Raw genomic sequence first — 44,226 nt, forward strand, 5'->3', positions numbered from 1 at the left:
TGGCTGGCTGAAGGAGAACCGTCGCATCGTGACGCGCTTCGACAAGCTCGCAACAAGTTTTGCGGCGATGGTCTCATTGGCCTGCGCTATGCGGTGCTTGCGACAATACTTTACGTACAGAGCCTAGACAGGCCCTAGACGGATTTCCGACGATAGAACACGGGCAAGTTGCCCGCAGCCCAAGCAATGCGCGGCTTCCAACGTTAAAGGTGGCGTGCTGGTGCTTGATGCTCGTCAAGTATTTTCCGAGGCTTCCAGCGACCTGACAGCAGGTCGGAGCAGGTGGTGAACGAGTTGCTCACCCTGGAGCGGAAACCGGTCGACTTGCCAGCTTGGCCAACCCCCGGTTTCCAGGTAGTTGCTCACGTTCCGCTGGTAACATCTGCAGGTCATCTGCTGGCCCGCTTCATTCCGGCGCCAGCATCAACCGCGCACCGAGGATAGAGCCGTGTCCGTTATTGACTGTGATTATCTACCCGCCGACAAGGTGGTGTTTCCGCCGGAGCTGGCGCTGTTGATTGTCAGGAAGGCCAGCGCATTGGCGGCGGCATTCGAGGAACAAGCCCTTGATCAGCTCACCAAGGACGCCCGACGCGCACTTTCGCGGGGAACTGAGCCAAGACGAGTCATCAGGGAAATGCGCTTGTAGGCGGAAAATGGAACTGTCGTGGCCTCGGTAGTTTTTCAAGTACCTGCCATACCGGAATGGGAGGTCAGCCATTGCTGGCTGACTTGAAGGCTGACGCCGATCACTACGCTCAGAGGCGTCATCATCCCGACGTGCTGAAAGCGTGTCCTAGCCGTAGAAACCCCGCTAACTACCGAGGTTTCTCACTTAATCATTACTCATTTTTGAGTTAGCTTAAGGCTGAATTCCAGATAATGTTTAGCGTATGCTAAGCGCATACCGTTAATTACGGTGGTCTCCCTGGTTTTTTTCAAGATAATTTTTCGGCCGGTTTGAGATAATTTTCTATATGCCTACGTTTACCCACCACGACCTTGAGCTTCTCAATCCCTCCTTCGACTCGGACCTAGTCGATGTACTGAGCGAGCTGGAGCATCTGCGTCGTCTAAGGCTTGAAGGCGATACGCCGCCGCAGGTGTTCTACCAACTCAAGTCGCTTTTCCATGCGCTGGAAAGCCTCGGCTCTGCGCGGATAGAAGGCAACCACACTACTTTGGCGGACTACATAGATAGCAAGGTAGAAGGTAAGGCCCAGGACACTGATCAATTGCGCGAGGTTGCCAATATTGAAAAGGCAATGGATTACATTGAGCAGATCATGACGCCAGGCGCTGCGCTTACCGAGCAGGCGATTCGCGAGCTACACGCGATGACCGTAGACGATCTGGTTCGTGAAGGCGACAAGACGCCAGGAGCCTATCGCAGCGGGGGTGTCAGAATATCCCAGTCTGATCACCTACCACCCGATTTCATCCAGGTTCAGGCTTATATGCAGGAACTTGTCGAATTCGTGAATCACGAAGACTCCCCGAAATATGACCTCATGAAGGTCGCACTCGCTCACCATAGATTTGGATGGATACATCCATTCGGCAATGGCAATGGTCGCGTGGTCAGGCTGCTGACCTACGCACTCCTGATGAAATATGGTTTCAACGTCAGCACAGGAGGCCGCGTCCTAAATCCTACGGCCGTATTCTGTAATGATCGTGAGCGCTATTACGCAATGCTGGCCACCGCCGACAAAGGAACAAAGGAAGGACTAGAGGAGTGGTGTACATATGTGCTGGAAGGCATTCGTACTGAGCTGGAGAAAGTCGATCGCCTCACGGACTACGCATATCTGACCAAATGCATACTCGTCCCTGCTGTGGCCTTCGCACGGGAGCGAGAATGGATCACTGAGACGGAAGAGGCAGTGCTGTCGGCCGCAATAAAATTGAAGGTCGTAAAATCTGCTGATGTAGCAGCCGTACTCCCTCAGCAGACGAGCAATCAACGGACTTACCTGATCAAAAAACTGGTAGACCAAGGGATGCTTTTACCGCTAAGCGCAGGCGCGAGGCAGTACACAATCGGATTTTCTAACAATTATCTAATTAGAGGTGTGATCAAGTCACTCAGGGAGCAAGGGTTCATACCTGAGCCGCTGGAAAAACCATAAGCATCGATATAAAGAAACTGTGAGCGGAAATAGCCCCTCCCTATGCCACTTAAGGCTGACGCAACTTGATGACCACTACCCTGATCCGGGGTGGTGCTGGCGCGGGGAAATGGCAAGAACGCCTCTGTGTGGTGGAGCTGCCACACGGCGCCAGCACCATCGCCGCAAGAGTGTGGCGATGGCTCCTCAAAAGTGAGGAACGAGATAATCGGGCCACTTATGGACTGATCCATCAAAGGAGTGGTGGTGACGACCACACCTCTGCACTTGAGCGGGTTTGCCACCATGACGCTACCGTTCGTCGGGGATGGAGCGACGAACCTAGATGGCCTTTTCAGCCAGCGTGAAATGGGCCAAAAACACCACAGCAGACAGCGCCGTGTATCCCCAGGTGTATCCCCTTAAAATACGAAAACGAAAATAACCAACTAAAGCAGCAGCTTACGCCACCAGTTCAAATGTCTGTGTACCACCAAGTACCGATCCATAGATGTCTACAGCAGTCTATGAATCACCTCAAGAAGCCCGCCTCGTGCGGGCTTTCTTGTTTCTGGCTGTCTACCTCTACCCCATCCTTCCCCTCTGTGTAGGCCCACACGCATGCTTCAATAGCACATGGCGGAAGCTCGGGCGCAGACCATCATCGATGAAGGCATCCCATCAGAAGAGACGCTTCGCGAACTGCTTATTCTTTGCTGGCACTCGTCCCAGATCGCGGACTCATTCTTTCTATCTCACGCCAACTGCACCCGTTTTCTCGTCCAACTGGCGCAGATCGCAATTGACGAAAAAGACTATCAAGGCGACGCACCGCCCGCTGCTGCTTACTACCTTGAGAAGCTGCCACCTCCAGTGTTGAAGGGCGTCGCGGATATCCTGCTACGTGGTTTTCCCGTCGAGGAGTGCGGCCACAACAATTCGCTCGCTGTCGCAATTGCACTCTCTGGGATCGAAGGTGGCAGGGCAAAAGTTCAGGGCGCATACGAGAATGATTTCCTCAACACCGACAGCTACGAAAAGGCCATGGCAATCTATGCCGAGCACTCGCAGCCCTGCCCCTGCGCTCAAGTTCGCTCAGTAAAGCGTGAGCTGGAGATGCGAATGGCCGAGGCTCAAACCAGGGTCGCTCAGGAGCTTGCTATTGCTCGACGCATCGAGACCACAGAAGTGTGGCGATACGCCCTCAAAAAGGAGAACCCAATGCAGCAGGCAATTGTTGATCAATGGGTTATCCAGTGATGCCCCGGATGAAGCTTCAGCAAATGCCGCCTCAGCCACGCCACCTCCTCATCGGGCAGAGTCGGCAAGGCCTTGTGAAAATCCTCCTCATCCTTTGGCCGCACGTGCAGGGCTTTGAACAAGAGGATCGCCGCAGGCCTTAAATATGGAATGCCTTCACTGCTCAGATACAACATTTCGGTACGGGGAAACCGGATAGACCCATCCCGTTTGTATACCCATACTTCAGGGCTTCCTGATTCAATCATCATGTCCACCCGCCAGGCTTGAGCAACAGGGTCGAAACACCACACCTGCTGAATGTCTAATCCTGGGATTTGACCCACGGGAAGAAAAGTGAGCACTCCGGCCTTCGCGGTGTACATATCAAGGTCGCCAAGCGCGTGCCGGAACTCCGAAAAATCGTCTCGCAACAGGGTGAACTCTATATCGTCATGCTCCCTCGTCTTTTCGCCGTGCCATAGGTCAAGCGCCCACCCGCCGACAACGCACCAGGGGAGCGAGACGGTCTTCAGGCGAACAGCCAACTCAGCGGGCGTCCATGAACGCCATAGTTCTTGATCCGGCGCCAGAGCCTTGTCCGTCATAACCTGATCTCCGATCGTTCTGAAAATTACTGGCATGCCTAGCGCATTGGGCCACTCACGCATCACATCAATGAAAACCGCTTTCGATAATCACTTGGCCCAACGCCGAGACGGCGCATAAATGCCCTTCTGAACCCGTCCGCATTGGCATAACCGACTGTATCGGCCAAGCGTTTAAGTGAAACATCGGCATCTTCAATCAGCCGTCTGGCCGCATCAATGCGGGCCAATTCGACAAATTCGGCCGGGGTCGAGCCGGCTTCAGCCTTGAAGGTACGGGCGAAGTTTCGCTCACTCATACCGGCGCGGGCGGCCAAGGCAGGGACGCTCAAGTCGGCCTTCAGGTGCTCCACCACATATTCCTGCACGTCCCGGATCACGCTGCGTTCGGCGGTTTGCGCTGCCAGTTGCGCGCTGAACTGCGATTGCCCGCCAGGCCGCTTGAAGAACATCACCATTTCACGGGCCACGCTGAGCGCCAATTCTCTGCCGTAATCTTCTTCGACCAGCGCCAACGCCAGGTCCATGCCCGCCGTAACACCCGCCGACGTGTAGATGTTGCCGTCCTTGATAAAGATGCTATCCGGATCGACGTGGGTGTGCGGATACTCCTTGGCAAGCCTTGCGCTGGAATTCCAATGGGTGGTGACACGGCGCCCGTCGAGCAGACCTGCGGCGGCCAGCAAAAAAGCACCGCTACAGACTGAGCCGATACGACGGACGGATTTGGCTTGCCGGCGTAGCCAATCTTGCAACGCAGGGTCATGCGCGATTTCGTTGATATGTGGGCTGCCGGCCACGAGCAAGGTGTCGACCTTGCCCTTATATGTTTCGAAGGTTTCATCAATGCCAAGCTTCAAACCACTTGAGGTTTTGATCAGGCCCTTGCTGGTACCGATGACTTCGACCCGATAGGCACGCGGGTTCCCCAGTTGCTTGGCGGCTTCAGCAAAGATATCGGCGGGCCCGGCGACGTCCAGCAGTTGCACACGAGGGAATGCCAGGAGGGTGATACGCATGATGTCTGTCCTTGTCGAATAATTGGCTGAATTCATCGCCTGATGACCATTTCAGCCAATGGTTATTTGGCTGAAAATAGCCACAACAGCAAATTCAGTCAATCAAGAGACTAGCATGAACACTGCATACCCCCCCGCCGTCGATACCGCTCGAACGGTAACCGTCAGCAAAACTTCGATCAAAAACCTGCCTATCAATTTATTCGGCTCAGTGATGGGTTTGGCCGGCCTGGCCCTGGCTTGGCGCTTGAGTGGTCAGTATTACGGCGTCGGCGGCAGCTTGGGTGAGGCCATTGGCGCGCTGGCCGGCCTGGTATTCGTGCTGTTGACCCTGGGTTACCTGACCAAATGGGTGAAACATCCAGCAGCAGTCAAGGCCGAGTTCAACCACCCGATTGCCAGCAACTTTTTTGGCACCGTCACCATTGCACTGCTGTTGCTTTCGGCAGTCGCGGGGGCCCACAACGAATGGCTCGGACAGGCTCTCTGGATACTAGGCAGCGCACTGACGGTGCTGCTCGCAGGCTTCGTGGTTTACCGTCTGTTGTCGGGCAATCAGGACCCGTTGAATGCCGTACCTGCCTGGCTGATTCCAGGCGTTGCCACCCTTGATATCGCGGTAACCGGTGCGCATATGCCGATGGCCTGGGCGACTGAGTTCAACCTGTTTGCCCTCGCCGTGGGTGCGGTGCTGGCGCTGGTATTCTTCACCCGAATCTTTTCGCGGCTGGTGCATGAGGCCGCTCCGGCCAAAGGCATGGTGCCTTCGCTGATGATCCTGATTGCCCCCTTTGAAGTAGGTTTTCTGGCCTACACCAACGTGTCCGGCGAGATCGACCGGTTTGCCAGCGTGTTGTTCTACTTCGGCCTGTTCCTGTTCGTGGTGTTGAGCTTCAAAGTGTTCCGTCGGGATGTGCCTTTTGCCCCTTCGTGGTGGGCAATCAGCTTCCCCATCGCAGCGCTGAGCAACGCAGCGTTGAAATATGCACATGCCCAGGACAGCACCGTGTTGGTGGTCATCGCCGCTGTGATCCTGCTGTTCCTCACTGTGGCACTGAGCGTGCTGCTGGTGAAAACCCTGACCAGCCTGCTCAGCGGAAAACTGTTGGCCAACTGACCGTTTACCTCCCTTTGGCGAGCCTTAACCGGCTCGCTTTTTTGCCTTTGCGCATCGTCATGCCGGCTCTGAGTGCTAACTCACCTAGCGTACACCGCCAAAGACAATGGCTCCCATCAACCATGCTACTCCCCAAGCGCCAAACCGCGCCGTTGCCAGCCTTGATCGCGAGCAAACCGAACAATGGCCAGGCAAGAGTTATGTGAAAGATTTGCGCCATCAGGCGGGCTCGCCCGCAACGGCTCTATCGCTACCTTTATCACCAAATGATCCGAGGTGAACGTTGAAAGGTAACAAGGCAGCTCCCCTTGTTGATCCCCTGACGACCCATCGGTTGGTACTGCGCACGGCCCATGCATCTCATGCGGCAACAATGCACACTTATTTGCTGGAAAATCGTACCTATCTCCAACCGTGGGAACCGCTGCGAGATGATGGATTTTTCAACCTTGATGCCGTGACTGAACGGCTGCGGTTGATGGAGCACAAAGCCGCCAGCGGCGAGGCCTTGCACGTGCTGATGCGCGATAGCGATGAGCATCGAGGGTAGGAAGCTGTACCGGACCATGGCCAATGACCGACCGGAGAACCTGCGCAGCGCGCGTCTGTTAACGCACTTAGGATTCAAAACCGAAGGCAAGGCACGTGCCTACCTTCAGATCAATGGCGCCTGATCAATCCTAAAATGGACTGAGCCATCAGCAAGCCCGCGAGCAGCTGTTGCTCGCGGGGCATGGCTACACCTCAAAAGTAAGTCGTAGCCCCGGCAAAAAACGCCCGGCCCGGCACATAGAACGTCGTCGAACCATCCCGCGCATCTTCATCCAGCAAGTTCTGCACGCCACCATTGAGCGTCAACCACTTGGTCACGGCCAGGTTCGCCGTCAGGTCGTAGGTGGTGTAGGACTTGACGAAGTCGTTACCCACACCCCGCTGCTTGCCGACATGCTGCGCCGACAGTTCGGTGTTGAGTGTGTCGGTGGCTTGCCAGTTGATTGCACTGAAAGCCGACAACTTGGGCGCGCTGATCAGGTCTTCGCCGGTAGACAGGTTTTTGCTCTCCAGCATGTAGGTGGCGTTGGTGCGCCAGTCCAGGGAGTCAGTCAGTGGTACGCGAACCGAGCCTTCCCAGCCGCGGGTGCGCGCTTCTTCGACGTTTTCCAGCATGGTCCACCAGCGACCCTGGAACTGGCCCAGTGGCGCGTATTCGATCTTGTCTTCGAAGTCGGTGTGGAAGTAGGTCAGGCTGGCCTCCCAACCGTCACGGTCGAAGGACACGCCTATTTCCTTGTTGACGCTGGTCTCTGGCGACAGGTTCGGGTTACCGGCCATCCAGCAACTGCCGCTCACATAACCCAGGGGTTTCAAGGAGCCGCAACCGCGACCGCCGGATTCAGTGGCGGCACCGGCGCTGCCCTCTTTCAGGCTTGGCGCACGGAAGCCCTTGGACACACCGCCGCGCACGGTCCAGTCCGGGTGCGGATGGTAGACCAGGTACGCCCGCGGGCTGTTGTGGTTGCCATAGTCTTGACTGTGGTCGAAACGGTTGCCCAGGGTCAGGGCCAGGTTGTCGAGCAGGTACAACTCATCTTCGATAAACGCGGCCGAGTAGTCACCCTTGAGCGACGAACCGGAAACCGCAGCGCCCTGGTAGTCCACAGGCACCGTGCCCAGGGTGTCGCTGTTGGTCAGTTCTTCACGCTTCCACTGCCCGCCCACGGTCATGCGCTGGCTGAGCAACAACTCAAACGGAATGTTCAGGCTGCCTTCGGCGATTTTCTCTTCGGCGCTGGATTTGCCCCAGTCGATGTCGTTCTTGAATTTGTTCAGGTACAGGTCGACCTTCGAGGTACCGAAACTCCAGTCCCCACTGTGGGACACAGAGTAGCTGTCGCGAATCAACCGCCCAGGACCGAAGCCAGCGCCGAGGGTTTCGCCCCAATCGCCAAAGGTCTTTTTGCTCGACCAGGAGCGCTCGACGCCATGCACGGCCTCGAACGACAGGCTTTGCTCGTCATTGATTTTCCAGTCGAGCAAGGCGTTGACGCTGTGGTCCTTGGCGCCGCCAGCGCCGTCGCCGTACATGAACTCGCCATCCTTATCCAGGCGCGCTGTGACCTCATCGGCGGCCCGCCGGGTCAGGTTGGCGCCCAGGCGCAGGCCCACCGACTCGGTCAACGGCCCGGACAGGTTGAGGCTGGTCTGGGTGGTCTGGCCACGGTCGGAATCTTCGGGAATCGTGGTGTTGACGTTGGCCGAACCGCTCCAGGTGCTCGAGACCTTGCGCGTGATGATGTTGATCACCCCGCCCATGGCATCCGAGCCGTACAGCGACGACATGGGGCCGCGCACGATCTCGATGCGCTCAATCATGTTCGGGGTGATCCAGTTCAGGTCCTGGCGCGCCAGGTCGCGGCGATAGCTCAAGTCTCCGGAACCACCGAGGCGTTTGCCGTCCACCAGGATCAAGGTGTACTTGTCGTCCAGGCCACGCAGTTTGATTTTCGATTGCTCGCCCACCGGGCCGAAGCCACCGGTGACCCCGGGTACACGCCGCAGCAGGGTATTGAGGTCGTACACCGGCTGGCGCTCGATTTCTTCGCGGGTAATCACGCTGACGCTGGCCGGTGCGTCGCGCAGGTCCGTGGCGCCGCCGGTGGCGGTGACGAATGAGGTATCGAGTTCGGTGACGGCGTGTTTATCGACCTCGCCAATCTCTTCTGCCTGCAACACGGGGGCGGCGATCAGCACGCCGGCGGTGAGGAAAAGAGAGCTGAAAAGGCAGGGAGGGGTTTTCATTGCAAACAGTCCTTGTTGGGCCAATATGCACCATGGTGGAGCATTAAAGGCCAAGGATCGTAATGCAAATCCTTATCATTTAGAAAGACGTTTTTGAAAAATCTCGCAACAACCCCATGCGGTTGAAACAAATTTGTTGTCTGCGCCACGCCTGGTCATAGGCCAAGATGGCCGAGAACGCCGAAGCCGGAGGGGGGATTTTGACGCTCCTGTCTCCCGCTGTTAGTGTCCGCCCTCCTCCCCGCAGATATCTGCCAGGTGCGTTTTACCCGCCAAGCATCACCCCAGGGACAACAGATCATTCTCAAAATGAACGGAGTTCAGCGCGTGCTTTTCAACCTACGCTTGCAGCGCCTTACCAGCCTCTCGGTGATCATCGCCGCCCTCAGCCTCGGTGCCTGCAACAGCACCAGCACCCCCGACCTGCCGCCCGCCCCGGAGCTGGGTTCGGGTTATCGCACGGACATGACGGTACGCCACGCCGAACGCCATATGGCGGCGGCGGCCAACCCGCTGGCGGCCGAAGCCGGGCGCAAGATCCTGCGCCAGGGAGGCTCGGCGATTGACGCGGCCATCGCCATGCAAGCGGTGCTGACACTGGTGGAGCCGCAGTCCTCGGGGATCGGTGGTGGCGCCTTTATCATGCTGTGGGATGGCAAGCAGGTACGGGCCTATGACGGCCGTGAAACGGCCCCGGCCGGCGCCACGGCCGATATGTTGTTGAAGGCCGACGGCACACCGATGGCGTTTGCCCAGGCGCAGATCGGTGGTCGTTCAGTCGCCACCCCCGGTGTGCTGCGCGCGCTGAAGATGGCCCACGAACACAGCGGCCGCCTGCCTTGGGCGCAGTTGTTTGCGCCGGCGATCCAGCTGTCCGAGCAAGGCTTTGCGATTTCCCCGCGCCTGCACAGCCTGATCGCCGCCGACCGCTACATCAGCCAGTCACCGGACATGGCGGCGTACTTCCTCAACGCCGACGGCAGCCCGAAAGCCACCGGTACCCTGTTGAAAAACCCGGCGCTGGCCAATGTGTTCAAGCGCATCGCCAAGGAAGGACCCGACGCGCTGTACCACGGCCCGATCGCCGAGGAGATTGCACGCAAGGTCCAGGGGCATCAGAACACGGGGCGCCTTGCACTGAACGATCTCAAGGGCTACCGCGCCAAGGAGCGCGCGCCGCTGTGTACCGACTACAAGCGCTGGCAAGTGTGCGGCATGCCACCGCCCTCTTCAGGCGGGGTGGCCATTGCGCAGATCCTCGGCACCTTGCAGGCCCTCGAAGCCCGCGACCCACGCTGGGCCCTGGCGCCGCTCAAGCCGGTGAAGAGCGCGACAGCCGCCGGCCTGGAACCGGTGCCCGAAGCGGTGCATCTGATTGCCGAAGCTGATCGCCTGGCTTACGCCGACCGTGGGCAATACGTCGCCGATACGGACTTCGTGCCGGTGCCGGTCGCGGGCCTGGTCGCCCCCGGCTACCTGGCCAGCCGCGCAGGATTGATCGGCGAACGCAGCATGGGCGTGGCCAAGCCCGGCCAACCGATGGGCGTTCAAGTGGCCTACGCGCCGGATCGCTCGCCGCTGCGCATTTCCACCTCGCAAGTGGTGGCCGTGGATGACCTGGGTGGCGCAGTGTCGATGACCACCACCATCGAAGCCGCGTTCGGTTCCCATGTCATGGTCCAGGGCTTCCTGCTGAACAATCAGATGACTGACTTTTCCTTTATCCCCGAGGAAAACGGCCAGCCGGTGGCCAACCGCATCGAGCCGGGCAAACGCCCCCGTTCGTCCATGGCGCCGACCCTGGTCTTCGACCGCCAAAGTGGCGAACTGCTGGCCACGGTCGGCTCCCCCGGCGGATCGCAGATCATCGAATACGTGAGTAAATCCCTGGTGGGCATGCTCGACTGGAACCTCGACCCGCAAGCCGCCATCGGCCTGCCCAACTTCGGCAGCCGCAACGGCGCGACCGAGCTGGAGCAAGGGCTGTTCAGCGAGCCGTTGAAGGCGGCGCTCAAGGAGCGAGGGCATACCTTGAGCGAGATCGAGATGACCAGCGGCACCCAGGCCATCGTGCGAGTACGCGATGCCCAGGGTAAGGCGACCTGGAGTGGGGGCGCGGATCCGCGTCGTGAAGGGGAAGCGTTGGGGGATTGACCCAGGGTTGTATCGCCTTTACGGGCCTCATCGCCAGCAAGCCGGCTCATACAAAGTTAACGGCAGAATACGCCATACCCTGTAGAAGCTGGCTTGCCGGCGATGGCGGTTGAAGCTTAGCGACTGATCTTCAGCCCCTTGCGCATCCCATGCCGCTCCAGCGCCAGTTCGATCAGGCGGCTGACCAGTTCGCTGTAGCTCATCCCCGCCGCCTGCCACAGCTTGGGATACATGCTGATGCGCGTGAACCCTGGCAGTGAGTTGACCTCATTGATCAGTACTTCACCGTCCTCGCAAAGAAACACATCGACCCGCGCCAGCCCGGCGCAGCCCAGCACTTCAAAGGCCTCGACGGCCAGGGCACGAATGCGTTCGCTGGCTTCGACGCTGATGTCCGCCGGCACCAGCACTTGGGCGGCCTGGTCGTCGATGTACTTGCTGTCGTAGGAATAGAAGCCGTCACGCACCACGATCTCACCACAACCGCTGGCGATGGGATGCTCGTTGCCCAGCACCGCGCATTCGATTTCGCGGCCTTTGACGGCAGACTCCACCAACACTTTTTCATCGAAACCCAGGGCCAGTTCAATCGCCGCCAGGTACTCGGCTTCGTCAGCCACCTTGCTCACGCCCACCGAGGAGCCTTGGTTGGCCGGTTTGACGAACAGGGGAAACCCCAGCTTTTGCCGAGCCTGGTCGAAGGTTGTGCGTGCCGCGTTGCCACGGTTAAGGGTGATAAAGGGCGCCACGGCGATACCGGCATCACGCAACAGGCGCTTGCTGATGTCCTTGTCCATGCACACCGCCGACCCCAGCACGTCGGAACCCACAAACGGCAGGTCCGCCATGCGCAGCAAGCCTTGCAGGCAACCGTCTTCGCCGAGGGTGCCGTGGACGATGGGGAAGATCACATCGACGTGTTCCAGCAAGCCCTGGCCCGAGGTTTCCACCAGTTGCTGGCTGGCCTTGCCCGGCACCACCGCCAGTTCGCGGTTGGACTGGTTGAGAGCGATCAACGCCGGGTTTTCCTGGTTGAGCAGGAAGTTCGAGGTGTCGTTGAGGTGCCAGTGGCCGGCCTTGTCGATGCCGATCAGTACCGGCTCGAAGCGCGTGCGGTCGAGGGCGTCGACGATGTTGCGTGCCGACTGCAAGGACACTTCATGCTCGGCCGAACGCCCACCAAAAATAATACCTACCCGCAACTTGCTCATAACCTGCCTCACATTTGAAATGTAGGGTTTATTACCACGAGCGGTCAGCAGCCTGCCACCGTTGAAGCCGCGCACAATCGTTCAAGACCCTGGCAGACAACCGCCCCAGACTCAGTTAACGTAACTCCATCCGACATATTTCGAAAACATCCCATGGGCAAACCCACTGCAAATATCGACTGGCTGCACCGGGCGCCTCATGCCAGCGGCCTGGAGCGGATCGAGGCATATTTCTCCGGGTTCGGCTTCGACCCTCATCGCCACGATACGTACGCCATCGGCCATACCCTGTTCGGTGTGCAGAGCTTTCATTATCGCGGCGGCCAGACCCACAGCCTGCCGGGCACGACCATGGTGATCCACCCCGACGAAGTCCACGATGGCTGGGCCGGCAGCGACGAGGGCTTCAAGTACCGGATGATTTATGTGGAGCCGGCGCAGATCCAGCAGGTTCTCGGCGGCAAGCCGTTGCCGTTTATCCACAACGGGCTGTCCAACGACCCATGGCTACACCGGGCCTGCCAGGCCTTTGTGCAGCAGCTCGACTGCCCGCTGGACCCGCTGCAGGAGCAGGACGCGTTGTTCGACCTGGCCCACGCCCTGAACAACGCGTCGGGCATCAGCGTCAGCCGCAAAACGTTTGATTACCAGGCCGCCGAGCGGGCCCGGGAATTTATCCACAGCGCCCTGGGGCGCAGCATCACCCTGGATGAAATGGCCGCGCACTGCGGGCGGGATCGCTGGGCCTTGTCGCGGGACTTTCGCCTGTTGTTCGGCACCAGCCCCTATCGCTACCTGACCATGCGCCGCCTGGATCTGGTGCGCAACCTGCTGGGCCAGGGCCAGTCACTGGTGGATGCGGCGCTGATCGCCGGGTTCACCGACCAGAGCCACATGACCCGGCAGTTTCGCAGCACCTTTGGCATACCGCCTTCGCGGTGGGTGAAGATGCTCGGCCGATAAGCCAATAGAAACGGTAGGACCAAGCTCGCTCCTACAGAAAATCCAAGCCGCCTGCAGAACAGGTCCGGACCGCAATGACCCCAGCCTCATTGCCACCAGCGCCCCGAGTGTGAGAAGAAAGGATGCGCTACCACCACCGCGAGGTTTTCCACGGATGAACCTGACATTGACGCCCCCCCAGTGGGATGACGTGAACGAGCTGCTGGCGTTCGAGCTGGCCAATCGGGCCTTTTTCGAAAGTTGGATCAATGCCCGGCCCGAGGCTTACTACAACGTGGAAGGGGTACAGCGCGCCATCGAGAGTGCGCTGCTGGAGGCCAGTGAAGACCGCGCCTATCAGTACCTGATCCGCGAGAACGGCGTGCTGGTGGGGCGGATCAACTTTACCCAGGTGCGCCGCCGCTACTATCACTCAGCGTCCCTGGGCTATCGCATGGGGGCCGAGTTCACGGGGCGCGGCCTGGCCCGGCAAGCTGTGGCACTGGGCCTGCAAAAAGCCTTTGGCGAGCACGCCCTCAAGCGCATCGAGGCCACTGTGCGCCCGGAGAACCCGGGTTCGTTGCGGGTGTTGCAGCGCAGCGGTTTTACCCAGTATGGGCATTCACGCAAGGCGTTCCTGCTCGACGGGCAGTGGTTCGACCTATTGCTGTTCGAGGTCCATGCCCCCTGACAAACACAGCTCCTGCCTTTGAGCCGGCCTGCGGCCTAGCTGGATAACTGATTGGCAAACTGGCCAACCGCACTCACTACTTTCTGCGCGCCGTCCTGGATCTCGACGATCACCGTACCGGCCTCGGCCGCCAGGGACAGCCCCTGCTCGGCCTGCAGCCGGCCATCGGTCATCAGCGCCACGGCATCGCGGGCCATGTCCTGGTTCTGGCGCACCACGCCGACGATTTCTTCAGTGGCTTTGCTGGTACGCGAGGCCAACTGCCGCACTTCATCGGCCACCACCGCAAACCCGCGCCCCTGCTCGCCGGCACGGGCCGCTTCGATGGCGGCGTTGAGCGCCAGCAGGTTGGTTTGCTCGGCAATCCCGCTGATGGTCTTGACGATACTGCCAATCACCTGGGACTGAGCATTCAGGGCCTCGATCCCCTCACCCGCCTGTTCCATGTGTTTGGCCAGGTCGCGCATCACCTCCACCGCCTGGGTGACCACGGCGGTACCGCGCTGGGCGCTGCTGTCGGTTTGCAGCGAGGTGCTGTAGGCAATGTTGGCGGCCTCGGCTACCGCGCGTTCCTGATTGATCTGGTCGGTGATCAGCGTGGCGAACTTGACCACTTTGTACAGCCGGTTATTGGCATCCAGTACCGGGTTATAGGACGCTTCCAGCCAGACCTCGCGACCATGGGCGTCGACACGCTTGAAGCGCCCGGCCACAAACTCACCGCTGTTCAAACGCTTCCAGAACGCCTGGTACTCGGCGCTGTTGTAATCCTGCGGTTCACAGAACATACGGTGCGGCTTGCCCAGGATCTGCGCCAGGCTGTAACCCATGCCCTGCAGGAAACGCTCGTTGGCAGCCAGCACGTTGCCATTGAGGTCAAACTCGATCACCGCCGTGGAGCGCACCAGGGCGGTGATCAGGTTTTCGTGCTCGCGGGAGGCTTCGATGGTGCGGGTCAGGTCGCTGGAGTACACCGAAAACCGCTTGATGCGCCCATCCGAGCTCCGCACCGGCTGCACGATGGAACGCAACCACGCCTCCTTGCCGTTGCCGCGCAACAGGCGCACGGTGCCGGCATAGTGTTCGCCACGGCTCAGGGCGTTGTTGAAGCGCTGCTGGAATTCATCGCGTTTCACATGCTCGGGCACAAACCCGTGAATGGCATGGCCCAGCAGGTCGCTGGATTTGTAGAGCATTTCGTCGAGGAAGTTCTGGTTGACCGACTCGATCCGGCCCTCGGGGTCCAGGCTCAGGGCCAGCATCTCGCTCTCCAGGCTTTCCTGGACCTGCTGAAGGCTGGACAGTTCTTCGCGAAGAGCGGACAGCTCCTGCTTCAAGCGGGTATTGAACATAGGAACACCAGAGGGCAGAGATGAGTGGTTTATCTAACCATCGGCGCTTCTGGCGTTTTCTGAAGAGGGCTTGAGTGTTCGACTCAACTATTTTTTCAGTCCCTCAACAGCCGTTGTGACGGGGCCGCCTCAGGACCTGGGACTCCAAGGTAACCAACGCCGCGTTTCAGGGGGCTCGCGTGCGGATTGCCAATCCGTCATCCCGTGTGGAGCTGGCAAAATTGTAATGCGCATGCCACCTCGGCGTTATCCGCTGTTTGCAACTATGAGCCGGGCTCCCCTTATCAGGGACAGCTCTCCAATAAGAACGCCCCAGGCGACTAAAAAGCTCATAGCTGCCAACACCGAGGAGCGATACATGCGTACTAACCGCACACTTTCCCTTTCCATCATTGCGGCACTGGCCAGCGCTGCACCGCTGGCGGGCATGGCCGCAGGAGATAAACCCGAGGGTTTTATCGAAGGCAGTACGTTGAACGTGCTGGCACGCAACTTTTACTTCAACCGCGATGACCGCAAAGGCCAGTCCAGCCCGACCGGCAACGGCTACTCAGAGGCGTGGGCCCAGGGCCTGATCGGCAAGTTCGAGTCCGGGTTCACCCAAGGCACTGTAGGGTTTGGCCTGGATGCCTTTGCGATGTATGGCTTGAAGCTCGACTCCGGCACCGGGCGCAGCGGCGGCCGGGGTTCCTTCGACATGTTGCCGGTGGACAGCGACAATCGCCCTGAAGACGACTACAGCAAACTCGGCGGTGCCGTAAAAATGCGCCTGTTGGATACGGTGGTCAAAGTCGGCGATGTCTTTCCACAAACCCCGGTGGTGCATTACGGCGACTCACGCCTGCTGCCGGAAAGCTTTCGCGGCGTGACCCTGGAAAACACCAGCCTGGAAGGCTTGACCCTGCAGGGCGGACGCTTGCACGCCATGAGCCAGCCGAACAGCAGCAGTATGCGTGACGGCTTCGCGACGTTTTATGCCGGCAACCTCAACTCGCCCTGGGTCGGTTACTTCGGTGGCGACTATCAGTTGAACCCGCACCTGAGCCTCAGCCTCTACAGCAGCCGCTTGAAAGACGCCTGGGACCAGTACTACTTCGGCACCGCCGCCAGCTATCCGCTGACGGAAGAAGTCTCGCTGTTTGGCGGTTTCAACTACTACAACACCCAGGACGAGGGTAAAAAACTGCTGGGCGAACTCAACAACAACATCTGGAGTGCCAAGCTCGGGGTCAAGGTCGGCGCCCATCGCCTGGCCCTCTCGCACCAGCGCAACAACGGCAACAATGACTTCGACTACCTGCGCCAGTCGGACTCGATCTTCCTCGACAACTCGATCCAGTACAGCGATTTCAACTCGCCGAAGGAGCGCTCGTGGGCGCTGCGCTACGACCTGGATATGCAGCCCTTCGGCATTCCCGGCCTATCGTTCATGACCCGTTATGGCAAAGGCACCGGCGCCGATTACAGCAACGCCAACGCGGTATATATGCGCCGTGATGCCGCGGGCGACCCGCTGACTGACCAGCGCCGCTGGGAGCGCGACATCGAGGCCAAATATGTATTTCAGGGCGGCAGTTTGAAAGACCTGTCCCTGCGCATTCGCCAGGCCACGGTGCGCTCCAGTGCCTTTGAATCAGACCTGGAAGAGTTCCGGCTGATCATGGAGTACCCGCTGGCCATCCTCTGATAGGCCCCAACGGCAAGTGCTTACATTCACTTGCCGTTGACTAGCACTTCTTCACAATTGGCAGTCTGTCAGAACTGTAATATGCGCCTCACGTTCTCGTTAAGTTGCACTTCATATACTGCCCGCATCGACCGGCCGAGTAGCTTTGGGCAACTAACGGCACGGGTCTTTTGCGGAGAAGGTTGATGAAGGTACTGCATAGTTTATTCACCGGTTTGCTCATTGCGGCCTCCACCGCAGCGCTGGCCGACGATGGCGGCGAGCGCTCCCGTCAGTTGCTGGCTGAATTTCGCCAGCAACAGCAACAGATCCATGGCACCCAAGTGCTAACCCAGCAAACACCCGCGCCCTCGACCTGAGCGGCGCACTCCGAGCACATTCATCTCTTGAAGCTTTTTTTGTGGAGCTCCTTTGGAAGGAGATGAATTTTTAGCGCCCTCACGGGCGCTTTTTTTTGCCTGCCCAGTGGAGTCAAAGCCCCGCCCACAGCGACCAATCGTCGCACCTGTGCCCAAACAGCAGGATTGCGCGGGATGCGCCTTGACCCTGAAGTAGCTTCAAGGCTCAGAATTTTCCTACTTTTGGGACTACAGCCCTTATCTCGCGTAGCTCCCGTCGCCTTTCCGCTTACCAGTATGAGGTCAATCTGCATGCGTATCCTTGTGGTTGAGGACGAGCCAAAAACTGCCGACTACTTGCATCAAGGCTTGAGTGAAAGTGGTTATGTCGTCGATTGTGCCGCCAGCGGCATCGACGGCCTGCACCTGGCCGAGCAACACCGCTACGAACTGGTGATCCTTGACGTCAACCTGCCCGGCAAGGACGGCTGGCAGGTGCTGGAACAACTGCGCCGCAACAACACCTTGCGGGTGATGATGCTCACCGCCCGTGGCCGGCTGGCCGACAAGATCAAGGGCCTGGACATGGGCGCCGATGATTACCTGGTCAAACCCTTCGAGTTTCCCGAGTTGCTGGCCAGGGTGCGTTCATTGCTGCGGCGCAGCGAGCCGATTGCGCTGCCGGAAGTATTCCGCGTCTCGGACCTGGAGCTGGACCCACGTCGTCACCGAGCGTACCGGGGCACGCGGCGCATCGACCTGACCACCAAGGAGTTCACGCTGCTGCAGGTTTTGATGCGCCAGAGCGGCGAAGTCCTGACGCGCACGCAGATCATTTCCCTGGTCTGGGACATGAACTTCGACTGCGACACCAACGTGGTGGAGGTGTCGATCAGCCGGCTACGGGCCAAGATCGACGACCAGAGCGAGGTCAAGTTGATCCATACCATTCGTGGCGTGGGCTATGTGTTGGAAGCACGCCAATGAGACCTGGCAGTTTATCCATGCGCCTGGGGCTCACCGTCAGCCTGATGGGCGCCGGCCTGGTGCTGTTGCTGGCGACCCTGGCGTACCTGGCCCTCACCCACGAGCTGGAAAACCTCGCGCGCAAGGGCCTGGAAAGCAAGATGGAGCAGATCCAGCACAGCCTGCTGCAGGATCTCAACACCCGCGACATCAGCGCCCGGCCCCATTCGCTGCTGGACCTGGTGATGGGCCACGACAATTTCTACCTGACCATCATCGGCCCGTCGCCCGCCAGTACGGTGCTGCTGAGCGTCGGCGCCAAACCCCAGGAACCCTTGCTGCTCGACTTTGCCGCCAGGCCGACCCTGGGCTTTTTCAACTGGACCGATGGGCGCGGCAACCAGATCCTCAGCGCGTCGAGCCTGATGCCCCTGCACACCGGGGAGAAGGTGCGGGTGTTGCTGTCCCTGGACCGTTCCGACGACCAGGCGCTGCTCAGTGCCTATCTGCAATCCACGGTTATCGCCCTGCCGCTGTTGCTGATCCTGATCGGCATGGGCGCCTGGTGGCTGGTGCAGCGCGGGCTGGCACCGTTGCAGCAATTCAGCCGCGTCGCCGGCAAAGTCACCACCCAGGACCTGAGCCATCGCCTGGCCGTCGAGAATCTGCCCCGGGAACTCAGCGAACTGGCGCGGGGCATCAATGTGATGCTCGACCGGCTGGATGCCGGTGTGCAGCAGTTGTCGCAATTCTCCGACGACCTGGCCCACGAACTGCGTGCGCCCCTGACCAACCTGATGGGCAAGGCCCAGGTGACACTGTCCCGCGCCCGGACGCCCGACGAGTACAAATCGGCGCTGGAGTCCAGCACCGAAGAGCTGGACCGCTTAGCGCGGATCGTCGCCGACATGCTGTTTCTCGCCCAGGTCAGCCATCCGGCGGCGCGGGTGTCGTTTACCACGGTGAACCTGCGGGATGAAGCGCTGCGGGTCATGGACCTGTTTGCCTTGAGCGCCGAAGACAAAGGGTTGCGCCTGAACCTGGCCGGCGACGCCTGGGTCCTGGGGGATCGGCTGATGATCCAGCGGGCCATTTCCAACCTGCTGTCCAATGCGATCCGCCACAGCCCGCACGGCTCTGGCATTGCATTGCAGATCGACAGCCACGACCAGCGCGTCTCACTCACCGTGAGCAACCCTGGCGCAGGCATTGAAGCGCAACACCTGCCCCACCTGTTCGAACGTTTCTACCGCGCCGACAACAGCCGCGCCCGCAGCGAGGGCGGCACCGGGCTGGGCCTGGCGATTGTGCGTTCGATCATCAGCCTGCACCAGGGCCAGGCCGAGGCCACCAGCGTGCTGGGTGGCGTGACCTCGTTCCGACTGATATTCCCCGTCCTGTCTGCCGCCCCAAAAGCCCCGTAGCAACCCTCTTAGTGGTCCGGCCCCCTGCTGAACATGCTTGCCATGGCCAGCTGGGGGGTTGTTGTAGTGAGGGAGCTTGCCCCACTCCCCCAAGGTCACTGGGGCTCCTGCTCCTCATCGCGACGATGGGCCCAGTGGTAGAGCGCAGGCAGTACCAGCAACGTCAGCAGCGTCGAAGAAATAATCCCGCCAATCACCACCGTCGCCAGTGGCCGTTGCACTTCAGCGCCGGTGCCGGTGGCCAGGGCCATGGGGATAAACCCGAGGGACGCGACCAGCGCGGTCATCAACACCGGGCGCAAACGGGTCAGTGCCCCCTCGTTGATCGCCACCGTCAGCGAACGCCCTTCCTCGCGCAGGTTGCGGATAAACGCGATCATCACCAGGCCATTGAGCACTGCCACCCCCGACAGCGCGATAAACCCCACCCCGGCGGAAATCGACAACGGAATATCGCGCAACCACAGCGCCATGATCCCACCGGTCAGGGCGAAGGGAATCCCGGTGAACACCAGCAACCCATCCTTGAGGTTGTTGAACATCATGAACAACAAGCCGAACACCAGCAGCAATGCCACCGGCACCACCACCTGCAGGCGCTCTGACGCCTCCTTGAGTTGCTCGAACTGGCCGCCCCAGGTGGTCCAGTAGCCGGCGGGGATTTTCACCTGTGTCGCCAACGCGTTTTCCGCCTCGGCAACAAAGGAGCCGATATCCCGCCCCCGCACGTTGGCGCTGACGATCACCAGGCGCTTGCCGTTTTCGCGGCTGATCTGGTTCGGGCCCAGCACCAGGTCCAGGCTGGCCACTTGCGACAAGGCGATAAAGCCCAATTGCCCCGTGGTATTGCCGGCCAGCGCCGGGATCGGGATCAACAGCCGCGACAAGCCCTCGATATCGGTACGCAGGGTTTCCGACAAGCGCACGACCATGTCAAAGCGTCGGTCGCCTTCGTACATCGTGCCGGCCTGGCGCCCACCCACGGCCACCGCGATGGTGTCTTGCACATCGCCCACGTTCAGGCCAAAGCGCGCGGCCTTGTCGCGGTCGATGTTGATGGTCAGCACCGGCAGGCCGGAGGTCTGTTCCACTTTCACTTCCGAGGCCCCATCGAGCTTCTGCAAGGTTTCGGCAATCTCCCCGGCAGTCTTGTTCAGCACCGCCATATCATCGCCAAACACCTTCACCGCCACATCGCTGCGCACCCCGGAAATCAACTCGTTGAACCGCAACTGGATCGGTTGCGACAACTCGTACTGGCTGCCCGGCACAATCGCACTGGCGCGCTGGATATCGGCGATCAGGGCTTCGCGGGATTTTTTCGGATCCGGCCACTGGTCCTTGGGTTTGAGCATCAGATAGGCGTCGGAAATATTCGGCGGCATCGGGTCGGAGGCAATTTCTGCGGTGCCGGTACGGGCAAATACCCGCTGGATTTCCGGCACCTGTTCCATCAAGGTTTTTTCCAGTTGCTGCTGCATCTGCACCGACTGCGTGAGGCTGGTGCCCGGCACGCGCAAGGCTTGCTGGGCGAAGTCACCTTCGCTGAGGCTGGGGATAAACTCGCTGCCCATGCGGCTGGCCACGGCGCCGGAGAGCACGATGGTGAACAGTGCCAGGCCAAACGCCCACGTACGGTGCGCCATCACCCAATCCAGCACCGGCGCATAACCCCGGCGTGCGTTGCGCATCACCCAGTTTTCGTCTTCCTTGACCTTGCCGGTGACGAACAGCGCAATCGCCGCGGGGACAAACGTCACCGACAGAATCATCGCGCCCAGCAAGGCCATGACCACGGTGAACGCCATGGGGTGGAACATTTTCCCGGCCACGCCCGTCAAGGCGAAGATCGGCAGGTACACCACCATGATGATCAGTTGTCCAAAGATCAGCGCACGGCGCGCTTCCTTGGCGGCGGCGAACACTTCGTGCAGGCGCTCGCTACGGGTCAGCAGGCGGCCATGGCGTTGCTGCGCATGGGCCAGGCGGCGGATCGCATTCTCGACGATCACCACCGCACCATCGACGATAATCCCGAAGTCCAGCGCGCCCAGGCTCATCAGGTTGGCGCTGACCTTGTTGGTGAACATCCCGGTAAACGTGAACAGCATGGCCAGCGGAATCACCATCGCGGTGATCAACGCCGCGCGGATATTGCCGAGGAACAAGAACAGAACCACGATCACCAGCAGCGCACCTTCGAAGAGGTTTTTCTTCACGGTGGCGATGGCTTTTTCCACCAGGTTGGTGCGGTCGTAAACCGTGACCGCGACCACGCCTTCGGGCAGTGAGCGGTTGATCTCTTCGAGCTTTTTCGCCACGGCCTGGGACACGGTGCGGCTGTTTTCACCGATCAACATAAAGACCGTGCCGAGCACCACTTCACGACCATTTTCGGTGGCCGCACCAGTACGCAGCTCACGGCCGATATCGACCTGGGCCACATTGCGCACGCGGATCGGCGTGCCGTCCACGGTGTTGATCACGATATTGGCGATGTCGTCGATGGACGCCACCTGCCCCGGCGCGCGAATCAGCAACTGCTCGCCGCTGCGCTCGATATACCCGGCGCCAACGTTGGCGTTGTTGCGCTCCAGCGCCGTCACCAGATCACTCAAGGTCAGGTTGTAGGCCGCCAGACGCTTGGGGTCCGGGGCGATCTGGTACTCCCTGGCAAAGCCGCCGATGGTATTGATCTCGGCCACGCCGGGCACGTTGCGCAACTGTGGCTTGATGATCCAGTCCTGGATCACCCGCAGGTCCGTCGGGGTGTAGGCCGAGCCGTCTTCCTTGCGCGCGCCGTCTTCAGCCTCCACGGTCCACAGGAAAATTTCCCCGAGCCCCGTGGAAATCGGCCCCATTGCCGTTTCAATGCCGTCCGGCAGTTGCTCGCGGGCCACTTGCAGCCGCTCATTCACCAGTTGCCGGGCGAAGAACAGATCAGTGCCGTCCTTGAAGATCACCGTGACCTGGGATAGCCCCGAGCGCGACAGTGAACGGGTCTGCTGCAAGCCCGGCAGGCCGGCCATGGCGGTTTCGATGGGAAAGGTGATGCGCTGCTCGGTTTCCAGCGGCGAAAAACCGGCCGCCGCCGAGTTGATCTGCACCTGGACGTTGGTGATGTCCGGCACCGCGTCGATCGGCAGTTTCTGGTAGCTGGCGATGCCGACACCGGCCATCAGCAACACGGCCAGCAGCACGATGATGCGCTGCTCGATGGCAAATTGAATCAGACGTTCAAACATGGGCAATCACTCGCAGGATCAATGGGCGTGCTCGGCCGAAGCCTTGCCCAGCTCGGACTTGAGGACGAAGCTGCCAACGGCCGCCACCTGGGCGCCGGCCTCCAGGCCCTGGCGCACTTCGACGAAGCCGTTTTCACTGACCCCCAGCTCAACGTGGCGGGTGGCGAAGCCTTCGGCAGTGCGCACAAACAGCGACGGTTTGTCTTCCACGGTCTGGATCGCCTCCACCGGCACGGTGACCGCCGCCGAGTAGGTATCCGTGGCCACCTGCACCGCCACGAACAACCCGGGGCGCCACGAGTCGTCGGGGTTGGGTACGTTGACCCGGACCATTGCGGTGCGGGTCTGCTCGCCCAGCAAGTTGCCGACATAGGCCACGGTGCCCATCACATCGGTGCCCATTTCCGTGGAGCTGACCTTCACCGGCCGGCCCACCTGGACCTTGTTCAAGTCCTTGGGAAACACCCCAAACGTGACCCACACCTGGGACAGGTCCGACAGGGTGAAGGCAGCGCTGGTCTCACTCACCACTTCGCCGACACCCAGGTGTTTTTCCACCACCACCCCGGCAAACGGTGCACGCAACTCATAGCGATTGCCGCCGACCAGAACCGCGCTGCCGCTCAAGGCATTCATCTTTTGCCGCGCATTGTTCAGGGCGATCTCGGCTTCTTGCAGGGTCTGGCGGGCCAGCAGGTAATCCTGTTCGGCAGAGATTTTGTCCTGCCATAACTGGCGCTCACGCTGGAAGGTGGTGCGGGCCAGCTCGACCCGGCGTTCGCTGGCGGCCAACTCACTGCGCTGATCGGAAATCTGCTGGCTGGCGATCACCGCCAATAGCTCGCCCTGCTTGACCTTCTGACCAAGGTTGACCCTGACCGACTCCACCACACCCGCTGCACGGGGCACGATATGCGAGGTGCGGTCTTCATCGAATCGCACCTCGCCCGGCAACGACAGCACGCTGCTGATTTGCCGGGGTTGGGCCTTGGCCAGTTGAATGCCGGCGGCCTGGATCTGCTGTTCATTGAGCACCAGCACACCCTCTTCCTCTTCTTCCTCCGGTGCTTCGACGTGCGCTACCGGTGCCTGAGGCGCCACGCTGGTGGCCGGCCAAAACACTATCGCCCCGAGGGCGACGGCCACTGCAACGGCCAAAGCCAGGCCTTGTAGTTTGTTCATGGGGAACTCCTGAAAGATCAAATGCGGGCGAGGTCGCCGTAAATCCGTTCGATGCGCACCCAGGCATCGGTGGCCTGGGCGAGTGCGGCGAGGTATTGGGTGCGGGCGGCGATCAAGGTGCGCTGGGCGTCGAGTACCTCGAGGAAGTTGAACTTGCCCATCTCAAAACCACGGGTGGCGCTGTCCACCGCGCTTTGGGCGGCGGGCAGGATCACTTGGTTGAACGCGCGCACTTCACTGTTGGCCGTCGCCCACAGGTCCAGGGCCTGGCGGGTTTCGGTGCGCAGGCGCAGCTCGGTGGCGTTGCGCAAGTCCCGGGCCTGATCGGCACGACGGCTGGCGGCCAGTACATTGCCCTGGTTGCGATTGAACAGCGGGATCGGCATCGATACGCCCACCAGATTCACCCGCTCACGGACGCTGGCGTCGTACTGGCTGCCGATGGACACGTCGAGGTCGGGAATCCGCTGGGCCTTTTCCAGGCCCAGGCCGGCTTCCCGTTGCTGGATTTGCAGCTCCGCCAGGCGCAGCTCGGCAGTGCTCTCCAGGCGCGCCAACAGTTGGGTGGCCGAAGGCAACGCCGGGGTGCTCAGGGCCCCTGACTCGACACGCTCAAAGCCGATGTTGGCGCTGCCGGTGATGGCGGCCAGGCGGCGATAGGCATCACTCACACCAATCTCGGCGCGGCTGCGCTCCAGACGGATTTCCGAGAGCTGTACCTGGGCGCGGGTGGCTTCGACCGGCGACGCCTTGCCCGCCGTGACCCGGCCATTGGCAATCACCAGGCCGCGCTCGGCCAGCGCCATCGAACGCTGGGCCAGCTCCAGGCGCTCCTGGGCCCGCAGCGCACCATAAAAGCCCTCGATGACCTCGGCCCGCAGCAGGTTGCGCCGCTGTTCCAGTTCCTGGGCGGCCGCATCTTGTGCACGCGAGGCCACGTCGATGCGTGCCCCGCGCTTGCCGCCCAACTCCAGGGTCTGGCTCAGCTTGACGGTGGTGGTGCGCGTGCTGCGGCGGGTGTCTTCGGCATCCCAGGAGGCCACCGGGTTGGGGATCAGCCCGGCCTGTTGCCGCCCACCCTGGGCAATCTCGATTTCCCACTGGGCTGCGGCCAGGTCCGGGTTGCCGGCAAACGCACTTTGCAGGGCCGATTCAAGGGTCAGGGTCTGGGCGCTTGCCACTTGGGACAGCGCCAAGACCCCCACTACAGAGCACACAATTGTTCTTAAAAACGTTGGCATAACAAGCGTTCCACACCCATGAGTTGGCGGACAAATCCAAGCAGGGGCAATGTAGCTTTCGCTCCTTATCAGAGGGGTGGCCGGAACATTACAAATCCGTTAGCAAAGGCTCTGTTCCGGGCTTTTGCTTTAATCTGCGCGCAACTATGCAGATCCTTTCTCCTGCCCCGAGGCACGCTCTACATGCGAATCCTGGTTATCGAAGATGAACTGAAAACGGCGGAGTACTTGCTTCAGGGACTGAGCGAAAGTGGCTATGTGGTCGACTGCGCGGCCAGCGGCGCCGACGGTGTGCACCTGGCGCGGCAATACGCCTATGACCTGGTGATCCTGGATGTGAACCTACCGCTGATGGACGGCTGGGAGGTGTTGCAACGCATCCGCCAGAGCAGCAACACACGCATCATGATGCTCACCGCCCAAGGGCGCCTGGCCGACAAAATCAAAGGCCTGGAGCTGGGTGCCGACGACTATCTGGTCAAGCCTTTCGAGTTTCCCGAACTGCTGGCCCGGGTCCGCAGCCTGATGCGCCGCAGCATCGAGAGCGCAGTGCCGGACGTGCTGCGGGTGGCCGATCTGGAACTGGACCAGGGTCGCCACCGGGCCTTTCGCGGCAGCCAGCGGATCGACCTGACCACCAAGGAGTTTGCCTTGCTGCACCTGCTGATGCGCCAGAGCGGCGTGGTGCTGTCACGCACGCAAATCATCTCGTTTGTGTGGGACATGAATTTCGATTGCGACACCAATGTGGTCGAGGTTTCGATCCGCCGCCTGCGCGCAAAGATCGACGACCCGTTCGAGCGCAAGTTGATCCATACCTTGCGCGGGGTGGGCTACGTGCTGGAAGACCGCGAATAGCGGTCAGTGCGTGAGGGGTTCCTGATGAAAGCCCGCGCCTTCGATCTGAATGGTGACGTGGGAAATTTCGAATTGCTCATGCAGCAATTCCGTCACCTGGGCGAGGACCTGTTGCTCGCTGCCCTGCGCCGGGTCCACCACCAGATGGGTGCTCAGCACGTTCTTGCCGCTGGTCAGGGCCCAGATGTGCAAGTCATGCACCTCCCTGACCCCAGGCACCGCGTGAATGGCCTGCTCTACCGCGTCGATATCAATGCCGTCCGGCACACCTTGCAGCAGCACGTTCATGCTGGCCTTGAGCAGTGTCCAGGTTCGCGGCACCACCCAAAAACCAATCGCGGCGGCCACCACCGAGTCGACCCAGCCCCACCCGGTGAACATGATCAGCACGGCGGCAATGATCACCCCGATAGAGCCGAGCATATCGCTCCAGACCTCCAGGTAGGCGCCCTTGACGTTCAGGCTCTCGCCACTGGCCGCGCTGAGCAGGCGCATGGAAATCAGGTTGACGATCAGGCCGAGCACGGCAATCACCAGCATGCCGGTGGACTGGATTTCGGCCGGTGCCTGCAGGCGCAGGTAAGCCTCATAGAGGATGTAGAACGCCACCCCGAACAGCAGCAATGCGTTGAACGCGGCGGCGAGGATTTCGAAGCGCGCATAGCCAAAGGTGCGCTTGCGGTCCGCAGCGCGCTTGGCCACCTGGATGGCCACCAGGGAAATGGCCAGGGCCAGGGCGTCGGTCATCATATGGGCGGCGTCGGACAACAGCGCCAGGCTGCCGGTGACAAAGGCGCCGATCACTTCGGCAATCATGAAACTGCCGGTCAGGCCCAGGGCCATCCATAACTTGCGTTCATGACCGGCGCGTACGGTGGCGTGGCTGTGTCCTGCGCTCATGGCATGTCCTCGTGGGGGGATGTGCGCTGATCATAGAGCGATAAGGGGAAACCTTTGGTATGGATTTCACAATTGTCATAACGCTGCCAGCGGGGTGTTAACCACATGGGGGAGCGGGCTTGCTCGCGAAAGCAGTGGGTCAGTCAACATCAATGTTGGCTGGGCCGACGTCTTCGCGGCGATGCGGCGATCCGACAAGCCCGCTCCCACATTTGATCTTCACTGCTGTGAGCATTGCGTTCGCTTAACTGATCGGCATTCGGGCAAGCCCGTTCCCACAGGGGGAATGCGGCGGCTTTAAAAAACCGGGCGCCGGCTAAACCGCAATGCGCTGGCCACGCCCACCGCGCCCATCACCACACAGTAGAAAACGCAGATCCACGGGCTGGTGGGCATCAAGGCGATCAGCATCAACGGCGTGGTACTCGCCCACAGCGCGTAGGCAATGTTGTAGGTAAAGGAAATCCCCGACACGCGCACCGGTGCCGGAAACAGGCTGACCATCACCGAGGGCACCGCACCCACCACCCCGCAACTCAACCCCGCGATGGCATAGGCCGCGCCCAGCCACACGCCGCCGGCAATCAGGCTGGCGTAGAGCACGGCAATGCCCACCGGCAACAGCAGGCTGTAGACCAGCACCGCGCGCCAGGCGCCGATGCGGTCCACCAACAGGCCGGCCAGCACACAACCGATGTTCAGGAAAACGATGCCCAATGCACTCAGGGCGAAGGTGTGGCTGGGGCTCATGCCGAAGGTTTTCTGCATCATGGTCGGCGTGATCACCACCAGCACCACCACCGCTGAGGTGAGCACACAGGTCAGCAACATGGCCGGCAGCAATGCCTGGCGGTGGTCACGCAACACCGTGCGCAGCGGTAGTTCGGCGTCGGCCTGGCGGCGCGCCTGCATGGCCAGGAACACCGGGGTTTCACTCAGCCAACGCCGCAGCCACACGCCGATCACGCCAAACACACCGCCCAGCAGGAACGGAAAGCGCCAGGCGTAATCGAGGATCTGTTCAGGGGTGAACATCTGCGCCAGCAATGTCGCAGTCAAGGCCCCCAGCAGGTAACCGAAGGTCAGCCCGGCCTGCAGGAACCCCAAGGCATAACCGCGATGGCCGGCGGGCGCGTGCTCGGCGACAAACACCCAGGCGCTGGGCACTTCACCCCCCACTGCCGCGCCCTGCAGGACGCGCAGCGCCAGCAAAATCAGGGGGGCGAAATAGCCGATTTGCGCGTAGGTCGGCATGATCCCGATCAGCAGGCACGGCAAGGCCATCATCAGGATACTCAGGCTGAACACGCGCTTGCGCCCCAGGTGATCGGCAAAGTGCGCCATCAGGATCCCGCCCAGTGGCCGCGCCAGATAGCCGGTGACAAAAATCCCGAAGCTCTGCAACAGGCGCAGCCATTCGGGCATTTCCGGGGGGAAGAACAGTTGGCTCAGGGTCAGGGCGAAAAATACGAAAATGATGAAGTCGTAGATTTCCAGGGCACCGCCCAGGGCAGCCAGCCCCAGGGTTTTGTAGTCGGAGCGGGAAAAACGCTGCGCCTGTGGATAAGCGGTGGCAGTCATGAAGAGGCTCGGCAGACAAACAAAATGGCGTGCAGGTTATGAGCTGAACCGGATCCTGGCAATCGCCGCCGATATATTCGTTTTACTCATTGATCCATGAAAATAACAACATTCCCAAATAAATAGCCGTGGGCCAAGATGCAGCGATACCTTGCCAACACCCCGACGCTTGCATAATAACTACAAGAGGTACTCCCACATGGCCGACCCTATCGAAGATAGCCGTTATGCCCGCTTTGCCCTGCGCTGCTCCAATTTTGCCGAACGCTGGTTTCCCGACTCCTGGGTGTTTGCCGCCCTGGCGGTGATCATTGTCACCGTGGCGGTTCTGGGCATGGGCGCTGCGCCCACCGACGCTGCCAAGGCCTTTGGTGATGGTTTCTGGAGCCTGATCCCGTTCACCATGCAGATGGCCTTTGTGGTGATTGGCGGCTATGTGGTGGCCAGTTCGCCGCCCGCCGTAAAGCTGATTGATCGCCTGGCACGCATCCCGAAAAACGGCCGCTCGGCCGTGGCGTGGGTGGCGCTGATCTCGATGGTCGCGTCGCTGCTCAACTGGGGCCTGTCCCTGGTGTTCGGCGGGTTGCTGGTGCGGGCCCTGGCCCGGCGCACGGATTTGCGCATGGACTATCGCGCCGCTGGCGCGGCGGCTTACCTGGGCCTGGGCGCCGTGTGGGCGCTGGGATTGTCGTCATCGGCCGCGCAATTGCAGGCCAACCCGGCCAGCTTGCCGCCGTCGATCCTGGCGATCACCGGGACCATCCCCTTCACCGACACGATCTTTTTGTGGCAATCGGGGGTGCTGTTGCTGGCACTGATCGTGGTGTCGCTGATCATCGCCTACGTCACCGCACCGGGGCCCAACTCGGCCCGTGATGCCAAGGCCTGTGGCGTGGACCCGGCGTTCAACCTGCCCAAGCTACAACCGCCAACCCGCCCGGGGGAATGGCTGGAGCACAGCCCGCTGCTGACCATCCTCCTGGCACTGCTGGCCGCCGGCTGGCTGTTCCACGAGTTTTCGACCAAGCCTGCGATCAGCGCGATCTCGGGGCTCAACACCTATAACTTCCTGTTCCTGATGGTCGGCGCCCTGCTGCACTGGCGCCCGCGCAGTTTCCTCGACGCAGTGGCGCGCGCGGTGCCCACCACCACCGGGGTGTTGATCCAGTTCCCGCTGTACGGCTCCATCGCGGCGTTGATTACCGTGGTCAAGGGCGGCGACGGCCAGACCCTGGCCCACCATATCTCGATCCTCTTCACTTCCATCGCCTCCCACGACACCTACGCGCTGCTGATGGGCGTGTACTCGGCGGTACTGGGGTTCTTTATCCCGTCGGGCGGTGGCAAGTGGATCATCGAGGCGCCCTATGTGATGCAGGTGGCCAATGACCTGCAATACCACCTGGGCTGGGCCGTGCAGATCTACAACGCCGCCGAGGCCCTGCCGAACCTGATCAACCCGTTCTATATGCTGCCATTGCTGGGGGTACTGGGGCTGAAGGCGCGGGACTTGATCGGCTTCTCGTTTGTGCAGCTGCTGGTGCACACGCCGCTGGTGTTGTTCCTGCTGTGGGCGCTGGGGACGACGTTGAAGTACATGCCGCCGGTAATGCCTTAATCATTGGACGCCGCACCCGTCGTTATGACGGGTGCATCCAGGTCGACATTGAGCGCCGTTGTTCCCTCTGAATATTTCAGGAAGGGAACCACGCGTTAATGACGGGCCACCTAACAGTGTCTTTTAGTAGCACCAGACACTCTTCAACTTAACTAAGAGACCACAACTAATTATTTAGAGTTACAACTGGAGTCATACCGATGAATATCGCACCTACCGCTACTACGCCCACACCTCAAAACAGTGCTGAGACTGGCAATACCCAAGATGTCAACCCACAGCAAAACCCCGCGTTGAAAAAATTCAAACAATTCAAACCGGCGTTCGGCCAGCCGGCGGGAAGAATAGTATTTGCAGAGTCAAACCCTAACAAAAACCTTTTCAAGCCTGTTGCAGCGTTTAAAGGCTGATTCCTTTATAGAGGCTGTGATCCCCCTCAAGCCCTGGAGCTTCACAGCCTGCATTGAACACTTACAAGTAACGCGATGATCTCAAGCCTAGTTGCACATTCATGGACAACCACAGCAACGCGCAGCACTTCACGATATAGCGAGGCGGCCAGGCCCTGCAAAAAAACCGCATTTTCCGAGGCATTTTCCCGGTCAGCCGCTACTGTGTGAAGGTGGGCATTCATCCCGCGCAGACGGGCATTAGCTGACAAGGAAACATGCATGTTTAAACTGACCAGGCTGTCCTTCACCTTTGTCGCACTTGCTGTGAGCACGGTCGTACAAGCCGACGTCGAACTTGATCTGGGCACGGCACAACGGGTCACGCAATTGTTCGCCTACCCCAACAATTGCAGCGTGATCTGCTTTCGGCCGCTGACCCTGGAACAGACCGTCGAACACTATCTGACCCAGAGCCTGCAGCGCGATGGCTACAGCCGGGCCAGGGTCAGCGTGAAGACCGAGCAGGGTCAGGTCCGCGCGCGCTTTACCGGGGTACCCGATGGCTATGGGCAGCCCTTGACCGCGTTGCTGAACACCGCCGACCTGGCTTACGAGGGCGCCAGCCGGCTCAACCGCGATGGCAAGTGGCAATTTAGCTGGTACCTGTTCCTGCCGCTGGGCATGGCCCTGGAAAACCGCAAGAGCATCGAGTTGATGCACTTTCCGCCGGATTACTCCCTGACCCACTACCAGGACTATCTGGAATCAGCCACCACCGACCGTTGGGCCACGCTACTGAGCGCCAACGGTATACCGGCGACCCAGACCCCGGAATACCAGACCATCATTGATATCGCGCCCATTGCCGCCCCCTCCACGGCGGGCAAGGATCTGGAGGGCGTCTACAGCTACTTCAGCGAGTATCAGACCCGGGTTGTCCGGGAACTGAGCCTGCACCCCACTGGCCCGTTGCCCATGGTCGCCTTCGGTGCGCCCGTGCGCAGTTGGATCCAGCAACACTACGGGCAAACCCTCGGGGTACTGGGCCTGACGCAAATCAGCCCGGTCGAAGACAGTAAAGTTGCAGTGCTGGGGGCCAATCACCCCAGTTACATCTGGTACGCCGCCAACCCGGACAGCTACGACGGCGACGAACAGAAAGCCGACGAGGCCGGCTTGAAAGTCATGGGCCAGGACTTGAGCGCGGCCTGCTGGCAAGCCGGGATGGGGCAAAAACCTGCCAGCGACCCCAATGTGTTGCTCAAGGGCTGCATGAACACCTGGCAGGTGACGCGCAAGGAGCAGACCTGCGAATTGTTCTACACCTCGGTGCGCGAATTGTCCGCCGAGCAGGCCAAGGAAAAATGCACCAGCGCCTCGATCAAGCCCCAGCTCAAGCGCCTGAAAAGCCCTCTGCCAGAAGCGTCTGTCGCGGCGCCGGCGCTGTAGGCTCCTGCCCTTATCGCCAGTGTCTTACGCAAAAAAGCCGATACCCACTGTCAGATTTGACAGTAGATATCGGCTTTTTTTTGCGCAAACCTTGAGCGGTGCCCATTTGCTGCAAGACTGGCAGTCATAGCAACACCAGGAGGTCGATGCAGCCCGACAAGGAATGCTATGAAAACCCAGATCATGGAAGAGGCGCCTGCTGCGGCCAGTGACTGTCTGTACCCCTTCGCAACACTGTTGGCGAAAAAAGGTTACCCCTCGCGTCAAAACTTTGAGGTGGTACACACCCGCAATGGGCGCGGAACCGGGATCAAGGCCAAGGTGGCCTTCGACAGCCGTGTGCGAATCGCCAAAATTTCCGGGCACGCCCTGGGTGAACGGCGTTTGCACACGCTGCAGGTGTCTTCACGCATCCACTTGTACGACCCGTGGTTCAGCGGCCTGCTCCTGCATTCGTGCGATCCGAATGTGTTCCTCGACATCAGCGAGCTGGAGCTATGGTCGATCCAGGCCATCCGCCCTGGCACGCTGCTGACCATGGATTACGCCACCACCGAGGATGTGCTGTACCGGCAGTTCCCGTGCCGTTGCGGCGCGGGGAACTGCCGGGGCTGGATCACCGGCATGAAAGAGCCGCTTAACCAGCAAGGCCAACTGTTTATGGAACAGTGGCGCCAGCGCAAACGCTCTTAAAGGGCCTCCACCGGACGCAGGCGGTACTGCGGCGGCAGTTGCTCGAAGCCGGTGATGGTGGCGTTGAGGCTTTTCCAGCGGCCGTCCTTGATCCCGTAGATGCACCCGTGGATCGACAGGCTCTGCCCGCGATGCCAGGCGTTCTGCACGATGCTGGTGTGACCGACATTGGCGACTTGCTGGATGACATTGAGTTCACACAGGCGATCGACACGTTCTTCTTCGGTAGGCAACTGGGCCAGTACTTCGCGGTTCTCGTAGTACAGGTCGCGGATCGACCGCAACCAACCGTCGATCAGGCCGAACTGGCGGTCCTGCATCGAGGCGCGCACGCCGCCGCAGCCATAGTGGCCAGTGACCAGGATATGTTTGACCTTGAGCACATCCACAGCGTACTGGATCACCGACAGGCAGTTGAGATCGGTGTGCAGCACCACATTGGCCACGTTGCGGTGCACAAACAGGTCGCCGGGTAACATGCCGACGATCTCGTTGGCCGGCACCCGGGCGTCCGAACAGCCGATCCACAGGTATTCCGGGGTCTGCTGGCGGGCGAGCTTGGCGAAGAATTCGGGATCTTCCTGTTTGATCGCATCCGCCCAGCGTTCGTTGTTATCAAGCAGGTCTTGTAGTTCGTTCATCAGGGAAAGCCTCAGGAATGATGCGCAGCTTTGACAGACGACCGCCCGTCCGGGTCACGCCGTCTATAAAGATAGCCGGTCGGTAATGACTTGAATCTTGGGGCGCCCTGCCTGTCCACACACTATAAGACCCACAGTATGAGGATTGACCATGACTGAATCACGACGTCCGTACGGCGCTACGCAGCCCGAACCGATTGATGACAACGAAGATCGCATGGGCTCGATGCGGGAGCTGGATTTTGACGAGGAGACGCCGACGGCGGAAATCGGCGATGAGATCCCCCTTGCTGAGCGCGAGCACCTGATGCCCGACGAACGGGTACGCGAGGCTGGGATGACTGGGGCTTCGACGGCGGATCATGAATCCACGGATGATGATATGAGCCCCGAAACGCTGATTCAGGAAGACGGCGCGCGCGATGCCCTGGAAGAAGGTGAAGACGAACCGGCCGATTGGGACCTGAGCATCGTCGATGAAGATGAGATTGGCGGCGGTAATGGGTTGGATGAGGCAGAGCTGGCGGACATTGATCCGGTCGACGGTAACCGCTGATACAGCGCCAGACTTATGGTGAAGCATGGCGGTGTGGGAGCTGGCAAGCCTGCTCCCACACAAGACTGCTCCCACCCGGGATCGTGTGTGTTAGTCGACCAGGGTGCAGGCCATGACAACTGCGTCTTCGCGGCCACCGACGGCCGGGTAGTAGTCGCGACGACGGCCAATTTCATTGAACCCGTAGCGCTCATACAGGCGGAAAGCCCCGGTATTGCTGTCGCGCACTTCCAGGAAGCACTCCCGTGCATGGGCGGCATACGCCCGCGACATCAGATGCTCCAGCAAGGCCAGGCCCAGGCCACGCCCTTGGTTTTCCGGCTTGACGGTGATGTTCAGCAAATGCGCTTCATCGAGGATGATCTGCACCACGCCGTGGCCCACTTGTTGCTCGCCTTCGAACATCAACCAGATCTGGTACTTGCCCAGCCCATCGAGAAAGATGCCCCGGGTCCAGGGGTGGCTGAACGCCGCATATTCGATTTTCAGCACGGCGTCGAGGTCAGCCTCGGTCATCGGGCGGAAGGATAAAGCCTCACTCATCGGTTGTTTTCCAGCGCGCCATCAGCCGGCGCATGGCTTGCCAGACATCAGCCTTACGCTGTGGCTCTTCCATTAATAATTCCAGGCCCGGCAAGGCCCAGACCGAGCCCAGGCCTTCGACCTGCAGTTCGCGGTACCAGGCCTCGGCGTCGGCTTCGCCGGCAAACCGCACGGCCGGCAGGCCGATCAGCCACAGACACACACAGGGTTCGTCTTCCAGGCGGGCCGAGACAAAACCTTGCACAAAATCACGCGCGGCGTCCGGGCCCTGGTCCATATTGCCGCGCACCAGCAGCGGCCAGCGCACGGGCTCGCCGACGATCTGCGGGCTGTCGGGCAGGCCGGCGGCGCGCAGCATGTCCTTGAGCAGCAGGTAGGCCGGGTCACGCGTCTGGAAGCGCTCGCCGGTCGGCAACTCGACCAGCAACAGGCAACGCCCGGCCCGCAGCAACTGCAGGGCAAAACGCGGTGGCGGCACGACCGGGGCCTTGGCCACCGGAGCCGGGGCATCGTCGGCTACGGCAGCGGGTTTGGGCGCGCTCGACGGGCGGGGTACTTCGATCTTGACCCGCTCCGACGGCCGCACAGGCACCTCGGCCACGGGTTTGACCAGCGCAACCGGCGCCGCCGCTTCCTCACCCGAGGCGTCGAACGGCTCGAAGGCTTCCAGCGCCTGCAGCAGTTCGGGCCGCGACGGCGCGGCAAAGGGCAATTCGGTGCGCGGCAGCCAGTTGACCACCTGCATGGCAGTCAAGTAAGCGCGACGTCGGGACTCGATAAGCAAGGCTCGGCCACTTGTGGATAACTAAAGAGCGCAGATTCTACCGCCCTTCGACGATGATCGCCCACCGTTGATGACTTTCTCTGCATTGCTGACCGCCCATCGCGAACGCGCCCTGACCGGCTGTGGATAAATCCCGCGCCTGATGCAGTACAATCGCTGCTTTTAATTCGCCAACCAGCCGGCCATTCCGATGATCGAACCCAAGCGCGTCTTGCGCGCCCTCGCCGAACACTGGGCCCTGCTTGAGCCACTGTGCGAACACTTCGACCAAGGCACCCTGAGCCTTGGCGAGTTGCGCGCGCAACTGGCCGCCCAACAACTGGACAGCACGCCACAGGACATCACCAACCTGCTGGACGTGTGGATTCGCCTGGATATCCTGGTGCCTGTCGCCAAGAGCCCGAACCGTTTCGAGCTCAACGCGCAGATCCATGACTTCCTGGCCTATCTTCGCAAGGAGCACCGGCTAGGCCTGTGCCTGGAAATCGAAGCCTACCTGCGCCACCTCGAGCGCCTGGCCGGTTATATCCAGGACGCCTTCGACATCCGCGACGGCCACGACCTGGCCCGCCAACTGCGGCTGCTGGACATGCGCGTGCGCGACGTGCTGAAAAAACTCGCCAATGACGAACAGGCCCTCGCTGCCGTGGCCGACCGGGCCAAGACCAGCGACCGGCAGATCCCGTTGCGCCAGCGTTATGCCGAGGTCCTGGCGACCTGGGACGAGTACGTCGAGCCGATGATCCAACTGGTGAACGCCGACGGCGCCTTCGAGCAAGGCGTGCGCAAGGTAGAGAACGTGCTGTTGCGCATGCTCACCGAGCAGCAACGCCTGGGCCACCTGGTGGACGACGACATGTTGCTGCGCACCCACGCACGCATCCTCGAAATGCAGACCAGCGCCCAGTTGACCTTGCGCCATGCCCGGGAACTGCTGCTGCCGCTGCGCGAAGAAGCGCGCCGGCACAACGCCGTGACCCGTGGCGCAGCGCTGGCCCTGTCGGCGATCCGGCGCAAGGGCCTGGACGCGGTGCCGCAAGCGGCGATGCCGATGTTTACCCGGCCACAGAGCACCTTCCTCGGCAGCGCCAGCCAAGTGGAAGCCTATGTGTATGCCCTGGCGAATTTCGAACCCAAGCCGGCGCGCTTCCCCAAGGCCCACAAATCCCACAAGGGCGAAGCCCAGCGTGCGCCGCGCACGGTCAAGGAGATGCTCGAGCGCTGCGAAGACGCACTGCCGATGCCCGACCTGATGACCTGGCTGCTGGAACAGGAACCAGACGGGGCCACCGACGAGTTGCTGTACTGGTTCTCGCGTTTGTCGCGGGAGAAGCGTTTCAAGCGCGAGCGCCTGGAACGCCGGGATTACCATACTCACGAGCACCAGGTCAGCCTGCGCTCATTCGCCCTGCTCCCGGCCAGCACCGACGTAGCCGAGAATTCTGCGAGCACACCTTATGCATCTTGATCTATCCGAACTGTCCCAGCTGGCGCCGATCTTTCGCGAGCTGTTCAAGGGTTACCACGTCAGCCGCCGCGACCCGGAGCTGTACGCGCAACTATCGAACTTCCAGGACCAGTACCGCACGCTGTTCAAGGCCCTGGGCTTTGAGTTGGTGTGCGATACCCGGGGTTTCTACTACTTCGTACCCGACTCGGCCATCGCCAGCGCGCAGGTGAACAAGACTGCGCAACGCCTGGCGCTGTTCACTTTCATCATTGTCGAGCACCTGGCCGACCAGGGCCGCGACCCGATTGCCGTGCTCGACGGCGGCAGCCTGGGCCGCGATGAACTGCCCTCCTTGCTGGAGAAGTACCGCGACCTGTTTATCCAGGCCGAAGTGCAGACCCAGGAAGAGCTGGAAGAAAAAATCATGCGCCGCATGACCCAGCTCGGGTTTGCCAGTGAAGACAACGGCGTCTATCGCTTCCTGCCGCCGATGCACCGCTTCCTTGATGTGTGCCTGTCGGTCCAGGCCGACCGCGACCTGGCAGCCAGCGTGCATAGCGTGCTGCCGTTGCCAGCGCCGGTGATCATCGACGAAGACAGCGATGAAAAACTGCTGCAGACCGATGATCCGCTGGACTTGAGCGAATTTGAAAGCGAAGAAGATGCCCTCGCCCGCGCCATTGCCGAAGAACAGGAGACCGATGCATGAGCAAGGAACGCTACGGCATTCGCCGCTTCGCCCTATTGAATACCGCCGGCTACAGCCTGGGCCTGTTCCCGCTGGAAGAGCCGCTGTCGGTGTATGGCGCGAACAACCTCGGTAAGTCGGCGTCGATCAACGCCTTGCAGTTCCCGATCCTGGCGCGCATGTCGGACATGAGCTTCGGCAAGTACACCCTGGAACAGTCGCGGCGCTTCTACTTCGCCACCGACACCAGCTACATCCTCGTCGAAGTCTCGCTGCCCCACGGCCCGCACGTGATTGGCGTGGTCGGCCGCGGCCCGGGCGGTGGTTTCGGCCACCAGTTCTTTGCCTACGCCGGCAAGCTGGACCTGGCCCACTACCAGAAGAACGACACCTGCCTGCGCCAGAAAGAGCTGTTCACCAACCTTGAGCGCGAGGGCCTGAAGGCTTACGAGCTCAAGCCCGATGAGCTGCGGCGCTTGCTGGTGGGTGGCCATACCTCGATCCCGCTGGACCTGACCCTGATTCCGCTGCGCTCCACCAGCGAGCAAAGCCTGAAGACCTTCCGTGCGCTGTTTATCAACCTGCTGCACATGCGCGAAATCACCGCGGCCAAGCTCAAGCAGCTGTTCCTCGATGCCTTCGAACACAGCCTGCGCTCCGGCAGCGTGGATTACATCGCCGCGTGCGAAGAAGCGTTCCGCGATGTACGACGCATGGAGCAGGACTACAACTCCCTGGTGGCCGCCGGCCCTCTGGTGGAGGCGCTGTCCAACGGCGTGAAGCAGCGGGAAATCCTGCGCGGCAAGTTGCATCGCCTGTCGCCATTGCTCGACTCACTGCTGGGCACCTGGTCGGACTACGCCAATGCACGCAAGGAAGAGCTGACGATCCAGGCCGAACACTACCGCAACGAGCAGGACGCGCTGCAGAACGATCAGCGCGGCGGCACCCAGGAGCTGATGCGCCTGGAGCGGGAAATCAGCGGCATTCAACGCTGGCTGGGCGAGTTGTCGGTGCTAAAGCATCGCTTTGCCCTGGTGGATGATGTCAAGGTCCTGGAGCAGCAACTGCTGGCGGCCAAGGATGCCCACGACGAACTGGCCGGCGCCCTGGCGCAATCGCGACAGTTCAGTGCCGAGGACCTGGACGAACGCCTGCGTGACCTGGAAAAACGCCTGAAGTCGGTCAAGCAGCAACTCGATCACGCCGACAACAACAGCTACGCCAAACTGCGGGAAGAATTCTCACAGCAGGACGTCGAGCGTCTGATGCGTCTGTTCAACAGTTCGTTGTTCAGCCTGCCGCTGGGCGAGCATGGCATCACCCTGGATGAAGACGGCCAGTGGGTCAAATCCCTGGAGCTGATCCTCGATGGCTTCACCGGCGAGCGCTTTGAAGTGCCGGGGCTGTCCATCGACATCTCGCACATCGAGCCGCCGGCCTTGCAGGCCCTGGCGGACCGCGCGGCGTTGCGCGACCAGAAGGAGCGCCTGGAAAAAGAACTCAAGCAACTCAAGACCCAGCAGGCCGTGGCCTCGGACCGCGCGGCGAGCAAGACCCAGACCGAAGCCCTGTACCAGCAGGTACTTGATGCGCAGAAAGCCCTGGAAGACTTCCGCCGCGCCCAGACCCTGAGTGCCGAGGAAGTCGAGAAACTGGAAAACCTGGCGCAGATGGAAGCGGCCCAGGATGAACTGAAGCGCTCCAGCGATGCGTTCACCGAACGCGTCCAGCAATTGTCGGCCAAGCTGCAACTGGTCGGCCGGCAGATCGGTGATATGGAAGCCAAGCAGCGCACCCTGGATGACGCCTTGCGCCGTCGCCAGCTGCTGCCGGCCGACTTGCCGTTCGGCACGCCGTTCATGGACCCGATCGACGATTCCATGGACAACCTGCTGCCGCTGCTCAATGACTATCAGGACAGCTGGCAGGGCTTGCAGCGCGCTGACGGGCAGATCGACGCGCTGTACGCCCAGGTGCGCCTCAAGGGCGTGGCCAAGTTCGACAGTGAAGACGATATGGAGCGCCGCCTGCACCTGTTGATCAATGCGTATGCGCACCGTACCGACGAAGCCCTGACCCTGGGCAAGGCACGCCGTGCAGCGGTGACGGATATCGCGCGGACCCTGCGCAATATCCGCAGCGACTACGACAGCCTTGAGCACCAGTTGGCCCTGTTCAACCGCGAGATCAACAAGCGCCAGGTATCCAACCTGCAAAGCTTCCGTATTGTGTTGGCGCCGAACAAGGAAGCGCTCAAGCATATCGACCAGATCATTCACAGTGCCGGTCAGTATGAGGAAGGCGAAACCCTCTCGGTGTTCGATCTCAGCCAAAGTGCCGAGCAGGACAACAAGAACGAAGAGGCCAAGGAATACCTGGCACGCCTGGTCGCTGCCAACCATAACCAGCTGGGGCTCAAGGACCTGTTCGAACTGGCGTTCGAGATCACCAAGGTCAATGGCCAGCCGATCATTCACACCGACATTGATGGCGCCGCGTCCAACGGCACCACCATGACCATCAAGGCGCTGACCAACATGTACTTGTTGCTGCACTTGATGGACCGCGACCAGGCCGGTCGCGTGCGCCTGCCGTACTACCTCGACGAAGCGGCGGATATCGACGAGAAGAACCAGGCGGCACTGCTGGAGACCAGCCTGCAGCTGGGCTTTGTGCCGATCCTGGCCAGTGTGAAGCCGCAGGTCTCCGCCCAGGTGGCGATCGACCTCGAAGGCGGCAGCGGGCCGAACGGGATCTACATTGATGAGGCGGACTGGAAGTACATTCGCCGGCATGATGCGGTGAAGGCGACGGTGAATGTGCAGGCGGATGAGCCGGAGTTGGATGAGGTCTGATCCGCGCTGTTGAAATGCAAAAAGGCCGCGATCCATAGGATCGCGGCCTTTTTTGTGGGCGGGTTATACGGTGTTGGTGGGGGCGCTATTTACCCAGGGGGATCTTCGGCGCCCAGATCAGCCACTCGTCTTCGAACTTGTCGAACAACGGGAAGGTCTGCTCGGGCAGCGCCGGGTTGCCCATGCGCTCGCCATCCGGCGTGGCAAAGGCGATACCGCCCTGGACCAGGGTTTCCAGGGACTCGGTGCGCACTGTCGCGCCCTTGAACAGGCCAAAGTCCAGGCCAAAGCCGCTGCTGTTCCAGAAACGGCTACCGCCGCGAACCAGCGGAGCGTATTTGGGCTCGATCAGCACATGGATCAGCACACGGTCAGCGGTCTTGCCCAACTCGTAGCCGGTGACCTTGCCGACTGTGACTTCCCGGTAGGTGACTGGCACGCCGACTTTCAGCGAGCCACGGCGGGCGGCGCTGAGTACCAGGCTCAAGCCGGCTTCTTGCACGTTGCTCTCTGGCGGTTGGGCCAGGGCCACGAAGTTCTTTTGCGCACCGCTGCTTTTCACCGCCGGCAGCACTTCGATGTATTGGCCGGTGACCAGGGTTTCCAGGTTGGCGGTCTTCATCAGGCCCAACTCGGGCTTGACCACCCAGAACTGGCTGCCGGTACGGGCGATCCGCTCAGGGACTTCGGTGATGCGCGCAGTGAGCATCACCGACTGCATGTCCGGGCTCAGGTCAACGCTTTCAATCTTGCCCACGTCCAGGCCTTTGAAGCGAATCGGCGTATCGGTGCGCAGGCCATCGGCGCGGTCAACCTTGATCGTGATCAGGGTGCCACGCTGGGTGGAGGCTTCGCGATCGGCAAACAGGCGGAAACGCGGGATGCGATTTCTCAGCGGTACGTTCGGCTCTGGGGTCTCAAAGGCGATCCCCCCGGCCATCAGGCTTTGCAGGGATTCGCTTTTGACCTGGATGCCGCCGGTGAGCCCGCCGGTCAGGGTCACGCCACTGGCATTCCAGAAGCGCGTCGAACCGTTGACCAGGCCTTCATATTCCTTCTCGATATGCACGCCGATCACCAGTTGCTTGCGCTTGCGCGAAAACTGGTAGCTCTGCACCGAACCGACCTTGACCTGTTTGTAGAGGATCGGGCTGCCAACTTCCAGGGAGCCGAGGCTTTCTGTGAGCAGGACCAGGTGCAAGCCAGGGGAGCGCAGGTCCAGCGGTGGCGCCTTGGCCCGGGCCACAAACTCGCGCTGGGGGTTTGCGCCTTTGTCACCAGGGCGGATGGCAATGTAATTGCCCTTGACCAAGGCTTCCAGGCCGGTGATGCCCGCCAGGGAGATGGATGGCTTGACCACCCAGAACTGGGTGCCCTCCACCAGGTAATCTTCGGCCAATGGGTCGAGGGTCAAGTCGGCGCTGGCGCTGGACAGGTCAGAGTCAACCTTCAGAGCCTTGAGGCTGCCGACCTGGATGCCTTTGTACATCACCGGCGTACGACCGGCTTGCAAGCCCTCGAAGTCACTGAGCTTAACCTTGATGCGGATCCCTGCGGCGGCGGCATCGAAGTCTTCGTACAGGCGGAACGGCAGGCTCGGGTCGGTGGGCGGGCTGTCCTTGCGGTTCTCTGGCGTAGCGAAGGCAATCCCCCCGGCGACGATGCTGGCCAGGGACTCGCTGCGCACTTTGACCCCGGAGAGGTTGGCGTCGATGCTGATGCCGCTGGCATTCCAGAAACGCGTATGTTTGCGCACCAGGCTGGCGTAGGTCGGCTCGATATAGACCTTGATCTCGACCGTGTTCTGATCAGCGGACAGCAGGTAGCTTTTGACCTGGCCGACCTGGATCTGTTTGTAGAACACCGGGCTGCCACGGTCCAGCGAGCCGAGCCGCTCGGCCTTGACCGTCAGGTGCAGGCCGGGCTTGGCGTCGGATAATGGGGGCTCTTCGGAGAGCGCCTTGAATTTACGCGTGGGCTCACCATCGCCGGGGCTGGCGGCGATGTAATTGCCCGAGACCAGGGTTTCCAGGCCAGTAATCCCGGCCAGGCTGACGCTGGGCTTGACCAGCCAGAAGCGCGTATTGGCCTTGAGGTATTGCTCGACATCCTTGTTCATCTCAATAGTCGCAATCACCCCACGATTGCTGCCCTCGTCATCCAACGCCAGGGTCTTGACCTTGCCCACGGTCATGCCTTTGTAAACCACTTCGGTCTTGTTGACCTGGATGCCTTCACCGCTTTCAAAGCGAACCTGGATCTCGATGCCCGTCTGGGTGTAGGCGCGCCACCCGAGCCAGCCACCGATCACCAGGGCGATCAACGGCAGTACCCAAATGGCCGACCAGTTCGAAGCGGGGCGGGTTTTAGCCTTTGGCAAATCAGTCATGGTCGTCGTCCGACTCCGTGTTATCCCAAATCAGTCGGGGATCGAAAGTTACTGCGGCAAGCATCGTCAAGATCACCACACTGGCGAACGCCACGGCACCGAGATTGGCCTCGATACTGGCTAGTCGCCCAAAGTTAACGACCGCCACCAGAATGGCGATCACGAAGATATCCAGCATGGACCAGCGACCGATAAACTCGATAAAGCGGTACATGATAATGCGTTGTCTGGCGGAAAGCGGCTGATGACGTTGCACCGAGAACAGCAGCAGTGCGATGCCTACCAGCTTGAAGGTCGGCACCAGGATACTGGCAATAAACACCACGGCGGCAATCGGGAACATGCCGTGCTGAACCAGTTCGATCACGCCGGACATGATGGTGCTTGGAGCGCCCTGCCCCAGTGAGTTAACCGTCATGATTGGCAACAGGTTAGCCGGGATGTACAGAATTGCCGCAGTAATCAGCAACGCCCAGGTGCGCATCAGGCTGTTCGGCCGGCGCGCATGGACCAGGGCACCACAACGGGTGCAGGTTTGCTCGTCGGTGTCCGGGTCCTGCCTGTTCAGTTCGTGACATTCGGTACAGATCAGAATGCCAGCATCAATCGCCCGCATGTTCGTCCTCCCCGGACAACGCTTGCCAGATCTGATGGGGTGACATCACCACCTCCAGCAGTACCTGGACCATCAACAGGCTGATAAAACAGGCCAGTCCCAGGCCTACGCTAAGGGCAGCCATATCGGCCAATTTTACAATCGCCACCAGCACGCCCATCAGGTAGACCTCCAGCATCCCCCAATCGCGCATATGGTGATAAATACGGTATAGCAACAGGCCATAACTGCGGCCTATGTTCCAGCGGATACTGAGCAGCACCGCAAGCTGGCAGAGCAGCTTGAGCAACGGAATGCCCATGCTGCACAGGAACACCACCACCGCCACGCCTTGCATGCCGGTATTGAACAGGGCAACTACACCGCTCCAGACCGTGTCCTGCGAAGACTGCCCGAGTAGATTGAGCTGCATGATGGGTAGAAAGTTCGCCGGGATGTACAGCAATAGCGCTGCGATCACCAAGGCAAGGCTGCGCTCTACGACATTGAAGCGGTGGGCGTACATCTCATAACCACAGCGTGGACACAGGGCCTTTTCACCGTGCGCAAGCTCTGGCTTGCGCATCAGCAAGTCGCACTCGTGGCAGGCAACCAGGTCCTCCAGCGGTAGGTCGGACACCTGGGTGGTATCAACCGGGTCGGACATATAGGACTCTAAGACAAAATGATCAGGTGTCTATTCTAGTGTTCTGGTTCAGAAATAACTGTGCAAATTTGTCGGGATCAAGCGATGGCGATAGGCCAGAACCTTTTCGATCGCCCAAAACAAAACCCCAACTGCTTTCGCAATTGGGGTTTCGGAATTTAATCTTGACGATGACCTACTCTCACATGGGGAAACCCCACACTACCATCGGCGATGCATCGTTTCACTACTGAGTTCG

At 60.7% G+C, this 44,226-nt stretch carries 37 protein-coding genes and 2 pseudogenes; 22 read left to right on the forward strand and 17 right to left on the reverse strand.

Annotation, left to right across the window (positions count from 1 at the left end; translation table 11 throughout):
- The 4 genes and pseudogenes from JFT44_RS26600 to JFT44_RS26615 all read left to right on the forward strand — a co-directional run.
- Positions 1–127: pseudogene (locus JFT44_RS26600) on the forward strand (IS5/IS1182 family transposase); the annotation flags it as partial.
- A gap of 321 nt (positions 128–448) precedes the next feature.
- Positions 449–649, forward strand: a complete 201-nt coding sequence (locus JFT44_RS26605; RefSeq protein WP_198831416.1) for a hypothetical protein — start codon at positions 449–451, stop codon at positions 647–649.
- A gap of 328 nt (positions 650–977) precedes the next feature.
- Positions 978–2,132, forward strand: coding sequence for a Fic family protein (locus tag JFT44_RS26610; protein WP_198831417.1), 1,155 nt, complete (start codon positions 978–980; stop codon positions 2,130–2,132).
- 615 nt (positions 2,133–2,747) lie between these two features.
- Positions 2,748–3,371 carry a hypothetical protein gene (locus tag JFT44_RS26615; protein WP_057958275.1) on the forward strand — a complete coding sequence of 208 codons (624 nt, stop codon included), beginning with the start codon at positions 2,748–2,750 and terminating at the stop codon, positions 3,369–3,371.
- Here JFT44_RS26615 and JFT44_RS26620 read toward each other — a convergent pair.
- Positions 3,353–3,958 carry a nucleotidyltransferase domain-containing protein gene (locus tag JFT44_RS26620; protein ID WP_057958356.1) on the reverse strand — a complete coding sequence of 202 codons (606 nt, stop codon included), beginning with the start codon at positions 3,956–3,958 and terminating at the stop codon, positions 3,353–3,355. The genes JFT44_RS26615 and JFT44_RS26620 overlap by 19 nt on opposite strands.
- Positions 3,959–4,020: 62 nt before the next feature.
- Entirely contained in the window at positions 4,021–4,977 is a 957-nt protein-coding gene (locus tag JFT44_RS26625) for a GlxA family transcriptional regulator (RefSeq protein WP_057958274.1), read from the reverse strand.
- Positions 4,978–5,092: 115 nt separating this feature from the next.
- On the opposite strand from JFT44_RS26625, the gene JFT44_RS26630 reads away from it, so the two are divergent.
- Together JFT44_RS26630 and JFT44_RS26635 are read left to right on the forward strand one after the other, a co-directional pair.
- Positions 5,093–6,094, forward strand: a complete 1,002-nt coding sequence (locus JFT44_RS26630) for an SLAC1 anion channel family protein (RefSeq protein ID WP_198831418.1) — start codon at positions 5,093–5,095, stop codon at positions 6,092–6,094.
- Positions 6,095–6,377: 283 nt separating this feature from the next.
- On the forward strand, positions 6,378–6,644 hold the full coding sequence (locus JFT44_RS26635; protein WP_233093299.1) for a hypothetical protein: 267 nt from the start codon (positions 6,378–6,380) through the stop codon (positions 6,642–6,644).
- Positions 6,645–6,838: 194 nt separating this feature from the next.
- On the opposite strand, the gene JFT44_RS26640 is transcribed toward JFT44_RS26635, so the two are convergent.
- Positions 6,839–8,893 (reverse strand): TonB-dependent receptor domain-containing protein, encoded by a 2,055-nt coding sequence (locus tag JFT44_RS26640; RefSeq protein ID WP_057442027.1) that lies wholly within the window; start codon positions 8,891–8,893, stop codon positions 6,839–6,841.
- 309 nt (positions 8,894–9,202) lie between these two features.
- Between JFT44_RS26640 and ggt the strand changes: the two genes are divergently transcribed.
- Entirely contained in the window at positions 9,203–11,047 is a 1,845-nt protein-coding gene (gene ggt / locus JFT44_RS26645) for a gamma-glutamyltransferase (protein ID WP_120731604.1), read from the forward strand.
- Between the two features lie 116 nt (positions 11,048–11,163).
- On the opposite strand, the gene ddlA is transcribed toward ggt, so the two are convergent.
- Positions 11,164–12,258, reverse strand: coding sequence for a D-alanine--D-alanine ligase (gene ddlA, locus JFT44_RS26650; protein ID WP_198818046.1), 1,095 nt, complete (start codon positions 12,256–12,258; stop codon positions 11,164–11,166).
- Positions 12,259–12,411: 153 nt separating this feature from the next.
- Here ddlA and JFT44_RS26655 point away from each other — a divergent pair, with 153 nt between their 5' ends.
- Both JFT44_RS26655 and JFT44_RS26660 read left to right on the forward strand, forming a co-directional pair.
- Positions 12,412–13,221, forward strand: coding sequence for an AraC family transcriptional regulator (locus tag JFT44_RS26655; RefSeq protein ID WP_057442033.1), 810 nt, complete (start codon positions 12,412–12,414; stop codon positions 13,219–13,221).
- A gap of 154 nt (positions 13,222–13,375) precedes the next feature.
- Entirely contained in the window at positions 13,376–13,891 is a 516-nt protein-coding gene (locus JFT44_RS26660) for a GNAT family N-acetyltransferase (protein WP_057442037.1), read from the forward strand.
- A 35-nt stretch (positions 13,892–13,926) separates the two neighbouring features.
- Here JFT44_RS26660 and JFT44_RS29250 read toward each other — a convergent pair whose 3' ends face one another.
- Both JFT44_RS29250 and JFT44_RS29255 read right to left on the reverse strand, forming a co-directional pair.
- Positions 13,927–14,358: a methyl-accepting chemotaxis protein gene (locus JFT44_RS29250; RefSeq protein WP_374068306.1), complete on the reverse strand. Its 432-nt coding sequence runs from the start codon at positions 14,356–14,358 to the stop codon at positions 13,927–13,929.
- A gap of 108 nt (positions 14,359–14,466) precedes the next feature.
- Positions 14,467–15,243, reverse strand: a pseudogene (locus JFT44_RS29255) (PAS domain-containing protein); the annotation flags it as partial.
- A gap of 358 nt (positions 15,244–15,601) precedes the next feature.
- Here JFT44_RS29255 and JFT44_RS26670 point away from each other — a divergent pair.
- The 4 genes from JFT44_RS26670 (at position 15,602) to JFT44_RS26685 (ending at position 19,658) form a co-directional block, all read left to right on the forward strand.
- Entirely contained in the window at positions 15,602–16,930 is a 1,329-nt protein-coding gene (locus JFT44_RS26670; RefSeq protein WP_057958270.1) for an OprD family porin, read from the forward strand.
- Between the two features lie 185 nt (positions 16,931–17,115).
- Positions 17,116–17,289, forward strand: coding sequence for a hypothetical protein (locus JFT44_RS26675; protein WP_162947689.1), 174 nt, complete (start codon positions 17,116–17,118; stop codon positions 17,287–17,289).
- 291 nt (positions 17,290–17,580) lie between these two features.
- Positions 17,581–18,255, forward strand: a complete 675-nt coding sequence (locus JFT44_RS26680) for a heavy metal response regulator transcription factor (RefSeq protein ID WP_057958269.1) — start codon at positions 17,581–17,583, stop codon at positions 18,253–18,255.
- Entirely contained in the window at positions 18,252–19,658 is a 1,407-nt protein-coding gene (locus JFT44_RS26685) for a heavy metal sensor histidine kinase (protein ID WP_198831420.1), read from the forward strand. The genes JFT44_RS26680 and JFT44_RS26685 overlap by 4 nt, the downstream gene beginning before the upstream one ends.
- Positions 19,659–19,753: 95 nt before the next feature.
- Here the strand turns inward: JFT44_RS26685 and JFT44_RS26690 are convergent, their stop codons facing one another.
- Genes JFT44_RS26690 through JFT44_RS26700 form a run of 3 tightly spaced genes read right to left on the reverse strand, consistent with a single transcriptional unit; the run spans position 19,754 to position 25,326 of the window.
- The gene (locus JFT44_RS26690) at positions 19,754–22,903 is read right to left on the reverse strand and encodes a CusA/CzcA family heavy metal efflux RND transporter (RefSeq protein WP_198831421.1); all 3,150 of its coding nucleotides are present in this window, start codon (positions 22,901–22,903) and stop codon (positions 19,754–19,756) included.
- An 18-nt stretch (positions 22,904–22,921) separates the two neighbouring features.
- Positions 22,922–24,085, reverse strand: coding sequence for an efflux RND transporter periplasmic adaptor subunit (locus JFT44_RS26695; RefSeq protein ID WP_170060241.1), 1,164 nt, complete (start codon positions 24,083–24,085; stop codon positions 22,922–22,924).
- 17 nt (positions 24,086–24,102) lie between these two features.
- Entirely contained in the window at positions 24,103–25,326 is a 1,224-nt protein-coding gene (locus JFT44_RS26700; RefSeq protein WP_057958265.1) for a TolC family protein, read from the reverse strand.
- 183 nt (positions 25,327–25,509) lie between these two features.
- On the opposite strand from JFT44_RS26700, the gene JFT44_RS26705 reads away from it, so the two are divergent.
- On the forward strand, positions 25,510–26,184 hold the full coding sequence (locus JFT44_RS26705; protein ID WP_120731594.1) for a heavy metal response regulator transcription factor: 675 nt from the start codon (positions 25,510–25,512) through the stop codon (positions 26,182–26,184).
- Positions 26,185–26,187: 3 nt separating this feature from the next.
- Here the strand turns inward: JFT44_RS26705 and JFT44_RS26710 are convergent, their stop codons facing one another.
- Complete coding sequence (locus tag JFT44_RS26710) at positions 26,188–27,084, reverse strand: cation diffusion facilitator family transporter (RefSeq protein WP_198831422.1); 897 nt, start codon at positions 27,082–27,084, stop codon at positions 26,188–26,190.
- Positions 27,085–27,381: 297 nt separating this feature from the next.
- Positions 27,382–28,665, reverse strand: coding sequence for an MFS transporter (locus JFT44_RS26715; RefSeq protein WP_057958262.1), 1,284 nt, complete (start codon positions 28,663–28,665; stop codon positions 27,382–27,384).
- A 199-nt stretch (positions 28,666–28,864) separates the two neighbouring features.
- Between JFT44_RS26715 and JFT44_RS26720 the strand changes: the two genes are divergently transcribed.
- The 4 genes from JFT44_RS26720 (at position 28,865) to JFT44_RS26735 (ending at position 32,817) form a co-directional block, all read left to right on the forward strand.
- The gene (locus JFT44_RS26720; protein WP_057442063.1) at positions 28,865–30,283 is read left to right on the forward strand and encodes a short-chain fatty acid transporter; all 1,419 of its coding nucleotides are present in this window, start codon (positions 28,865–28,867) and stop codon (positions 30,281–30,283) included.
- 200 nt (positions 30,284–30,483) lie between these two features.
- Positions 30,484–30,693 (forward strand): hypothetical protein, encoded by a 210-nt coding sequence (locus JFT44_RS26725; RefSeq protein ID WP_186625425.1) that lies wholly within the window; start codon positions 30,484–30,486, stop codon positions 30,691–30,693.
- 261 nt (positions 30,694–30,954) lie between these two features.
- Complete coding sequence (locus tag JFT44_RS26730; protein ID WP_057958260.1) at positions 30,955–32,124, forward strand: hypothetical protein; 1,170 nt, start codon at positions 30,955–30,957, stop codon at positions 32,122–32,124.
- Between the two features lie 168 nt (positions 32,125–32,292).
- Complete coding sequence (locus JFT44_RS26735) at positions 32,293–32,817, forward strand: SET domain-containing protein-lysine N-methyltransferase (protein ID WP_115127400.1); 525 nt, start codon at positions 32,293–32,295, stop codon at positions 32,815–32,817.
- Here JFT44_RS26735 and can read toward each other — a convergent pair.
- Complete coding sequence (can, locus tag JFT44_RS26740) at positions 32,814–33,458, reverse strand: carbonate dehydratase (protein WP_057442066.1); 645 nt, start codon at positions 33,456–33,458, stop codon at positions 32,814–32,816. The two genes, JFT44_RS26735 and can, sit on opposite strands and share 4 nt — an antisense overlap.
- Before the next feature lie 151 nt (positions 33,459–33,609).
- Between can and JFT44_RS26745 the strand changes: the two genes are divergently transcribed.
- Positions 33,610–34,014, forward strand: coding sequence for a serine kinase/phosphatase (locus JFT44_RS26745; RefSeq protein ID WP_198831423.1), 405 nt, complete (start codon positions 33,610–33,612; stop codon positions 34,012–34,014).
- A gap of 90 nt (positions 34,015–34,104) precedes the next feature.
- Here the strand turns inward: JFT44_RS26745 and rimI are convergent, their stop codons facing one another.
- Both rimI and JFT44_RS26755 read right to left on the reverse strand, forming a co-directional pair.
- The gene (rimI, locus tag JFT44_RS26750; protein WP_057442068.1) at positions 34,105–34,557 is read right to left on the reverse strand and encodes a ribosomal protein S18-alanine N-acetyltransferase; all 453 of its coding nucleotides are present in this window, start codon (positions 34,555–34,557) and stop codon (positions 34,105–34,107) included.
- Positions 34,550–35,302 carry an energy transducer TonB gene (locus JFT44_RS26755; RefSeq protein WP_170060244.1) on the reverse strand — a complete coding sequence of 251 codons (753 nt, stop codon included), beginning with the start codon at positions 35,300–35,302 and terminating at the stop codon, positions 34,550–34,552. The genes rimI and JFT44_RS26755 overlap by 8 nt, the downstream gene beginning before the upstream one ends.
- Positions 35,303–35,531: 229 nt before the next feature.
- On the opposite strand from JFT44_RS26755, the gene mksB reads away from it, so the two are divergent.
- From mksB to mksF, 3 genes are read left to right on the forward strand one after another with little or no spacing between them, the layout of a single operon-like run.
- A complete protein-coding gene (gene mksB, locus JFT44_RS26760) occupies positions 35,532–36,809 on the forward strand; it encodes an Mks condensin complex protein MksB (protein WP_057442070.1) in 1,278 nt (425 codons plus the stop codon).
- Positions 36,799–37,500 (forward strand): Mks condensin complex protein MksE, encoded by a 702-nt coding sequence (gene mksE, locus JFT44_RS26765; RefSeq protein WP_057442072.1) that lies wholly within the window; start codon positions 36,799–36,801, stop codon positions 37,498–37,500. Before mksB ends, mksE begins: the two co-directional genes overlap by 11 nt.
- Positions 37,497–40,337: an Mks condensin complex protein MksF gene (gene mksF, locus JFT44_RS26770; RefSeq protein WP_198831424.1), complete on the forward strand. Its 2,841-nt coding sequence runs from the start codon at positions 37,497–37,499 to the stop codon at positions 40,335–40,337. The genes mksE and mksF overlap by 4 nt, the downstream gene beginning before the upstream one ends.
- 85 nt (positions 40,338–40,422) lie before the next feature.
- Here the strand turns inward: mksF and JFT44_RS26775 are convergent, their stop codons facing one another.
- Genes JFT44_RS26775 through JFT44_RS26785 form a run of 3 tightly spaced genes read right to left on the reverse strand, consistent with a single transcriptional unit; the run spans position 40,423 to position 43,988 of the window.
- Complete coding sequence (locus tag JFT44_RS26775; protein ID WP_057442076.1) at positions 40,423–42,726, reverse strand: PqiB family protein; 2,304 nt, start codon at positions 42,724–42,726, stop codon at positions 40,423–40,425.
- A complete protein-coding gene (locus JFT44_RS26780) occupies positions 42,719–43,342 on the reverse strand; it encodes a paraquat-inducible protein A (protein ID WP_057442078.1) in 624 nt (207 codons plus the stop codon). The genes JFT44_RS26775 and JFT44_RS26780 overlap by 8 nt, the downstream gene beginning before the upstream one ends.
- Positions 43,329–43,988: a paraquat-inducible protein A gene (locus JFT44_RS26785; protein WP_170060243.1), complete on the reverse strand. Its 660-nt coding sequence runs from the start codon at positions 43,986–43,988 to the stop codon at positions 43,329–43,331. Before JFT44_RS26785 ends, JFT44_RS26780 begins: the two co-directional genes overlap by 14 nt.
- Positions 43,989–44,226 lie beyond the last annotated feature (238 nt).

Origin of the sequence: Pseudomonas sp. MF5691, assembly GCF_016405645.1 — a bacterium.
Lineage (GTDB): Bacteria > Pseudomonadota > Gammaproteobacteria > Pseudomonadales > Pseudomonadaceae > Aquipseudomonas > Aquipseudomonas shahriarae.

Bases quoted from the DNA above. Each gene is read 5' to 3' on its own strand.
- JFT44_RS26610 (WP_198831417.1), top strand. From the start codon at position 978: ATGCCTACGTTTACCCACCACGACCTTGAGCTTCTCAATCCCTCCTTC.
- JFT44_RS26615 (WP_057958275.1), top strand. From the start codon at position 2,748: ATGGCGGAAGCTCGGGCGCAGACCATCATCGATGAAGGCATCCCATCA.
- JFT44_RS26620 (WP_057958356.1), bottom strand. From the start codon at position 3,958: ATGACGGACAAGGCTCTGGCGCCGGATCAAGAACTATGGCGTTCATGG.
- JFT44_RS26625 (WP_057958274.1), bottom strand. From the start codon at position 4,977: ATGCGTATCACCCTCCTGGCATTCCCTCGTGTGCAACTGCTGGACGTC.
- JFT44_RS26630 (WP_198831418.1), top strand. From the start codon at position 5,093: ATGAACACTGCATACCCCCCCGCCGTCGATACCGCTCGAACGGTAACC.
- JFT44_RS26640 (WP_057442027.1), bottom strand. From the start codon at position 8,893: ATGAAAACCCCTCCCTGCCTTTTCAGCTCTCTTTTCCTCACCGCCGGC.
- ggt (WP_120731604.1), top strand. From the start codon at position 9,203: ATGAACGGAGTTCAGCGCGTGCTTTTCAACCTACGCTTGCAGCGCCTT.
- ddlA (WP_198818046.1), bottom strand. From the start codon at position 12,258: ATGAGCAAGTTGCGGGTAGGTATTATTTTTGGTGGGCGTTCGGCCGAG.
- JFT44_RS26655 (WP_057442033.1), top strand. From the start codon at position 12,412: ATGGGCAAACCCACTGCAAATATCGACTGGCTGCACCGGGCGCCTCAT.
- JFT44_RS26660 (WP_057442037.1), top strand. From the start codon at position 13,376: ATGAACCTGACATTGACGCCCCCCCAGTGGGATGACGTGAACGAGCTG.
- JFT44_RS29250 (WP_374068306.1), bottom strand. From the start codon at position 14,358: ATGCGCGACCTGGCCAAACACATGGAACAGGCGGGTGAGGGGATCGAG.
- JFT44_RS26670 (WP_057958270.1), top strand. From the start codon at position 15,602: ATGCGTACTAACCGCACACTTTCCCTTTCCATCATTGCGGCACTGGCC.
- JFT44_RS26675 (WP_162947689.1), top strand. From the start codon at position 17,116: ATGAAGGTACTGCATAGTTTATTCACCGGTTTGCTCATTGCGGCCTCC.
- JFT44_RS26680 (WP_057958269.1), top strand. From the start codon at position 17,581: ATGCGTATCCTTGTGGTTGAGGACGAGCCAAAAACTGCCGACTACTTG.
- JFT44_RS26685 (WP_198831420.1), top strand. From the start codon at position 18,252: ATGAGACCTGGCAGTTTATCCATGCGCCTGGGGCTCACCGTCAGCCTG.
- JFT44_RS26690 (WP_198831421.1), bottom strand. From the start codon at position 22,903: ATGTTTGAACGTCTGATTCAATTTGCCATCGAGCAGCGCATCATCGTG.
- JFT44_RS26695 (WP_170060241.1), bottom strand. From the start codon at position 24,085: ATGAACAAACTACAAGGCCTGGCTTTGGCCGTTGCAGTGGCCGTCGCC.
- JFT44_RS26700 (WP_057958265.1), bottom strand. From the start codon at position 25,326: ATGCCAACGTTTTTAAGAACAATTGTGTGCTCTGTAGTGGGGGTCTTG.
- JFT44_RS26705 (WP_120731594.1), top strand. From the start codon at position 25,510: ATGCGAATCCTGGTTATCGAAGATGAACTGAAAACGGCGGAGTACTTG.
- JFT44_RS26710 (WP_198831422.1), bottom strand. From the start codon at position 27,084: ATGAGCGCAGGACACAGCCACGCCACCGTACGCGCCGGTCATGAACGC.
- JFT44_RS26715 (WP_057958262.1), bottom strand. From the start codon at position 28,665: ATGACTGCCACCGCTTATCCACAGGCGCAGCGTTTTTCCCGCTCCGAC.
- JFT44_RS26720 (WP_057442063.1), top strand. From the start codon at position 28,865: ATGGCCGACCCTATCGAAGATAGCCGTTATGCCCGCTTTGCCCTGCGC.
- JFT44_RS26725 (WP_186625425.1), top strand. From the start codon at position 30,484: ATGAATATCGCACCTACCGCTACTACGCCCACACCTCAAAACAGTGCT.
- JFT44_RS26730 (WP_057958260.1), top strand. From the start codon at position 30,955: ATGTTTAAACTGACCAGGCTGTCCTTCACCTTTGTCGCACTTGCTGTG.
- JFT44_RS26735 (WP_115127400.1), top strand. From the start codon at position 32,293: ATGAAAACCCAGATCATGGAAGAGGCGCCTGCTGCGGCCAGTGACTGT.
- can (WP_057442066.1), bottom strand. From the start codon at position 33,458: ATGAACGAACTACAAGACCTGCTTGATAACAACGAACGCTGGGCGGAT.
- JFT44_RS26745 (WP_198831423.1), top strand. From the start codon at position 33,610: ATGACTGAATCACGACGTCCGTACGGCGCTACGCAGCCCGAACCGATT.
- rimI (WP_057442068.1), bottom strand. From the start codon at position 34,557: ATGAGTGAGGCTTTATCCTTCCGCCCGATGACCGAGGCTGACCTCGAC.
- JFT44_RS26755 (WP_170060244.1), bottom strand. From the start codon at position 35,302: ATGCAGGTGGTCAACTGGCTGCCGCGCACCGAATTGCCCTTTGCCGCG.
- mksB (WP_057442070.1), top strand. From the start codon at position 35,532: ATGATCGAACCCAAGCGCGTCTTGCGCGCCCTCGCCGAACACTGGGCC.
- mksE (WP_057442072.1), top strand. From the start codon at position 36,799: ATGCATCTTGATCTATCCGAACTGTCCCAGCTGGCGCCGATCTTTCGC.
- mksF (WP_198831424.1), top strand. From the start codon at position 37,497: ATGAGCAAGGAACGCTACGGCATTCGCCGCTTCGCCCTATTGAATACC.
- JFT44_RS26775 (WP_057442076.1), bottom strand. From the start codon at position 42,726: ATGACTGATTTGCCAAAGGCTAAAACCCGCCCCGCTTCGAACTGGTCG.
- JFT44_RS26780 (WP_057442078.1), bottom strand. From the start codon at position 43,342: ATGCGGGCGATTGATGCTGGCATTCTGATCTGTACCGAATGTCACGAA.
- JFT44_RS26785 (WP_170060243.1), bottom strand. From the start codon at position 43,988: ATGTCCGACCCGGTTGATACCACCCAGGTGTCCGACCTACCGCTGGAG.